Genomic DNA, 55,798 nt, shown 5'->3' with positions numbered 1-55,798 from the left:
TACTGGAACTGCTCGAGGGTGATGTCGAAACGCCTGTTGGCCGCGTCGGCGCTCAGTCCCACCCAGCCGGTGCCCATGGAGATGCCGTGCACGTCCCGGCGATAGGCCTTCTCCTGCTTGGCGAACTCACCCGCCATCCCGTCCCATCGTTCGGCGGCCGTGGTGAGTGCGCCGAGGTCCGTGGTCATGATCTCGTGGTAGGTCGGCATCCCGGTTCCTCATGGGTGTCTCGGCAGGGCTCGTCGTCCGCGGTCAGTAGCGGTCGAGCGGGGAGACCCGCCTGACCTCGGTGCCCACCGCGAGATCCGTGTCCTGCAGCACGGTGTTGGCGCTGCGCAGCGCGCTCTTCTCCGCGTCGAGCCGGTCCATCAGGTTCTTCACCTGCTCGCCCCAGGTCTCGTGGGCCTTCTTCAGCCCCGCCGAGGTGACCCAGCCGTCCCCGTCCTTCGCCCGGAAGGCCTTGACCGCGCTGCCGGTGTCCTCGTCCGCCCACCGTCCGGCTTTCGCCGTGTCGGGTTCGATGTGCTCCTCGATCGCCCTGGCGGCGGCCTTCTTCTCGGCGGGCGACGAGGCCAGGTCCTTCCTGCCGCCCGCCGGCGCTCCCCCGCCCCGCTCCGCGGGCAGCTGGTTCAGCCTCGTTCCGACCGTCCGCTCCGTTCCGGCGGTGCCCGTCACCACGAACCGTCCTCCCCGTTCCGGTCACTCCCCCGCACGACCACACCGGCGTCGGAGGCGTGATCGTCGTCGCACACGGTATCGCGGCATCGCGGAACGTCACACCGCGAGGTGATGCACCTGGTCCTGTTCGGCCACCGTGAGGAGTACCGCCTCGTCCTCGTGTTCGCGGGCGCGGGCGAGGGCGAGGGCGTCGAGGGAGAGCTTCCGTACGGCGTCGAGCCTTGCCGAGGGGCCTTGCGCCGGTCGCCAGGGCCCTGTGGGGTGGGTGCCGGGTGGTGTCCGCCGCGTTCGTCCGTCGTGCCGTACGGCCGGCGGTGGCCTTCGCGATACTGGCGTGGTGCCGCCGACACCGCCCCAGCCCGTCACGCCCGACCCGCCGGAGGCGATCGCGCGTCCGCTGCTCACCCAGTCGTGGCTGGACCTGACGTTCGTCCACTGGGCGGTGGACCCGGCCGACGTGGCCCCGCTGCTGCCGCCGGGCACCGTGCCGGACACCCTGGACGGTGTCACGTACGTCGGTCTCGTCGCGTTCCGGATGCACCGGGTGGGGTGGCTGCGACTGCCGGGTGTCCCCTATCTCGGCGACTTCCCGGAGACCAACGTCCGCCTGTACTCGGTGGACGCGCACGGGCGGCGCGGGGTCGTCTTCCGCTCCCTGGACGCCGCCCGGCTGATCCCGGTGGCGGTCGGCCGGCTGGGGTTCCGGATGCCGTACCTCTGGTCCCGGATGCGGGTGGAGCACCTCGACGGCGCCACGGTGACGTACACCGCCTCCCGGCGCTGGCCCGGCCCGCGGGGCGCCGGCGGACGCATCACCGTGCGCCGGGGCGAGCCGATCGAGGAGCCGACCGGGCTGGAGCACTTCCTCACCGCCCGCTGGGGCATGCACGGCGCCTTCTTCGGGCGGTCGATGTACCTGCCCAACGCGCATCCGCGCTGGCCCCTGCACCGGGCCGAGCTGCTGGAGTGCGAGGAGGACCTGGTCACCGCGGCCGGGCTGCCGAGGCCGGCCGGGGAGCCGGTGAGCGTGCTGTACTCACCGGGCGTCCCCGCCCGCTTCGGACGCCCGGCCCGCCCGGCCGGCATCCCCACACCGTGACGCGGGTGCGTCAGATGACGCCCTGCGCGAGCATCGCGTCCGCCACCCGCTCGAAGCCGGCGATGTTCGCGCCGGTCACGTAGTCGCCGGGGGCGCCGTAGCGCTCGGCGGTCTCGGCGCAGGTGGTGTGGATGTCGGTCATGATGCGGGCCAGCTCGTCCTCGACCTGGTCGGCCTTCCACGACGTGCGCGACGCGTTCTGGGTCATCTCCAGCGCGCTGACCGCGACGCCGCCCGCGTTGGCCGCCTTGCCGGGGCCGAAGGCGACGCCGGCCCGCTGGAACAGCTGCACGGCCTCCGGCGTGGTCGGCATGTTGGCGCCCTCGGAGACCGCCTTCACGCCGTTGCGGATGAGGGCGTCGGCGTCGACGGCGTTCAGTTCGTTCTGGGTCGCCGACGGCAGGGCGACGTCGGCCGGGACCTCCCAGACCCGCCCGCCGAGCACGAACCGCGCGGAGGCGCCCCGGCGCTCGGCGTAGTCGCTCACCCGGCCGCGCTCGACCTCCTTGATCTGGCGCAGCAGGTCGAGGTCGATGCCCTTCTCGTCGACGACGTAGCCGCTGGAATCGGAGCAGGTCACCGGGTTGGCGCCGAGGGCGGTCAGCTTCTGGATGGTGTAGATCGCGACGTTGCCGGAGCCGGAGACGACCGCGGTCTGCCCCTCCAGGTCCTCGCCGCGGGCGCGCAGCATGGCCTCCGCGAACAGCACGTTGCCGTATCCGGTCGCCTCCGGACGGATCAGCGAGCCGCCCCAGCCGGCGCTCTTGCCGGTGAGCACGCCGCCCTCCCAGCGGTTGGTGATCCGCCGGTACTGGCCGAAGAGGTAGCCGATCTCGCGGGCGCCGACGCCGATGTCACCGGCCGGGATGTCGGTGTACTCGCCGATGTGCCGGTACAGCTCGGTCATGAAGGACTGGCAGAAGCGCATGACCTCGGCGTCGCTGCGGCCCTGCGGGTCGAAGTCGCTGCCACCCTTGCCGCCGCCGATGCCGAGCCCGGTCAGGGCGTTCTTGAAGATCTGCTCGAAGCCCAGGAACTTGATGATTCCGAGGTTCACGGAGGGGTGGAAGCGCAGGCCGCCCTTGTAGGGGCCGAGGGCGCTGTTGTATTCGATCCGGAAGCCCCGGTTGACGTGGACCCGGCCCTGGTCGTCCTGCCACGGCACCCGGAACATGATCTGCCGCTCCGGCTCGACCAGCCGCGCGACGAGCCCCGGCTCGGCGTACTCGGGGCGCGCCGCGAGCACCGGGGCGAGGGTGTCCAGCACCTCGCGTGCGGCCTGGTGGAACTCGGGTTCCGCAGGATTACGGCGCTCGATCTCGGCGCGCAGCAGGTCGAGCGAGGTCTTGGGGTCGGGTCGTGAGGTCACGGGGTCCCTTTCTGGCGCGGCTGACACCGGTACAGATAGCCGGTGATGGGCGCTCGGCGCCGTTGCCGCGCGCAGGACAGCGGCCGCCCCGGTTGTATACGACAGGTCGGCCGACCCTCCCAGTGTTACTCCTGTGTTAACTCGATACCAAGAGCCGATCCGGATTGTTCGCCATGTGGACGGCATGTGCGGAGTCCGGGTGCCTGGCGCCGCTCACTCCGGCGTCCCGCCGACCCACGGCAGGTCGGCACCCTTCGAGCCGGCCTGCGCACGACCGGTAGCATCGGCCACCGCCCACGACCGAGCACAAGGGTTCCCATGAGCTTCGCAGTCTCCGCGGACGAATTCCTCAGCGCGTTCGGTCTCACAGGTGTCGTGTGCTTCCCTCGCCACGAGGAACCGGGCAGCCGCCTCGACGTACGGACGGCGGACTTCCTCAGCGGGGTCGGTCTTCCGGACGACGAGTACTTCAGGTCGAAGGCCGGGGTCGGCCAGGAGGAGTCGATCGGTCTGGCCGAGTGGTTCGGGCCCGAGGACGGGCCTCTGCCCGAGGAGTGCGGGTCCTGGCTGGTGCTCGCCCACTTCGCCGCCTCCCTCATCGCCCTCGACCCCGGGAGCGGGAGGGTGTACGCGTTCGGCGAGGGCGAACCCCTGGACTCGTACACGCAACTCCACCGCGATGTCGAGTCCCTCGCCTACGCCTTGCTCCTCTTCAAGAGGTTCGAGGAGCACGAGCGGGACGACGAGGCCGACGTCGACGAGCAGCTCGACCGGTTGCGCGCGCGGATCGAGGCTTTCGACCCCCTCCCCTTCGAGGACGACCAGTCGCAGTGGAACCTCGTCCTCGACGAGGTCGCCGAAGGCATCTGGTGAGACGGGCGGACCCTTCTCCACGCTGGACGTGTCCTGAGGCCACACAGCAACGTGCCCCGCTTCCGGGCAACCAGGTGCGGGCGCCCGTCGTTGATCGGAGTGTCAGTGCTCCGACGCGTACGTCACGAAGTTCGCCCATGCGTTCGGCGTGAGTGCGAGCCGAGGGCCTGCCACGTCCTTGGAGTCGCGGACGTGAATGGTGCGGGGCGCTATCGCGATCTCCACGCAGGAATTGCCATCGGGGCCATCGCTGTAACTGCTCTTGAACCAAACCAGTTCAGAAACGTCCCCAGTAGAAGCCTTGCGGATCATGTCTCTCCCAGCACTTGCTCGATGAAGGCCAGTGACTCCCGAGGAGTGAGAGCCTGCGCCCGGATCGTCCCATACCGCAGCTCCAGGATCCGCAGCTGCTTCGGATCGAAGGTCGGCCGACCGCCGAACGCGCCGTCGGAACGGCCTGCTGCCGTACCGTCGGCGAACTTCAGCACCTCGATCCTGCCGTCCAGCCCAGGATGAGCCCCCGCACTGGTAGGCATCACCTGCAACGTGACGTTACGCAACCGCCCCACCTCCAGCAGGTGTTCGAGCTGCTGCCGCCAGACCATTGTGCCCCCAACGCGCCGACGCAACGTCGCTTCTTCCAGGACGAAGATGAGAGCTGGAGCAGGGTGCCGTTCGAAGATCGACTTCCGAGCCATGCGAGCAGCGACCAGGCTCTCAGCCTCCTCCTCTGAATACGGCGGTTGCCATGCGTCGAACAGAGCCCGCGCATGCTCCGGCGTCTGCAACAACCCATGGATGCTGAGCCCGACGTACACCCCCAGCTCGACCGCCTTGGCCTCCAGTTCCGCCAGCGCTCGCACGCTCTTCGGATACCGGACCTTCTTCACGTCCTCCCAGGCCGCCGAGAGCAGCCCATCCGCCCCCAACACCTCGTCGGCCTTGTCCAGATACTCCCGCTGAGGAATCCGCTTCCCGCCCTCGACCTTGTAGACAAGGTCCTCCCCGTACCCGATCGCCGCCCCGAACTGGCCTGCCCGCATCCCCGCAGCCTCGCGCCGCAACTTCAACTGCCGCCCCACCGTGGTGATGACCGCGACGCCCCACTCGTCGTCCGGATCCACCTCCCACCCCGGCTCGTCCGCCTCACCCCTGGGCCGTACCGTCTCACCGTCCACCGCCGTCATGCCGCACCCCTCCGTCGTCCCGCGCCGTACCGCGGCGCCCTACCCGTACCAACCACCCCGACAGCCCGGACAGCACCGGACAGCCGGCGGACAGTCACCACACGCAGGGAGATCCGCCACCACTCACGCTAGATCGCGACAGGACCACCAAGGGGAGAAACACATAATTCATACTTTTGAGCACTACGTTCCACCGGACACTCATGACCGGCCCTCTCCCAGGTCGCTGAAATCCCAGAAGGGCAGCACCCTCAGGCTGCTTCAAAATTTAATTTAATCGCCCCCCCCGAAGCAAGGGAAATGGAACCATCGACGCCCTTTTTGCGAAAGCTCAAAATAAACTCAAGAAATAACGACTGAACAACGGGGCGGGCAGATGCCCCCCGATGCGGACCAAGGCATGATCTGATCATGATCAATAAGCCGGGCGGGTTGACCAGCCCCCGGCCGCACACGAGTCCTGCTTGGGGGAAAGAATGAAGCGCGCCGCATTCGCAGTCGTTGCCATGTGTGCCATTACCGCCGCGACTCCGGGAACCGCCTTCCGGGAGACGAGTTCCTGATGCGATCCGGTCGTGCGGCCATCACCACGGCGGCCGTCCTGTGCGGGTTGCTGACCTCCTGCACGGGCGAGGGCGGCTCGGACAAGCCCAACGTTCCGGACGCGACCCCGTCGACCGTCGCGCCTCCTCCCCAGGAACCGCTGACCGCCCCCGAGGTGGACGCCGGATACGAGGAAATCCTCTCCGAAGGCCCTCACCACGGCGTCCGGCAATTCGGCACGATCGAACTGCCGAAGGGAGAATCCTGGATCAAGGTGAACTGCATTTCACGTGCGAAGCCGGTTGATCTCGAGCTCTCTCTCGAAAAAATCGGAGGGTTCTCCGTCGGCTGCTCCGGTGTGGGCGTGGAGAGAACGGCGAACCAGACGAATCTGGATTCGGCGCGAAAAGTCCACTTCACCGTGGTGACGGAGGAGTCCGTTCGCTGGTGCGTCAGCATCCAGGTTCCCAAGCGCTGACCGTTCCCCTCCCCGAGAAGGGAGGGGAGTCCCGACGCGGGCCGCGCCGACAACGCCGACAGCCCCGGACACGTCACCGACAGTCACGGCACGCGCCTCCGCAATCACGTATGGTGACGGACGCGAGCCCTCACTCTGAGTGCCGTGCATCAGGAAACCGCCGGCCTCACGGCTCAACCGACCAGCCCTTTCCCCCACTTCAGCGTGCTGCTGTCCGCCACCCCGCGCAGCGCCCGCCTCGCCCGCCTCCTCACGGACGCCCAACTCCGCGGCTGGGGATACGACTCGGACGCCGCACGCCTTGTCGTGGCCGAACTGGCGGCCAACGCCGTCACCCACGGTCGCGTCCCGGGCCGTGACTTCCGTCTTGAGTTCCACGTGGTGGACCACACACTCCGTATCGAGGTCACCGACACGCGGGGCGAGCACCTGCCCGAGCTCCAACCGCCCTCCTCCGACATCGAGTCGGGCCGTGGCCTGCTTCTCGTGGAGGCGCTCGCGGACCGCTGGGGTGTGACCGAGGACCGCTTTCCGCGCAAGACCGTCTGGGCCGAACTGCGCCTCGTCCCACCGGAACCGTCGGCGTCCCGTGCCTCGATGCGGGAGACGGGGAGCTGACGCCGCCCCGTCCCTGGGCAAGACTCATTCTGCGATACGTGCACACTCCGACCACCACTGTCCACATACCGCTCATTCGAGCGCCCGTATGGCATTTCCTCGCCGACTGCTCACGGTTTTCAGCACGGCACCCACCTGTCGGCCGCCGTGCGGGCCCGAACCACCCCTTACGGCACCGGAACCCGACTCCTCGTGCTCCGGTGCCCGCAATCCGACGAAGCCGCCGGCCTCAGACCGGCACACCGCCCTGCTGAGCAGCGCGGATCCGACCGGTCGCGGGCTGTCGGACGCCATCGAGGTGGGCGTGCTCCTCCATGACCCGGCGGTGGTGGAATCCCTGTCGATCACTTCCGTCGACTCATCGGCCCCGGGGCCGGAGTGATGCGCCGCGCCCGGAAGGTGTCCCAGGACCACAGGGCGACGGGCGCCCGGCGCACCGCGCCGGTCAAGGCCCGGTTATCGTGACGATCACGACCGGAAGAGGTCAACTGCCGTGCGGGACAAGGGGAATCGACGTGGACCAGCAGGACTCCGGCATGGACGCTCCGATATGGATCGACACCGGGAAGCCGCATCCCGCGCGGATGTACGACTGGTTCCTCGGCGGCAAGGACAACTACCCGGTGGACGAGGAGCTGGGCCGGCAGCTCGTGGCGTTCGCGCCGCCCATTCCGGTCATGGCACGGATGAACCGGGCGTTCATGCACCGTGCCACCCGCTGGACGGCCGGCCAGGGCGTGCGCCAGTTCCTCGACATCGGGACCGGTATCCCGACGGAGCCGAACCTGCACCAGGTGGCCCAGGAAGTCGCCACCGACGCGCGGATCGTGTACTGCGACAACGACCCGATCGTCCTGGTCCACGCCGAGGCGCTGCTGCGCGGCACTCCCGAAGGGGCCGTCGACTACGTGCAGGCGGACGCCCGTGACACCGCCGCCATCGTCGAACACGCCCGCACGACGCTGGACTTCGAGCGGCCGGTCGCGCTCTCCCTGATCGCGCTGCTGCACTTCATCGGCGACGAGGACGGGGCGTACGAGCTGGTGGAGCGGCTCAAGGAAGCGCTGGCGCCGGGCAGTTACCTGGTCATGTCCCACCTCACGCCCGACTTCCACCCGGAGGAGGCGTCGAAGAAGGTGACCGACCTGTACCGGGCGGGCGGGCTCACCATGGACATGCGCAGCCGGGACCGGTTCGCCCGCTTCTTCGAGGGGCTGGAGATCGTCTCCCCCGGCATCGTGGCGGCCGAGGAGTGGCACCCGGAGCTCGGTGAGCCGGTTCCCGGGCAGGAGGGCGTCCACAGCGGGGCGTACGTGGCGGTGGCCCGCAAGGGGTGAGCCCTCGCGGAGCGGGACGGCAGGGCGGCCTCCGGCCGGGGGCCGCCCTGCCGGGCGTTCTCAGCCCTTCCCGTGCTTGTGGTGCTTCCCGGGCTTGTGGTGCTTCCCGTGCTTCTCGCAGTCGTCCTTCCGGGCCGCCTCCTTCAGCGTGTCCCGCAGGGCGTAGAAGGCGGGCTTGCGGTCGAAGTCGTCGGTCATGACGTTCGCGAAGCCCTCGCCCTCGAAGAACACCGGGACCCACGAGTACTTGTCGGTGAAGCCCCAGATGGTGAACGAGTTGCAGCCGTCGACGGCCAGGCACGCCTGAAGCGTCCGCTGGTAGTAGTCGGCCTGCTGCCGCTCCTGCGCCTCGGTGGGCGTGCCGCCCTCGGGGACGTCCATGCGGACGTCCAGCTCGGTGACGGCGGTCTCCAGGCCGAGCGCGTCGAACCGGCGCAGGTTGTCCTCCAGGTCGCCCGGGAAGCCGTACCGCGTGCTCAGGTGGCCCTGGACGGAGAAGCCGTGGACGGGCACGCCCTGTTCGAGCAGGTCCTGGATGAGGGCGTAGTAGGCGTCGCTCTTGGCGTTGACGCCCTCGACGTTGTAGTCGTTGAAGAACAGCTTCGCCTTGGGGTCGATCCGGTGGACCCACCGGAAGACGTCCGCGACGATGCCCGGACCCAGCTCGCGGATCCAGATGTTGTCCTGGGTGCGCAGGTTGCCCTGGTCGTCGAAGATCTCGTTGGCGACGTCCCACTGCTGGATCTTCCCGGCGTAGCGGCCGACGACCGTGGTGACGTGCTCGCGCAGGATGGCGCGCAGCTCCTCCTTCGAGAAGTCTCCCTCCTCCAGCCACGCCGGGTTCTGGCTGTGCCACAGCAGGGTGTGGCCGCGTACGACCTGGTGGTTCCGCTTGGCGAACGCGACGATCGCGTCGGCCTGCGCGAAGTCGTAGCGGTCCCGCTCGGGGTGGATGTAGTCCCACTTCATCTGGTTCTCGGGGGAGACCGAGCTGAACTGGCGCCCCAGGATCTTCCGGTACTCCTTGTCGTACGTGAAGGGGTCCGGGTAGTTCTGCTCCAGGTGGTGGCCGCCGCCCGCCACGGCTGTGCCCACGACGAAGCCCTCGGGAGCGGCCTCGCGCAGCCGGTCGGACGTGGCGTGGGAGTGCGGCGCGGCCTTCTCGCCGGCCGCCGGGTCGGCGACGGCCGAACCCGTCATGAGCGGCAGGGCCAGGGCGGCGGTGGCGAGGGCCACGGTGGCGAAACGAATGGATCTCATGCGGGGAGTCTCATTCCGATCGTCGTTCTCGAATGTTTCGAAAACCAATCCGAAACATTAGGGATGAGCGGACGCTAAGGTCTCGCCGAACGGCGCGTCAATACCCGTGCGCAGGTCCGCTCCCCGCCCCGCGACCGAGGGCGGGGAGCGGAGCCGCCCCGGGCGTCCGGGGTGAGGTGTCGATGAGTTCGCCGGTGCCCCACCGTGCGACCCCGGCGGACTGACGCACTGCCCGTCGCCGTCCGCTCCGCCGGGTCCTCCCCCTCCCCCGTCCGGGTGCGGGCACGTGTCCGCGGGGCCGGCGTATCGATCCCGTGAAGCCGCATCAGGCCGCCGAGCCCTCCGAGCCCTGCGATGTGGAAGTCGCGGAACACCGCCGGAAGTTCACCGCGTCGCCGGAAACCTTCCGGGACATGGCGGTACTGGTCACGCCGCCGAAGCGGTGGGCGGTGGATGGCTCACCGCCGCTTCGGTGGCGTCCGCTGGGTCCTCACCGTCTCCGACGAGTCGGCGTCGGCCCGGTACGCGCCGAGCCGGGACGAAGCCCACCGGGAGTGGACGTCCCCGACGGTGCTCGAGGCACGGCTGCCGGAGGTGACGGTGCCGGGGACCGGTACGCCCTGCGGAGCAACTCCGGACGCGGCCGACGGCGCCGCGCACGCGGTGCTGTTTCCGCCGGTGCCGGGCGTGGTGCCCGACACCTTCGCCGTGGACCGGACACGTCGAAGGGGCGCGCCTCGGTGACCGGGGACGGCGGCAACGGCAACGACCTGGCTGCGATCGGCCTCGACGAGATGGCCAAGGAACTGGCTCTCGCACCGGGCGAGCCGAGGGAACCCGGCATGGCCGACGCGGTCGGCGTCGGCCCGCGCCCTCTTGCCCCTGCCCCTCTCCACACCGCGAGCCTTCCTCGGGGAGGCGATCGGCTCGGTGAAGAGCACCTGGGCTTCTCGGTGGGGAGGGACGGCACCGCCCCACCGAGCCGGGTCAGCCGGCCGCGCCGTCGAAGATCTCGGCCGTCGACGCCGCCGTGACGGCCCGGGTGAGCCAGACGTGCAGTGTGTCGAGGTCCCAGCAGCCTGCGATGCGTTCCTGGTCCTCTTCACTGACCTCGACACCCCGGTGACCCAGCAGAACCAGGACAGCCTCCGCCCGGCCCTCCGCCCGGCCTCTCGTCCAGCCCTTCGTCTCCCCTTCGGCCCGGAGCTGCTGAGCCGTCTGTGACTGGAACCAGGAAAGGTCCATCAGCCCGCGAGCCCCGTCTCACCGGTCGGCGCGAAGATCTCCGCCGTCGACGTCGCGGTGAGGGCCCTCGTGAGCCACAGGTCCAGTGCGTCGGGGTCACCGCAGCCGATGATCCGTTCCCGGTCCTCTTCACTGACCTCGACACCCCGGTGACCCAGCAGAACCAGGACAGCCTCCGCCCGGCCCTCCGCCCGGCCCTCCGCCCGGCCCTCCGCCCGGCCTTTCGTCCAGCCCTTCGTCTCCCCCTCGGCCCGGAGCTGCTGGGCGGTCTGCGACTGGAAGAAAGAGAGGTCGACGGCCATGAGGTGCCTCCAGATGTCCGCGGCCGGCGTCTTGCCGAGGCCTTGTTCCATGAGTTCGATGAAGGTGCCTGCGGTGCTCTCGTCGTCGGCCGACAGGCCCTTGAGTGCCTTTGCCAGCGCGTTCAGTATGGCATCGGCGTCCGGGTCGCGGCGGTGCAGCGCCGCTGACAGGACCGTGAGCGGGATGTCGCGAGCGGCCTCGTCGGGGCTGGCGATCACCGGCACGTCGTCGGGCCCCAGGACGAGGGGGCGCAGGGTGAGCGAGGGCCACTGGCGGGGACCGATGTCGACCCGCTGGGCCGCCCACGCGGCCGTCCTCCGGTCCGCGCAGACGACGAGGAGCACCGGCGGGACGCCGTACTTGGCGTACACGTGGGCGAGGTAGTAAGCCCAGCTTGCGGGCTTGGGCGGGTCCGGCTCGCTCTGCGACTCGACCGCCAGGACGAAACTGCCGTCCTCCGTCTCCATCCGCAGCAGCGTGTCCACCCGGCGCTCCAGCGGCTGCGTCTCCGTGAGATCGGTGGAGAGTTCGGAGGCGGACACAGGTGGGGGGAAGGCGACGCCGAGGTTCCTGGCGACGCGCGCGAAGAGGCCCGGGTCCTGCTGGAAGATCCGGTGCAGGGCCTCATGGGATGAGCTGACCATGGGGCGAAGTTATGGGCGGAACGACATGTGCCGCTCGCACATGCCCCGTAGTTCGCGCGAACGAATGACACCTCCAGCCGCGGAGTTGACACCGAACGGTCATCCGCACAGGCGAAAGGGCCCGTACGACCGAAGTCGTACGGGCCCTCTCAGGTGCTCGCGGCAGGAGCTACCAGGTCAGATCAGCAAGCTCACTTGTTGATCTTGGTGACCTGGCCGGCGCCCACGGTCCGGCCACCCTCACGGATGGCGAACTTCAGGCCCTCCTCCATGGCGACGGGCTGGATGAGCTCCACCTTCATCTCGGTGTTGTCACCCGGCATGACCATCTCGGTGCCCTCGGGGAGGGTCACGACGCCGGTCACGTCCGTCGTACGGAAGTAGAACTGCGGGCGGTAGTTGTTGAAGAACGGGGTGTGACGGCCACCCTCGTCCTTCGACAGGATGTAGGCCTGGGCCTCGAACTCGGTGTGCGGGGTGACCGAACCGGGCTTGATGATGACCTGGCCGCGCTCGACGTCCTCGCGCTTGATGCCGCGGAGCAGCAGACCGACGTTCTCACCGGCCTGGCCCTCGTCGAGCAGCTTGCGGAACATCTCGATGCCGGTGACCGTGGTGGTGGTCTTCTCCGGCTTGATGCCCACGATGTCGACGGTCTCGTTGACCTTGAGGACACCACGCTCGATACGACCGGTGACGACGGTGCCACGACCGGTGATCGTGAAGACGTCCTCGATCGGCATCAGGAACGGCTTGTCGACGTCACGCTCGGGCTGCGGGATGTTCTCGTCGACGGCCTTCATCAGCTCGAGGACGGTGTTGCCCCACTCCTTGTCGCCCTCGAGGGCCTTCAGAGCGGAGACCTTGACGACCGGCAGGTCGTCGCCCGGGAACTCGTACTCGGAGAGCAGCTCACGGACCTCGAGCTCGACGAGCTCCAGGATCTCCTCGTCGTCCACCATGTCGGCCTTGTTCAGGGCGACGACGATGTACGGAACGCCGACCTGGCGGGCCAGGAGCACGTGCTCCTTGGTCTGCGGCATCGGGCCGTCGGTGGCGGCGACCACGAGGATGGCGCCGTCCATCTGCGCCGCACCCGTGATCATGTTCTTGATGTAGTCCGCGTGACCGGGGCAGTCGACGTGGGCGTAGTGACGCGTCTCGGTCTGGTACTCGACGTGCGCGATGGAGATGGTGATACCGCGCTGGCGCTCTTCGGGAGCCTTGTCGATCTGGTCGAAGGCCGAGGCCTCGTTCAGGTCCGGGTACGCGTCGTGCAGCACCTTGGTAATGGCGGCCGTGAGGGTCGTCTTACCGTGGTCGATGTGACCGATGGTGCCGATGTTGACGTGCGGCTTAGTCCGCTCGAACTTCGCCTTCGCCACTGGGGTCCTCCTGTGGAGTGGTTCTGTACGCCTTACTCATCGGCGCCAGGTGATCTTTGCTGGGAAACCCGGGCCCGGGACATTCCGCCGGGGTGACGGCGGAATGTCCCCTGCAGGCTCCGGGGTCAAGCCTAAAGCGTGGATACGGGGTCCGTTAAACGGAGTCCGTTACTCGCCCTTGGCCTTCGCGATGATCTCCTCGGCGACGTTCCGCGGAACCTCGGCGTAGGAGTCGAACTGCATGGAGTAGCTGGCACGGCCGGACGTCTTGCTGCGCAGGTCGCCGACGTAACCGAACATCTCCGAGAGGGGCACGAGACCCTTCACGACGCGGGCACCGGCCCGCTCCTCCATGGCCTGGATCTGGCCACGGCGGGAGTTGATGTCGCCGATGACCTCACCCATGTAGTCCTCGGGCGTGGTGACCTCGACGGCCATCATCGGCTCCAGGAGCACGGGCGAAGCCTTGCGCGCGGCCTCCTTGAAGGCCTGCGAACCGGCGATCTTGAACGCGAGCTCGGAGGAGTCGACCTCGTGGTAGCCACCGTCGATGAGCGTGACGCGGACGCCCGTCATCTCGTAGCCGGCCAGGATGCCGAACTGCATGGCCTCCTGGGCGCCGGCGTCCACCGAAGGGATGTACTCCTTCGGGATGCGGCCACCGGTCACCTTGTTCACGAACTCGTACGAGGCGTCGCCGCCCTCGATCGGCTCGATCGCGATCTGCACCTTGGCGAACTGACCGGTACCACCGGTCTGCTTCTTGTGGGTGTAGTCCACGCGCTCGACGGCCTTGCGGATCGTCTCACGGTAGGCGACCTGGGGCTTGCCGACGTTGGCCTCGACCTTGAACTCACGGCGCATGCGGTCGACCAGCACCTCGAGGTGCAGCTCGCCCATACCACCGATGATGGTCTGGCCCGTCTCCTCGTCCGAGTGGACCTGGAAGGACGGGTCCTCCTCGGCCAGGCGCTGGATCGCGACGCCCAGCTTCTCCTGGTCGCCCTTCGACTTGGGCTCGATGGCGACCTGGATGACCGGCGCCGGGAAGTCCATGGACTCCAGGATGACCGGGCTCTTGTCGTCGGACAGCGTCTCACCGGTGGTGGTCTGCTTCAGGCCCATGACGGCGACGATGTCGCCGGCGCCCACCGACTCGATCTCCTCACGCTTGTTGGCGTGCATGCGGTAGATCTTGCCGATGCGCTCCTTCTTGCCCTTGACGGAGTTCAGCACGGCGGTGCCGGACTCCAGGCGGCCCGAGTAGACCCGGACGAAGGTGAGCTTGCCGAGGTGCGGGTCGCTCATGATCTTGAACGCGAGCGCGGCCAGCGGCTCGTCCTCGGACGGCTTGCGCTTGACGACGACCTCGGCGTCCTTCGGGTCGTGGCCCTCGATGGCCTCGACGTCGAGGGGGGTCGGCAGGTAGCGCACGACCGCGTCGAGCAGGGGCTGGACGCCCTTGTTCTTGAACGCGGTGCCGCAGAACACCGGGGTGACCGTGGTGTCGCTGGACTTGCCGGACGCGATGGTGATGCGACGGATCGCGGCGTACAGCTGCTCCTCGGTGGGCTCCTGGCCCTCCAGGAACAGCTCCATGATCTCTTCGTCGTTCTCCGCGACGGCCTCGACCAGCTTGCCGCGCCACTCCTCGGCGGCCTCGGTGTGCGTGGCCGGGATGTCGACGACGTCGTACATCTCGCCCTTGGCGGCCTCGGCGGACCACACGAGCGCCTTCATGCGGACCAGGTCCACGACGCCCTGGAAGTCGGCCTCGGCACCGATCGGGAGCTGCATGACGAGCGGCTGGGCGCCCAGGCGGTCCGAGATCATGTCCACGCAGCGGTGGAACTCGGCGCCGGTACGGTCCAGCTTGTTGACGAAGCAGATGCGCGGGACGCCGTAACGGTCGGCCTGACGCCACACCGTCTCGGACTGGGGCTCGACACCGGCGACACCGTCGAACACGGTCACGGCACCGTCGAGCACACGCAGGGAACGCTCCACCTCGACGGTGAAGTCGACGTGCCCGGGGGTGTCGATGATGTTGATCGTGTAGTCGTTGTCCTCGAGCGGCCAGTGGCAGGTGGTGGCAGCGGACGTGATCGTGATGCCACGCTCCTGCTCCTGCTCCATCCAGTCCATGGTGGCGGCGCCGTCGTGGACCTCACCGATCTTGTACGACACACCGGTGTAGAACAGGATCCGCTCGGTGGTGGTCGTCTTGCCCGCGTCGATGTGGGCCATGATCCCGATGTTGCGGACCCTGGCCAGGTCAAGTGAAGTGGTAGCCATAAGGCTTCAGTCTTCTCTCGGTCTCGATGTGGGTAGCGACTACCAGCGGTAGTGCGCGAAGGCCTTGTTGGACTCGGCCATCTTGTGCGTGTCCTCGCGCTTCTTCACAGCGGCACCCAGGCCGTTGGAGGCGTCGAGAAGCTCGTTGAGCAGACGCTCGGTCATGGTCTTCTCGCGACGGGCGCGGGAGTAACCGACCAGCCAGCGCAGCGCGAGCGTGTTGGCACGACCGGGCTTGACCTCGATCGGAACCTGGTACGTCGCACCACCGACACGGCGGGACTTGACCTCGAGGGTCGGCTTGATGTTCTCCAGCGCGCGCTTCAGCGTGATGATCGGGTCGTTGCCCGTCTTCTCACGCAGACCCTCCATGGCGCCGTAGACGATGCGCTCGGCGGTGGAGCGCTTGCCGTTGAGCAGCACCTTGTTGATCAGGGAGGTCACCAGAGGAGAACCGTAGACCGGGTCGATGATGACCGGGCGCTTCGGGGCGGGGCCCTTACGAGGCATTCTTACTTCTCCTTCTTGGCGCCGTAACGGCTGCGAGCCTGCTTGCGGTTCTTGACACCCTGGGTGTCGAGGGAACCGCGGATGATCTTGTAGCGAACACCCGGCAGGTCCTTCACACGGCCGCCGCGCACGAGCACGATGGAGTGCTCCTGCAGGTTGTGTCCCTCACCCGGAATGTAGGCCGTGACCTCGATGCCGCTGGTCAGACGCACACGCGCGACCTTACGCAGGGCCGAGTTCGGCTTCTTCGGGGTGGTCGTGAACACACGCGTGCAGACGCCACGACGCTGAGGGGAACCCTCGAGTGCGGGCGTCTTGTTCTTCTCGACCTTGTCCTGCCGGCCCTTGCGGACCAGCTGCTGGATCGTAGGCACTACTTCTCCGGTTTCTGTGTGCCGAACGGTGAAGCTAACCTGGAACGTCACCGACCCACGCGGTCGGGTGTGTCGAATCCCGCGGACTTCCGCCGCACGGCGGAAAGAACGTGTGGATTGCGGTGGCCGTTCAGCAGCCCCCGGTGCGGTGTGATGGCACGCACGAAGGCCAGGGCACACCCCAGGCACAAGGTCTGAGCGTACCTACCGTACGGACTTCGGTCAAAACAAATGGAGCCGACCCGCGCCGCTGCACGGAACACGTCGTTCCCCGGTTGTCAACCGGACGCCAGCGCGAGCGCGAACGACAGGAACATCAGGACCACCCACGCCCCGTTCGCCAGCCAGCCGAGCGCCAGACCGGTCAGCGCCAGTCCGTCGCCCTCCTCCCCCGTGCGCCTGATCTCGGCCCGCGCCGCGTGCCCCAGGATCACCGCCGGGATACCGGTGAGCCCGAAGGTGACCAGGCAGAGCCCTCCGCAGACGGCGGAGGCGACCGCCTTGCCGTTCACCCGCACCCGGGGCGCCGGCCGGAACACCGCCGGCACGGCGGGCACCGCATGCGGTACGGGCCCCTGCGGCAGGTCGGCCACCAGCAGCGCCAGCTCCCCCACCGTGCGGGCGGCGTACGCCCGCGCGACCCTCCGGTCGAACTCGGACTTCTCCAGCCGTCCCTCCCCGTACCCGGCCCTGAGGACGTCCACGGCCCGCTCCCGGTCGGCGTGCGAGGCGAGCATCGGCGGGCCGGCCCGGCCGGCCCACGGCTGCCCGGCCCACGGCTGCGGCACGCCCTGCCCCTGCTGCCAGGGCTGCCCCTGCGGATACGGCGCGTACGACACCGGACACCACCTCCCCCGTCACACCGGGTCCCTCCATGATGCGCTCGGACGGCCGTTCCGGCACGGGTTCGGCGGCACACGGCCGGTACACGACGCCGAGGGGCGGCCACCCCGTACGGAGTGACCGCCCCTCAGTGCTTCAGACGTACGCCTTACTGGTTGTACGGACCGTAGTCGTAGTCCTCCAGCGGAACGGCCTGGCCGGAGCCCGTGCCGAACGGCGAGTAGTCGATGTCGTCGTAGCCGACGGCCGAGTACATCGCGGCCTTGGCCTCCTCGGTCGGCTCGACCCGGATGTTGCGGTAGCGGGACAGACCCGTACCGGCCGGGATGAGCTTACCGATGATGACGTTCTCCTTGAGGCCGATGAGGCTGTCGGACTTGGCGTTGATCGCCGCGTCCGTCAGCACCCGGGTCGTCTCCTGGAAGGAGGCGGCCGACAGCCAGGACTCCGTCGCCAGCGAGGCCTTGGTGATACCCATCAGCTGCGGACGACCGGAGGCCGGGTGACCGCCCTCCTGGACCACACGACGGTTCTCGGTCTCGAACTTCGAACGCTCGACCAGCTCGCCGGGCAGCAGCTCCGCGTCACCCGACTCGATGATCGTCACCCGGCGCAGCATCTGCCGGATGATGATCTCGATGTGCTTGTCGTGGATCGACACACCCTGCGAGTTGTAGACCTTCTGGACCTCGCCGACCAGGTGGACCTGGACGGCACGCTGACCCAGGATGCGCAGCACGTCGTGCGGGTTGGTGGCACCCACGGTGAGCTGCTGGCCCACCTCGACGTGGTCGCCCTCGCCGACCAGGACCTTGGCGCGCTTCGAGATCGGGAAGGCCGTCTCGTCGCTGCCGTCGTCCGGGGTGACGACGATCTTCTTGGTCTTCTCGGTCTCCTCGATCCGCACGCGGCCGGAGGCCTCGGAGATCGGGGCGACACCCTTCGGGGTACGGGCCTCGAAGAGCTCGACGACACGGGGCAGACCCTGGGTGATGTCGTCACCGGCCACACCACCGGTGTGGAAGGTACGCATCGTCAGCTGGGTACCGGGCTCACCGATGGACTGGGCGGCGATGATGCCGACCGCCTCACCGATGTCGACCAGCTTGCCGGTGGCCAGCGAACGGCCGTAGCACATCGCGCAGGTGCCGACGGCGGACTCGCAGGTCAGGACCGAGCGGGTCTTGACCTCCTCGACGCCGCGGGAGACGAGCTCCTCGATGAGGACGTCGCCCAGGTCGGTGCCGGCCGGGGCCAGCACCTGTCCGTCGACCACGATGTCCTCGGCGAGGCAGCGCGCGTACACGGAGGTCTCGACGTCGCCCTCCTTGCGGAGCACGCCCGTCTCGTCCCGGCTCGCGATCTTGAGGCGCAGACCGCGGTCGGTGCCGCAGTCCTCCTCGCGGATGATGACGTCCTGGGAGACGTCGACCAGACGACGGGTGAGGTAACCCGAGTCGGCGGTACGCAGGGCGGTGTCCGCCAGACCCTTACGGGCACCGTGCGTGGAGATGAAGTACTCCAGCACGGACAGGCCCTCGCGGAACGACGCCTTGATCGGACGCGGGATCGTCTCGTTCTTCGCGTTCGACACCAGACCACGCATACCGGCGATCTGACGCATCTGCATCATGTTGCCTCGTGCGCCCGAGTTCACCATCATGAAGATCGGGTTGGTCTTCGGGAAGTTGTCGTTCATCGCCTCGGCGACCTCGTTGGTCGCCATGGTCCAGATCTTGATGAGCTCCTGCGTGCGCTCGTCCTTGGTGATCAGACCGCGCTCGTACTGCTTCTGGACCTTCTCGTCCTGCGCCTCGTAGCCCTTGACGATCTCCTTCTTCGCCTCGGGGACGACGACGTCGGAGATGGCGACGGTGACGCCGGAACGGGTGGCCCAGAAGAAGCCGGCCGCCTTCAGGTTGTCGAGCGTCGCCGCCACGATGACCTTCGGGTAGCGCTCGGCGAGGTCGTTGACGATCTCGGAGAGCTGCTTCTTGCCGACCTCGTAGTCGACGAACGGGTAGTCCTCGGGCAGCAGCTCGTTGAAGAGCGCACGGCCCAGGGTGGTGTTCAGGCGGAACGGGTCACCCTGCTGCCACTCCGACTCGCCCTCCTCGGCCACCGGCGGGGTCCAGCCGCGCGGCGGGATGGTGCCGACCGGGAAGCGGACGTCGATCCTCGACTGGAGCGACAGCTCGCCCGCGTCGAAGGCCATGATCGCCTCCGCGACCGAGGCGAAGGAACGGCCCTCGCCCTTGAGGTCGCGCATCTCGCCGTCGGTGGTGAGGAAGAACAGACCGAGGACCATGTCCTGGGTCGGCATCGTCACCGGGCGGCCGTCGGCCGGCTTGAGGATGTTGTTCGAGGACAGCATCAGGATGCGGGCCTCGGCCTGCGCCTCCGCGGACAGCGGCAGGTGCACGGCCATCTGGTCACCGTCGAAGTCCGCGTTGAACGCGGTGCACACGAGCGGGTGGATCTGGATGGCCTTGCCCTCGACCAGCTGCGGCTCGAAGGCCTGGATGCCGAGGCGGTGCAGCGTGGGAGCGCGGTTCAGCAGGACCGGGTGCTCCGCGATGACCTCTTCGAGGACGTCGTACACGACCGTGCGGCCGCGCTCGACCATGCGCTTGGCCGACTTGATGTTCTGCGCGTGGTTCAGGTCGACCAGGCGCTTCATCACGAACGGCTTGAAGAGCTCCAGCGCCATGGCCTTCGGCAGACCGCACTGGTGCAGCTTGAGCTGCGGGCCGACGACGATCACGGAACGCGCCGAGTAGTCGACTCGCTTGCCGAGCAGGTTCTGACGGAAGCGGCCCTGCTTGCCCTTGAGCATGTCGGACAGCGACTTCAGCGGACGGTTGCCGGGGCCCGTCACCGGGCGGCCGCGGCGGCCGTTGTCGAAGAGCGCGTCGACGGCCTCCTGGAGCATGCGCTTCTCGTTGTTCACGATGATCTCGGGCGCGCCGAGGTCGAGAAGCCGCTTCAGGCGGTTGTTGCGGTTGATGACACGGCGGTACAGGTCGTTCAGGTCGGAGGTCGCGAAGCGGCCACCGTCGAGCTGCACCATCGGACGCAGGTCCGGCGGGATGACCGGCACGCAGTCGAGCACCATGCCCTTGGGGCTGTTGGACGTCTGCAGGAACGCGGAGACGACCTTCAGCCGCTTGAGCGCACGGGTCTTCTTCTGGCCCTTGCCGGTACGGATGATCTCGCGGAGGCGCTCGGCCTCCTCCTCGAGGTCGAAGGACTCCAGGCGCTTCTGCAGCGCCGCGGCACCCATCGAGCCGTCGAAGTACGTGCCGAAGCGGTCGCGCAGCTCGCGGTAGAGCAGCTCGTCGCCCTCGAGGTCCTGGACCTTGAGGTTCTTGAACCGGGTCCACACCTCGTCGAGGCGGTCGATCTCGCGCTGCGCGCGGTCGCGCAGCTGCTTCATCTCGCGCTCGGCGCCCTCGCGCACCTTGCGGCGCACGTCGGCCTTGGCGCCCTCGGCCTCCAGCTCGGCCAGGTCGGTCTCGAGCTTCTTGGCGCGGGCCTCGAGGTCGGCGTCGCGACGGTTCTCGATCTGCTGGCGCTCGACGGAGACGTGGGCCTCCAGCGAGGGCAGGTCGCGGGTGCGGCGCTCCTCGTCGACGTACGTGATCATGTACGCCGCGAAGTAGATGACCTTCTCCAGGTCCTTCGGGGCGAGGTCGAGCAGGTACCCGAGGCGCGACGGAACGCCCTTGAAGTACCAGATGTGCGTGACGGGCGCGGCCAGCTCGATGTGGCCCATCCGCTCGCGGCGCACCTTGGCGCGCGTGACCTCGACGCCACAGCGCTCACAGATGATGCCCTTGAAGCGGACGCGCTTGTACTTGCCGCAGTAGCACTCCCAGTCCCGGGTCGGACCGAAGATCTTCTCGCAGAAGAGTCCGTCCTTCTCGGGCTTGAGGGTGCGGTAGTTGATGGTCTCGGGCTTCTTGACCTCGCCGTGGCTCCACTGACGGATGTCGTCAGCGGTGGCCAGACCGATCCGGAGCTCGTCGAAGAAGTTGACGTCGAGCACTATGCGTCAATCCCTCTCAGGGTTGTAAGTCTTGGGGTCTGAAACGGGGGTCCTGGGGCGGGCGGCCTTCACGGGGAAGGCCGCCCCACTCCCGTCAGACCTCTTCGACGCTGCTCGGCTCGCGCCGGGACAGGTCGATGCCGAGCTCCTCCGCAGCGCGGAAGACGTCCTCGTCGGTGTCACGCATCTCGATGGACATACCGTCGCTGGACAGCACCTCCACGTTCAGGCACAGGGACTGCATCTCCTTGATGAGGACCTTGAAGGACTCGGGGATGCCGGGCTCGGGGATGTTCTCGCCCTTGACGATGGCCTCGTAGACCTTCACGCGGCCGGTCACGTCGTCGGACTTGATGGTCAGCAGCTCCTGGAGCGCGTAGGCGGCGCCGTACGCCTCGAGTGCCCACACCTCCATCTCGCCGAACCGCTGGCCACCGAACTGAGCCTTACCACCCAGCGGCTGCTGGGTGATCATGGAGTACGGACCGGTCGAACGCGCGTGCAGCTTGTCGTCGACCAGGTGGTGCAGCTTCAGGATGTACATGTAGCCGACCGAGATCGGCTCCGGGAACGGCTCGCCCGAGCGGCCGTCGTACAGCCGCGCCTTGCCGGAGGGGAGCACCATGCGCTCGCCGTCACGGTTCGGGATGGTGTGCTGGAGCAGACCCGCGAGCTCGTCCTCACGCGCGCCGTCGAAGACCGGGGTGGCGACGTTGGTGCCGGGCTCGACCTTGTCGGCGCCGATGGCCTGGAGCCGCTGCGCCCACTCCTCCGCGAGGCCGGAGACGTCCCAGCCGCGGCTGGCGAGCCAGCCGAGGTGGATCTCCAGGACCTGTCCCGGGTTCATTCGGGACGGGACACCCAGCGGGTTGAGGATGATGTCGACCGGGGTGCCGTCCTCGAGGAACGGCATGTCCTCGATCGGGTTGATCTTGGAGATGACGCCCTTGTTGCCGTGACGGCCGGCGAGCTTGTCACCGTCGGTGATCTTGCGCTTCTGCGCGACGTAGACGCGCACCAGCTGGTTGACGCCGGGGGGAAGCTCGTCGCCCTCCTCACGGTCGAAGACGCGCACGCCGATGACCTTGCCGGTCTCGCCGTGCGGCACCTTCAGCGAGGTGTCGCGGACCTCACGGGCCTTCTCACCGAAGATCGCGCGGAGCAGGCGCTCCTCGGGGGTCAGCTCGGTCTCACCCTTGGGCGTGACCTTGCCGACGAGGATGTCACCGGCGATGACCTCGGCACCGATGCGGATGATGCCGCGCTCGTCGAGGTCGGCGAGGACCTCCTCGGAGACGTTCGGGATGTCCCGGGTGATCTCCTCGGGGCCGAGCTTGGTGTCACGGGCGTCGACCTCGTGCTCCTCGATGTGGATCGAGGAGAGGACGTCGTCCTGCACGAGGCGCTGCGACAGGATGATCGCGTCCTCGTAGTTGTGACCCTCCCACGGCATGAACGCGACCAGCAGGTTCTTGCCGAGCGCCATCTCGCCGTTCTGCGTGGCCGGGCCGTCGGCGAGGACCTGGCCGGTGATGACCCGGTCGCCCTCGTTGACGATGACCTTCTGGTTGACCGAGGTGCCCTGGTTGGACCGGGAGAACTTGGCCAGGCGGTACGTGATGTACGTGCCGTCGTCGTTGGCGGTGGTGATGTAGTCCGCGGAGACCTCCTGGACCACACCGTCCTTCTCGGCCTTGACCACGTCGCCGGCGTCGACGGCGGAGCGGTACTCCATGCCGGTGCCGACGAGCGGGGACTCGCTCTTGATCAGCGGCACGGCCTGGCGCATCATGTTCGCGCCCATGAGGGCGCGGTTGGCGTCGTCGTGCTCGAGGAACGGGATCATGGCGGTCGCGACCGACACCATCTGGCGCGGCGAGACGTCCATGTAGTCGACGTCGTCACCGGGGACGTAGTCGACCTCGCCGCCGCGGCGGCGGACCAGGATCCGGTTCTCCACGAACCGCATGTCGTCGTTGAGCGGGGCGTTGGCCTGCGCGATGACGAAGCGGTCCTCCTCGTCGGCGGTCAGGTAGTCGACCTCGTCGGTGACCTGGCCCTCGACGACCTTGCGGTACGGCGTCTCGATGAAGCCGAACGGGTTGATCCGGCCGTAGGAGGCGAGCGAGCCGATCAGACCGATGTTCGGGCCTTCGGGCGTCTCGATCGGGCACATGCGGCCGTAGTGCGACGGGTGCACGTCGCGGACCTCGAAGCCGGCCCGCTCACGGGAGAGACCACCCGGGCCGAGGGCGTTCAGACGACGCTTGTGCGTCAGCCCCGACAGCGGGTTGTTCTGGTCCATGAACTGCGACAGCTGGCTGGTGCCGAAGAACTCCTTGATGGAGGCGACGACCGGCCGGATGTTGATCAGGGTCTGCGGCGTGATCGCCTCGACGTCCTGGGTGGTCATGCGCTCACGCACGACGCGCTCCATACGGGCGAGACCCGTACGGACCTGGTTCTGGATCAGCTCGCCGACGTTGCGGATGCGGCGGTTGCCGAAGTGGTCGATGTCGTCGGTCTCGACCATGATCGAGCGACCGGACTCGCCGACCGTCTCGGTCTCCCCGGCGTGCAGCTTCACCAGGTACTTGATGGTGGCGATGATGTCGTCGGTGGTGAGCACGCCGGCGTCCAGCGGCTCGTCCCCGCCGAGCTTCTTGTTCACCTTGTAGCGGCCGACCTTGGCGAGGTCGTAGCGCTTGGGGTTGAAGTACAGGTTCTCGAGCAGCGTCTGCGCGGCCTCACGCGTGGGGGGCTCGCCCGGACGCAGCTTGCGGTAGATGTCGAGCAGCGCGTCGTCCTGACCCTGGGTGTGGTCCTTCTCCAGGGTGGCGCGCATGGACTCGTACTCGCCGAACTCCTCGAGGATCTGCTCGGTGGTCCAGCCGAGCGCCTTCAGGAGGACGGTGACGGACTGCTTGCGCTTGCGGTCGATGCGGACACCGACCATGTCGCGCTTGTCGATCTCCATCTCCAGCCAGGCACCCCGGGACGGGATGATCTTGGCGGAGAAGATGTCCTTGTCGGACGTCTTGTCGATGGAGGAGTCGAAGTAGACACCCGGCGAACGGACCAGCTGCGACACCACGACACGCTCGGTGCCGTTGATGACGAAGGTGCCCTTGTTCGTCATGAGCGGGAAGTCGCCCATGAAGACGGTCTGGGACTTGATCTCGCCGGTCTCGTTGTTGGTGAACTCGGCGGTGACGAAGAGCGGGGCCGCGTACGTGAAGTCGCGCTCCTTGCACTCGTCGATGGAGTTCTTCGGCGGCTCGAAGCGGTGGTCGCGGAAGGTCAGCGACATCGACCCGGAGAAGTCCTCGATCGGGGAGATCTCCTCGAAGATCTCCTCCAGACCGGACTTGGTGGGGACGTCCTGCCCGTTCTCGAGAGCCTCCTCGACCCGACTCTGCCAGGCCGTGTTGCCGAGCAGCCAGTCGAAGCTCTCGGTCTGCAGCGCGAGCAGGTTCGGAACCTCGAGAGGCTCCTTGATCTTTGCAAAGGAGATGCGCAGCGGGGCGGTGCTGGCGCCGTTGTTCGTATTCGCGGTCGAGGCGTTGCGCGAGGCGGCCAAGAGGGGGTCCTTCCGAGGGCTCGGACTCACTACGCGCGTACCGGCCCCCCACTGGGCAGAGAGACAGACATCCCAGGTCAGAGATGATCTAGTCGTCGGTGCTCGAGCGAGGGCATGCCCCTGGTGACGGGCAGGGGACAGCTAACAGGCAGCGCAAAGGGTCAGTGTAGCCACTTGGCACACTGATGTCCAATGCCGGTTTGCACAACCGGTGGAGACCCTCGTTCTTCTCAACTCCTGCGACAAGGCGCTGCCCTCAACGCACGGTGATACTGCCCTCTTTGCCGTCGATCCATGCCTCGGATTCGTTTCCTTGCGACGACGCGTCCTGAGAATTACGCGCCGCGTGCGGTTCGTCAAGGCCCCCCTTGCCGGAACCGCCTGTCACCAGGCACATCCTCGCGGGCCCCGGAGGCACGACGAAGATCACCCTACTCCCCGCCGTCCCGGGTGCAAGACAGCCGCCACCGGACCCCTCATACGCCGAGGAGCGACCACCCGGATGGATGATCGCTCCTCGGCGCTTGAGCGTTACACGTCCCTGAGGACGCGTGGGGGACCCGTGGGGACCCCGGAGGTGTTACTTGACCTCGACGGAGGCGCCGGCGCCCTTGAGGGACTCGGCGGCCTTCTCGGCGGCGTCCTTGGCGACCTTCTCGAGGACGGGCTTCGGGGCGCCGTCCACGAGGTCCTTGGCCTCCTTCAGACCCAGGGAGGTCAGCTCGCGCACGACCTTGATGACCTGGATCTTCTTGTCGCCGGCACCGGTGAGGATGACGTCGAACTCGTCCTTCTCCTCAGCGGCCTCGGCCGGGGCGCCCGGGGCACCCGGGGCGGCGACGGCGGCGACCGCGGCGGCGGCGGTGACGTCGAACTTCTCCTCGAAGGCCTTCACGAACTCGGAGAGCTCGATGAGGGTCATCTCCTCGAACTGGGCGAGCAGGTCTTCCTGGCTGAGCTTCGCCATGATGGCGGTCCTTCCACTAAATCGGCAGGTGCCGGATGTACGGGGTGAGGCGGGCGTACGTCGGGCCCGCGTCGACCCTCACCTCACGCGGTGCGTGCGACGAGGATCGGGAAGCGAGCCGAATTACTCGGCACCGCCCTGCTCGTCCTGCTTGGCACGGAGCGCGTCCACGGTGCGGACGAGCTTCGAGGGGAGCGCCTGGAAGAGCTGAGCAGTCTGCGTCTGCTTGCCCTTGAAAGCGCCCGCCAGCTTGGCGAGCAGAACCTCGCGGGACTCGAGGTCCGCAAGCTTCTTGATCTCGTCGGCGGACAGCGCCTTGCCGTCAAGGACACCGCCCTTGATGACGAGATTCGGGTTGTCCTTGGCGAAGTCACGAAGACCCTTCGCCGACTCCACCGGGTCACCGGTGACGAAGGCGACTGCCGTCGGACCGTTGAACAGGTCGTCCAGCGTCGAGATCCCGGCCTCGTTGGCCGCAATCTTGGTCAGCGTGTTCTTCACCACGGCGTACTGGGCGTTCTCACCGAGCGAACGGCGCAGCTGCTTGAGCTGGGCCACGGTGAGACCGCGGTACTCGGTCAGCACGGCGGCGCTGGAGTTGCGGAACTGGTCCGTCAACTCGGCAACCGCGGCAGCCTTGTCGGGCCTCGCCATAGAGCCTCGGCCTCCTTCCGGGTGATTCGGACCGCGCGGACCCGAAGGAGGACTGGGGAAAACGAAACGCCCCGGGCGCAGGCGCACGGGGCGTAGCTCAACCGGTCGCTCGCGTCCTTGCGGCAGCGAACTCCGGGAACTCTTCCACTGACACCTGCGCGGGTCGTCCGCAGTTCAGCGGATCCTTCGGCCACCGTGAACTCTGATGAGCGCACGGCAACGACCAGCGGTCTTTGGCTTCCGTGGAAGAGTACGCGAACGGATCGGCGTCAAGCAAATCGGCCGATCGGGGGCATCGGGAGCGTCAGGGCCCTCAGGCTCCGAGGCCGGCCTCGGAGTCCGCCCCGAGGCCTTCCAGCTCCTTCAGCATCTCCATGAGGTCGAACGTGTCCTTCGCCGCCGGGGCCTCGACCTCGGCCTTGGCGCCGTAGTCGGAGTAGTTCGCCGTCACGTTCACCGCGCCCTGGGGCATCTTCATGCCGACGACCATCTTGACCGGGTAGTTGTCCTCGTTGACCCAGACCTCGGTGTCATACCCCTTCAGTCCCGTCTTCTCGGCGTTGGCGAGCAGCTCCTCGCGCTCCTCCTCGGAGAGCATGTCGAAGGACGCGTTGGCGTCGACCATCTCCTCGAAGCTCAGCGTGCCCTTGTACCGCTGCGTCTGGACGCCGTCGACCTTCTCCGGTCCGACGTGCTTCAGGCTCGGCGACTCCAGCAGCAGGGCGAGCTGCTTCGCCGGGTCCTGGTTCATGTTCTCCAGGCCGCTGGTCATCCGCTTCTGGATCTCGGCGTCGCCGGACGCCTCGGCTATGGCGGCGAAGTCCATCTTCATCCAGCGCTTGCCGTCCATCTCGGCGGCCTGCTTCGTCCCCATGTCCATGTACATGACGTTGTCGAGCATGATCATGCGGACCTGCTCGGGAGCGTCCGGGCCGGCCGCGGTCAGCGCGGAGCCCTCCATGGTGACGTCCATGACGGCCGGGTCCCAGCCCTGCACGCCGGAGATCTCCATGGTGCCGCCGCCCGTCGCACCCGGCATCGTCATGGTCATCCGGACCTTGGAGGACTTGGCCTCCGACGTGTTCTTGAAGGCGGCCTGGAGGACCTCGGTCATCTCGTTCTGCGTCTGGACCCCGGCCCCCGCCGAGTCACCGTCCTGACAGCCCGCGACGCCCACGACGACGGCCACGGCCGTCAGACAGACACCCGCGCGCTTCCATGTGGCCACGCCCATGCATCCCACCCCTGGTTGTTCCGCTGTGCTACGCCTGTGAAGTCAGGAAAAAGGTAACCCACGCCACTGACACTGTCGTACGAAACAAACAACCCGTCCCCGCGCCTCGGACGAAACGCGGGGACGGGTTCTCACGCTGTGTGCACGGACCGGTCACCCGGCCCACCCGGCTCAGACGGCGGCCGGGTCCTCCTCGACGAGGAGGTTGCGGGTGCGGTTCGGGTCGAGCGGAATGCCGGGGCCCATCGTGGTGGTGATGGCGGCCTTCTTGATGTAGCGACCCTTGGCGGCGGACGGCTTCAGACGGAGGATCTCCTCCAGCGCCGCACCGTAGTTCTCCACCAGCTTGGTGTCGTCGAACGACGTCTTGCCGATGATGAAGTGCAGGTTCGAGTGCTTGTCGACGCGGAACTCGATCTTGCCGCCCTTGATGTCGTTGACGGCCTTGGTGACGTCCGGGGTCACGGTGCCGGTCTTCGGGTTCGGCATCAGACCACGGGGACCGAGCACGCGGCCGAGGCGGCCGACCTTGCCCATGAGGTCCGGGGTGGCGACGACGGCGTCGAAGTCCAGACGGCCCTTCGACACCTCGTCGATCAGCTCGTCGGCGCCGACGATGTCGGCGCCCGCGGCACGCGCGGCCTCGGCACGGTCACCGGTCGCGAAGACCAGGACCCGGGCGGTCTTACCGGTGCCGTGCGGGAGGTTCACGGTGCCACGGACCATCTGGTCGGCCTTGCGCGGGTCGACACCCAGGCGGAAGGCGACCTCGACGGTGCCGTCGAACTTGGTCGTGGACGTCTCCTTGGCGAGACGGACGGCCTCGAGCGGGGCGTACAGCTTCTCCCGGTCGATCTTGGCGTCCGCAGCGCGGAGAGACTTGCTGCGCTTGCTCACTGAAAGCTCCTGTGGAATCTGAGGAGTCGTGGTCCGGGCCGAGCAGGCCCTGCCACTACTGCTTGGCTTACGGGGGTGGAGGTCAGCCCTCGACCGTGACGCCCATGGAACGGGCGGTGCCGGCGATGATCTTCTCGGCGGCGTCCAGGTCGTTGGCGTTGAGGTCGGGCATCTTGGTGGTGGCGATCTCACGGACCTGGTCACGCGTGATCTTCGCGACCTTGGTCTTGTGCGGCTCGCCGGAGCCCTTCTCCACGCCCGCGGCCTTGAGGATCATCTTGGCGGCCGGCGGGGTCTTGGTCACGAAGGTGAAGGAACGGTCCTCGTAGACCGTGATCTCCACCGGGATGACCCAGCCGCGCTGCGACTCGGTCGCGGCGTTGTAGGCCTTGCAGAACTCCATGATGTTCACGCCGTGCTGACCCAGCGCGGGGCCGACCGGCGGAGCCGGGTTCGCGGCACCGGCCTGGATCTGGAGCTTGATGAGCCCCGTGACCTTCTTCTTCTTGGGAGGCATGGCTCTCCGGGTCCTTTCGATTCGGGTCCTGCCCACGTCATGGGGACAACCCGGACGCAGGCATACCGCACAACGATAACGGGTATAGATGCGCGGCCAAAAACCGAGCAGGTCAGACGGGCGCTCGCACGCCCGCCTGACCTGTTCGGAAGCTGTGTGCCAGAAGGGCTAGTTCTTCTGGATCTGGTCGAAGGAGAGCTCGACCGGCGTCTCGCGGCCGAAGATCTCCACCAGGCCCTTGACCTTCTTGGAGTCGGGGTTGATCTCGTTGATGGTCGCCTGCAGCGTGGCGAACGGGCCGTCGGTGACGGTGACCGAGTCGCCGACCTCGAAGTCCAGCACCTGGACCTCGACCTTGCGCTGCGGGGCCGGCTTGCCCTCGGCCTCGGCGGCCTCGCGGGCGGCCTTCTCCTCGGCCTCCGGGGCGAGCATCTTGACGATCTCGTCCAACGTCAGCGGGTACGGGTCGTAGGCGTTGCCCACGAAGCCGGTGACACCGGGGGTGTTGCGGACGACGCCCCAGGACTCGTTCGTCAGGTCCATGCGGACCAGGACGTAGCCCGGGAGCTTGTTCTGCTTGATCGTCTTGCGGTCGCCGTTCTTGATCTGGACGACCTCTTCCTGCGGCACCTCGGCCTGGAAGATGTACTCCTCGACGTTCAGCGAGACGGCGCGCTGCTCCAGGTTGGTCTTCACCCGGTTCTCGTAGCCCGCGTAGGTGTGGATGACGTACCACTCGCCGGGCAGCGTCCGCAGTTCCTCGCGGAGCTTCTCGACCGGGTCGCGGTCGTCCTCGGGCTCTTCGGCCTCCTCGGCCGCTTCCACGGCCTCGGTGGTCTCGTCCGCCTCGTCGCTCTCGTCCGCGGTGGTGTCGGCAGCCTCGGCCTCGGCGAAGGCCTCGGTGTCCTCGACGTCCGCGCCCTCGACGGCGGCGAGCGCGTCCTCGGCGGACTCGGCGCCTTCGCCGTAAGGCTCGACGGCGTCGTTCACGTTCGGGTCAGACACGGTGGCTGCTTCTTCCTGGATACAAGGGGTGGAACATGCGAAAAGGAGCGCCGGATACCTCGGCGCTCTTCGCTCTCGGCTCAGCCGAAGACGTACTTGGCGGCGTTGCTGAGGCCATAGTCGATCAAGGTGACCAGACCGATCATCAGGACGACGAAGACGATCACGGCGGTCGTGTACGACGTCAACTGGTTCCGGGACGGCCAGACGACCTTGCGGAGCTCCGAGATGATCTGGCGGTAGAAGAGCGCGAGGCGCTTCAGCGGACCCTTCTTGGCCCGCTTTCCGCCCTTGCGGGTCTTCTTCTGGGAATCCGGCGCCTCATCCTGGGCATCAGGCATGTCGATGGAGCCCACGGCGTCCGTCACTCGTCCTCACCTGATTCCGGGTCGTGGCCGTGCCGCGCCCGGTTCGGAGCCCGCACGGCGGTGCATTGCTGTACGTACATGCGCACACATCCTGGCGAAGGTGTGTGTAGCAGGGCCGGAGGGACTTGAACCCCCAACCGCTGGTTTTGGAGACCAGTGCTCTACCAATTGAGCTACGACCCTTTGTGTGTTCCCCAACGTACCGCATCCGACCGGATGCTTGGTGTGCACCGACCGAGCGCGGGCCGCTGAAGGCCAACGAGGTGAGAGTGTACGTGTTCCTGGGCCGGGCGTCGAACAGAAAGCGCCCGGGAAGTGCCGCCCCGGCGGAAGATCGTCCCGGACGCGGTGTTCCGGCGGCGCCGGTCCGGACCGGCGTTCAGGGGTTCGCCCGGTGTTGTTCAGTACGTGAAACCCCCGTGCCGGGTGGGTTTCCGGTCTGGAACGATGGGCTTCATGAGCGCTGCAACCCCTCCCACCGAGCGCCGGGTCTCCGCCCGAGTCGGCGCGATCTCCGAGTCCGCCACCCTCGCCGTGGACGCCAAGGCCAAGGCCCTCAAGGCCGCCGGGCGACCGGTGATCGGCTTCGGCGCCGGTGAGCCCGACTTCCCGACGCCGGACTACATCGTCGAGGCCGCGATCGAGGCCTGCAAGAACCCGCAGTACCACCGGTACACGCCGGCCGGCGGCCTTCCGGAGCTGAAGTCGGCGATCGCCGCCAAGACGCTGCGCGACTCCGGCTACGAGGTCGACCCGTCGCAGATCCTGGTCACCAACGGCGGCAAGCAGGCCATCTACGAGGCCTTCGCCGCGATCCTCGACCCGGGCGACGAGGTCATCGTCCCGGCGCCGTACTGGACCACGTACCCGGAGTCGATCCGGCTGGCCGGCGGTGTCCCGGTCGAGGTGGTCGCCGACGAGACCACCGGCTACCGGGTGAGCGTGGAGCAGCTGGAGGCGGCCCGCACCGAGAAGACGAAGGTCGTCCTCTTCGTCTCCCCGTCGAACCCGACCGGCGCGGTCTACGGCGAGGCCGAGACCGAGGCGATCGGCAAGTGGGCCGTCGAGCACGGCCTGTGGGTGCTGACCGACGAGATCTACGAGCACCTGGTCTACGGCGACGCCGTGTCCGTGTCGCTGCCCGCGCTCCTGCCGGAGCTGCGCGACAAGTGCATCGTGGTCAACGGTGTGGCGAAGACGTACGCGATGACGGGCTGGCGGGTCGGCTGGATCATCGGCCCGAAGGACGTGGTGAAGGCCGCGACCAACCTGCAGTCGCACGCCACGTCGAACGTCTCCAACGTCGCCCAGGTGGCCGCACTCGCCGCCGTCTCCGGTGACCTGGACGCCGTCGCGACGATGCGCGAGGCCTTCGACCGGCGCCGGAAGACCATCGTCCGGATGCTCAACGAGATCGACGGCGTGGTCTGCCCGGAGCCCGAGGGCGCGTTCTACGCCTACCCCTCGGTGAAGGCGCTGATCGGCAAGGAGATCCGGGGCAAGCGGCCGCGGGACTCGGTCGAGCTGGCGGCGCTCATCCTGGAGGAGGCCGAGGTCGCGGTGGTGCCGGGTGAGGCGTTCGGCACGCCGGGCTACCTGCGGCTGTCGTACGCGCTGGGCGACGAGGACCTCGTCGAGGGCGTGAGCCGGATCCAGAAGCTGCTGGCGGAGGCGCGCGACTGACGTCGCCCCTCCGCCCCAGGGGCGCCCGGGTCTCCTCCCGGGCGCCCCTGTTCGTTTGTGCGAGCAAGACCACGAAAGGGGAAAGTGCTACCGGGACGGCGGAGACGTGCGGCAGGATCGGTGAATGCTGAGCTCTTCAGGGGGGTACCCCCCGAACCCCCCGCGTGTACGTGATCTCCCTGAACTGCCGAAAGCCCATCTGCACCTGCACTTCACCGGGTCCATGCGGCCCGGCACCCTGCTGGAGCTGGCCGACAAGTACGGCGTCCGCCTGCCCGAGGCGCTGACCGACGCGCTGGCCGGCGGGGAGCCGCCGAGACTGCGCGCCACGGACGAGCGCGGCTGGTTCCGCTTCCAGCGGCTGTACGACGCGGCGCGCTCGTGCATCAGAGCGCCCGAGGACATCCAGCGTCTGGTGCGGGAGGCGGCCGAGGAGGACCTGCGGGACGGCTCGGGCTGGCTGGAGATCCAGGTCGACCCGACGTCGTACGCGCCCCGGCTGGGCGGGCTGATCCCGGCGCTGGAGATCATCCTCGACGCGGTGGACTCGGCGTCCCGCGACACCGGGCTCGGCATGCGGGTACTGGTGGCCGCCAACCGGATGAAGCACCCCCTGGACGCCCGCACGCTGGCCCGGCTGGCCGTGCGCTACGCCGACCGGGGGATCGTCGGCTTCGGGCTCTCCAACGACGAGCGGCGCGGGATGGCCCGCGACTTCGACCGGGCGTTCGCGATCGCGCGCGAGGGCGGGCTGCTGTCGGCACCGCACGGGGGCGAGCTGACGGGCCCCGCGTCGGTGCGGGACTGCCTGGACGACCTGGAGGCGCACCGGATCGGGCACGGTGTGCGGGCGGCCGAGGACCCGCGGCTGCTGAAGCGCCTCGCGGACCGGGGCGTCACCTGCGAGGTGTGCCCGGCGTCGAACGTCGCCCTCGGCGTGTACGACAAGCCGGAGGACGTGCCGCTGCGCACGCTGTTCGAGGCGGGCGTGCCGATGGCGCTGGGCGCGGACGACCCGCTGCTGTTCGGCTCCCGGCTGGCGGCACAGTACGAGATCGCCCGCCGGCACCACGGCTTCACCGACGCGGAGCTCGCCGAGCTGGCCCGGCAGTCCGTACGGGGGTCGGCGGCGCCTCAGGACGTCAAGGAGAAGCTGCTGTCGGGCGTCGACGCCTGGCTGGCCGCCCCGGTCGCCTGAAGTGGGCCAGGGGCGGGTACGCCCGGAAGCCGATGTCCAGCTCCGTCCCCCGTCCCCGGGACAGGGGCAGCAGCGTGGTGAGCGAGGCGCCGAGCACGTCGTACCCCTTGCCCGCCCCCCTGCCGAGCGGGCCGTGGCCGGCCGCCCAGCCGAGTTGCAGGGACGCGGCGGCGAAGGTGTCCCGCGCGCCGGACAGGAACAGCGTCCGGGCGTGGACGGCGGGCTGGATGCGGTCGGCCCGGGGCAGGCGGTCCCAGCGCCGCTCCCAGCGCTCCTCCCAGGCCGAGCCGTGGCGCGCGGTGCGCCGCTCGTCGGTGCGGACGGTCCGCGGGACGCCCCGAGTGAGTCCGCGGCGCAGGGCGGGCCACACGGAGGGCCGCAGTCCGAGCGACTGGTGGGCGAGCACCAGGTCGACGGGCACGCCCGGGGTGTGGTCCCGGGGCACGCTCTGCCGGAGGGGGATGTGGACGACCGTGTGCGGGGAGTACGCCGCGAAGGAGAACAGCCCGGCGAGGCGGGCCAGTCCGTCGTGGTCCCCGAGCAGGTGGCCCCAGCCGCGCATCGGGTCGCTGAGCGTGGTGTGCCGCAGCGCGGGGCGCGGCTGGACGACCCGGAAGGCGTACCGGCCGGCGCGCGGCCGGAACTCGTCGACCCTCAGCCGCACGGAGGCTCCCTCATGACGTCAGGGATACGCACGACGGGCCGGGCGCGGCAACGGAATGACGCGGCCCCGGCGGGGTCCGTGCCGTTCAGAGGCCGGCGCCGACCATGACCGGCTCGTTCACCAGGGTGATCCCGAACGCGTCCCGGACGCCCGCCACGACCTCGCGGGCCAGCGCCAGCAGGTCCTCCGTGGTGGCGTCGCCGCGGTTGGTGAGCGCGAGGGTGTGCTTGGTGGAGATGCGGGCCGGACCGCTGCCGTACCCCTTGGTGAAACCGGCCTTGTCGATCAGCCAGGCTGCGGAGGTCTTGGTCCGTCCCTCGCCGGCGGGATAGGCGGGCGGCTCGACGCCTTCCCCCAACCGCTCCCGTACGCGCGTACGGAATGCGGCGAACGTCTCGTCGTCGAGGATCGGGTTGGTGAAGAAGGAGCCGGCCGACCAGGTGTCGTGGTCCTCGGGGTCCAGCACCATGCCCTTGCCGGCACGGAGCTTCAGCACCGTGTCGCGGGCGGTGGCCAGCGGGACCCGCTCGCCGGGCGCCACGCCGAGCACGCGGGCCGTCTCCGCGTACTTGACCGGCCCGGACAGTCCGCCGGCGTCCTCCAGCCGGAAGCGCACGCGCAGGACGACGTAGCGCTCGGGGTCGGCCTTGAAGCGGCTGTGGCGGTAGGAGAAGGCGCACTCCTCGTTGCCGAGGGTGACGGTCTCGCGGGTGCGGCGGTCGTAGGCGACGACCTCGGTGAGGGTGGAGGAGACCTCCTGGCCGTACGCGCCGACGTTCTGGATCGGGGTGGCGCCCGCCGAGCCGGGGATGCCGGCCAGGCACTCGACGCCGGCGAGACCCGCCTCCACGGTGCGGGCGACGGCGTCGGTCCACACCTCGCCCGCGGCCAGCTCCAGGCGCGTGCCGTCCAGGGCGAAGCCCTTGGTCGCGACGACGAGGGCGGTGCCGTCGAAGCCCTTGTCGCCGATGACCAGGTTGGAGCCGCCGCCGATGACCAGCAGCGGCGTACCGCTGTCGTCGGCCTCGCGGACGGTGGCGATCACCTCGTCGTCGGTCGTCGCGGTGACCAGCCGGGTCGCGGGGCCGCCCAGCCGGAAGGTGGTCAGCGGGGCGAGGGGGGCGTCGTGGAGTTCCTGCACGGGCCCAAGACTACGAGACGGCACCGACAAGCCCCCGCCCCGCCGTGTCCGGCCCGGCTCAGCCCAGCCGGACGACCGCCCGTGACATGCCCAGCACCTTCTGTCCGGCGCTGGTCGCGGTGAGGTCGACGCGGACCGTGTGGTCGTCGAGTTTGGCGGCGACCTTGCCGCTGACCTCGATGGTGGCGCCCAGGTCGTCATTGGGGACGACGACCGGACGGGTGAAGCGGACGCCGTACTCGACGACCGCTCCCGGGTCGCCCACCCAGTCGGTCACCACGCGGATCGCCTCGGCCATGGTGAACATGCCGTGCGCGATCACGTCGGGCAGACCGACCTCCTTGGCGAACTTCTCGTTCCAGTGGATGGGGTTGAAGTCGCCGGAGGCACCCGCGTACCGGACGAGGGTGGCCCGGGTCACGGTGAACGTCTGCGCGGGCAGCTCGGTGCCGGCCTCGACGTCGGCGTAGGAGATCTTCGCCGTCATGGTGTCGCTCACGCCTCCTCGGCCGCGCGGGCCACCAGCTTGGTCCAGGCGGTGACGACGTGCTCGCCGTCCTGGTCGTGCACCTCACCGCGGATGTCCAGTATGTCGTTGCCGGCCATCGACTTGACCGCTTCGATGGTCGAGGTGACCGTGAGCCGGTCACCGGCGCGCACGGGACGGACGTAGGCGAACTTCTGGTCGCCGTGCACCACCCGGCTGTAGTCGAGGCCGAGCTTCGGGTCGGCGATGACCTGCCCGGCGGCCTTGAAGGTGATCGCGAACACGAAGGTGGGCGGGGCGATCACATCGGGGTGGCCGAGCGCCTTGGCGGCCTCCGCGTCCGTGTACGCGGGGTTGGTGTCCCCCACCGCCTCGGCGAACTCGCGGATCTTTTCCCGGCCCACCTCGTAGGGCTCGGTGGGCGGGTAGCTCCGCCCCACGAAGGACTGGTCGAGCGCCATGCGCGCGGCACCTCCTGTGTCTGCCTGTGTCTGCCTGTGATCCGACCGGTCTGCCTGATCCGACTGGTCTCTGCCTGGTCTGCCCGGTCCGCCTTGCGGTCGGCCGGTCCTGACCGTGTCCGGTCGACGGGAAAACGACACGAGGCCGCCCCCCTGGGTGGGGGGACGGCCTCGTGTACGAGCCTGTTTTATCGCGTTTCGCGGTGCGCGGTGTGCGCGTTGCAACGCGGGCAGTGCTTCTTCATCTCAAGACGGTCCGGGTTGTTACGCCGGTTCTTCTTGGTGATGTAGTTCCGCTCCTTGCACTCCACGCAGGCCAGCGTGATCTTCGGGCGGACGTCGGTGGCAGCCACGTGAGTGCTCCTTGACGAACGGATTGACTGTATTTACGCAATGAAGAGTAGCCGATCGAAGGACCGACCCCGCAATCGGCTACTGTCTGTAGCGGTGACCGGACTTGAACCGGTGACACAGCGATTATGAGCCGCTTGCTCTACCGACTGAGCTACACCGCTGTGATGCGATCGGGCCCCGCCTCGCGGCGGGAACCTCACACACCAGAGCCCCAAAACGGAATCGAACCGTTGACCTTCTCCTTACCATGGAGACGCTCTGCCGACTGAGCTATTGGGGCGAGCGATGAAGACATTACACGGTCCGCCGCCGTTCGCCCAAATCCGTTTCGGCCCCTCTCCCCGAGCGGACCACGCCGGTACGACTATTGGGCTCCTCCCGGCGGGGAACGGGCCTCCGGCCTACGCTCGACTCACTCTGCGTGATCTTGCCTGCGTGACCCTGCCCTCCGCGCGCAGCCCGAGCCCCTGGAACGCGATGCCCGACAGCCGGCCGCAGCCGCCGCCCCGTCCGCCCTCGTCCCCGGGTCCGGTTCCGGCCGAGCCGGAACCGCTGTTGCTGTGCGGCGCGCGCCTCACCGACGGCCGGACCGTGGACGTACGGCTGGCCGGCGGGCGCATCGAGGCGGTCGGCACGGCCGGCAGCCTGGCGGCGGACGGCACGCGCGCGTGCGGCACGCAGGTCGATCTCACCGGCTGTCTGCTCCTGCCGGCCCCCGCGGAACCCCACGCCCACGCGGACACGGCTCTGTCCGCCGCCGACGGCGGCCCCGTCTCGTACGACCCCCAGGACGTCCAGCGCCGCGCGACAAAGGCCGCGCTGCTCCAGCTCGCGCACGGCGCGACGGCCCTACGGGCGCACGTGCGCGTGGGCGACGTGGCGGGGCTGGGCGCGCTGACCGGCGTGCTGCGGGCGGAGCGCTCGCTGCGCGGGCTGGCCGAACTGACGACGGTGGCGGTGCCGCGGCTGCTGACCGGGGTGGCCGGGGCGGACGGGCTCGCGGTGCTGCGGGACGCGGTGAAGATGGGCGCGTCCGTGGTGGGCGGCTGCCCCGATCTCGACCCCGATCCCACGGGGTACGTGGAGGCGGTCCTGGAGGTCGCCTCCGAACACGGCTGCCCCGTCGATCTGCACACGGACGCCGCCGATCCCGCCCGGCTGGCCCGGTTCGCGGCCATGGCGGGCGGGCTGCGGGCGGGGGTCGCCCTCGGCCCGTGCGGCGGTCTCGCCCGGCTGCCCGCCGAACCGGCCGCGCGGACCGCGGACCGGCTCGCGGCGGCCGGGGTGACGGTGGTGTGCCTGCCGCAGGGCGGCTGCGGCGCCGTGGACCGCCGGGGCACGGCGCCGGTACGGCTGCTGCGGTCGGCGGGGGTGCGGGTGGCCGCCGGGAGCGGCGCCCTGCGGGACGTGTCGAACCCGGTGGGCCGCGGCGACCCGCTGGAGGCGGCGTACCTGCTGGCCTCCCGCCACGGGCTGTCCGCCGAGGACGCCTACGCCGCGGTGAGCACGTCGGCGCGGGCGGCCCTGGGGCTGCCCGAGGTGCGCGTGGAGGCGGGCTTCCCTGCCGAACTGCTGGCGGTCCGCGGGGACGGACTCCCGGAGGCGCTGTCACTGGGGTACAGCCGCGTCGTGGTGCACGGGGGGCGGGTGGTGTCGCGGACGAGCGCGGTGCGGGAGTACCACGGTTCGGCGGCCTCGCCGGCGGAGGTGGAACCGGGGCTGCCCCGGCAGGGCCACGGCAGCGCGTAGAGCCGGACCGGTCCCCGGGGCGTTGCGCGGCGGACGGGATCGGCCCGGCGTACGGTCGGAGGCATGCGCATTGTCATCGCTGGTGGTCATGGTCAGATCGCGCTGCGGCTGGAGCGGCTGCTCGTCGCGCGCGGGGACGAGGCGGCGGGCATCATCCGCAGGCCCGAACAGGCCGACGAACTGCGGAGCCTGGGCGCCGAACCGGTCGTGCTCGACCTGGAGTCGGCGTCGGTGGAGGAGGTCGCGCAGCGGCTGGAGGGCGCGGACGCGGCGGTGTTCGCGGCGGGTGCCGGGCCGAACAGCGGCGCGGGCCGCAAGGAGACGGTGGACAGGGCGGCGGCGGTCCTCTTCGCCGACGCGGCCGTCCGCGCGGGCGTACGGCGTTTCGTGGTCGTGTCGTCCATGGGCGCGGACCCGGCCCACGAGGGCGACGAGGTCTTCGACGTGTACCTGCGCGCCAAGGGCGAGGCGGACGCGTACGTACGCGGTCTGGACGCCCTGGACTGGACGATCCTGCGCCCCGGCCGGCTCACCGACGACGCCGGCACCGGCCTGGTCCGCCTGGAGGCCCACACGGGCCGCGGCCCGGTCCCGCGCGACGACGTGGCCGCCGTGCTGGCGGAGCTGGTGGACACCCCCGCGACGGCCGGCCTGACCCTGGAGCTGATCAGCGGCCCCGCGCCGGTGTCGGTGGCCGTGAAGTCGGTGGCCGGCAACTAGAAGAGGGGCATCTGCCCCGGGAACTCCGGCACCACGTGACCGTCCAGCGAGGGCTGCTCCGCACCGAGCGGGGCGTGCCTGCGTGACCCGGGGCACGAGGTCAGTTCCCCGCTCCCCCGGGCACCGGGCGGATCGTGCCGCGCGTACCGCCCGGCGACGACGGCGATCTCACGACGGCACTCGGGACAGGGGCGGCGGCGGGACGACATGGGGCCAGTGTGCCCCGGAGCCTCCGCCCGCGGACAGGGAGCGCCCGCAGAAACGAAGAGACCCCCTCCGACCGCGTTTCCGCGATTGGAGGGGGTCTTCCCCAGTGTGGCGGCGCCAGGATTCGAACCTGGGAAGGCTGAGCCGGCAGATTTACAGTCTGCTCCCTTTGGCCGCTCGGGCACACCGCCGGGGTTGCTGCCGTCGAACCGCTTTTCGGCGGTTCTCCCTGGCAACGACGTAAACAATACCCGATGGACAGGGGTGCTTCGCCACCCGATTGATCGCCACCCGGAGGCCGGGGGGTGACTAGGCTGGTCCGGATGCGGCCGGGGACCGATGCCGGGCTCGGGGGCCGCTTCACGTACGCCGGTACGCATCCGGTGCGCAGCCCGGTACGCACCCCGATACAAGGAGCCACAGGACATGGCCGACTCCAGTTTCGACATCGTCTCGAAGGTCGAGCGGCAGGAGGTCGACAACGCCCTCAACCAGACCGCCAAGGAGATCTCGCAGCGCTACGACTTCAAGGGCGTGGGGGCCTCGATCTCGTGGTCCGGGGAGAAGATCCTCATGGAGGCGAACTCCGAGGACCGGGTGAAGGCAGTCCTCGACGTCTTCCAGTCCAAGCTGATCAAGCGGGGCATCTCCCTGAAGGCCCTGGACGCGGGTGAGCCCCAGCTCTCGGGCAAGGAGTACAAGATCTTCGCGTCCATCGAGGAGGGCATCTCCCAGGAGAACGCGAAGAAGGTCGCGAAGATCATCCGCGATGAGGGCCCGAAGGGCGTGAAGGCCCAGGTGCAGGGCGACGAGCTGCGGGTCAGCTCCAAGAGCCGCGACGACCTGCAGGCCGTCATCGCGCTGCTCAAGGGCAAGGACTTCGACTTCGCCCTGCAGTTCGTGAACTACCGGTAGGTCCGGCCGGCCGGCGGCGTGGCGTTCACGCGCCGCACGGGCACGAGGAAGGGCGGCACCCCGGCGGTAGCCGCCCTTCTCGCCTGCCGGCGGTGGTTCGGGGCGCGGTGTCCGGTCGGGCCCGTGAGCGGCCGAGCGGGATGCGGCAGGCGATCAGGAGGGCCGGCGAGCCGCCGACCGCGGTGGCCCGGGTGGTGCCGTCGCGGAACTCCCCGGGACCGGGTGGTCGCGTCGGTGCGCCGATGTCGGGCCGTCGACGAACGCGCCGGTGACGCCGGTCGGCGTCGTGGTGCCGGTGTTCCGGCGGTCCTGGGTTCCGGTGGCCACGGGAGCCGGGGTCTGCCGGCGGACGTGGTGGTGCACGGCGTGCGCGGACGGGACGACGGACGGCAGGGGGGCGTACGGCGGCCCGGTCAGGGCCTCGGCGCCGCTGCCGGCGCTTGTGCCGGTGCCGCGGGACCGTGGAGACCGGTCCACGGCGCCAGGTCCATGCCCTCGTTCTCCTCCTCGTACCAGCCCGTGCCCCGGACCCAGGAGTGGAGCCAGTCGGCGAGGCCGGGCGCGTCGAGGAACCAGGCGTGGTCGGGGTCGCCCGGATTGGGTTCGAAGAGGAGGACGGTGGCCCGGGGCGAACGGCGGTCCACACAGGCGTACATGCCGCAGCCCCAGTGGGATATGGGCAGCACTCCCTCGGGCCAGGGCCAGTCGGGGTCCTCGCGGCCGCTCTCGCGGCGGGCGAGGTACTGGGCCACGGCGGCGGGTTCACCGGAGGGCTCGCTGTCCAGGAGGGGCAGCAGTCCGTACTCGGGGCCGAATCCGCCGTCGGCTATGCGCAGATAGAGCTCGGCGAGCAGTGGGGGCAGGGCGAAGCCCAGTGTGGCCTCGGCGCGCGCCAGTGCGGTCGCGTCGACGGGGTCGGGGAGGGAGGGCCGGCCCCATGGGCGGGTGTCACGGGCCTTGTTCGCCACCTGTGTCAGCAACTGCTCGTGCTCGGTCATGTGTTCATGATGCGGTCCGCCACTGACATCCGCTCGGGCCTGTGGACGACCTTCGGCTTGTGGACAACGCCCCGGTCATGACGCGACCGGCGAGGGCGCCTCCCGCCTCACCCGCGCTGGGTGAACGACCGGTCCGTCCGCACGATCTCGCGGCCCAGCGGGAACAGCGAGACCGGGATCAGCTTGAAGTTGGCGATGCCGAGCGGGATTCCGATGATCGTCACGCACAGGGCGATGCCGGTGAGGACGTGGCCGAGCGCCAGCCACCAGCCCGCGAGGAGCAGCCACAGCACGTTGACGAGGAAGGACGGGGCTCCCGCGTCCCGGCGTTCGACCGTCGTGTACCCGAAGGGCCACAGGGCGTAGACGCCTATGCGGAAGGCGGCGACCCCGAAGGGGATGCCGATGACCGTGACGCAGAGCAGCACGCCCGCGAGCAGGTAGCCGAGGAACAGCCAGAAGCCGCTGAAGACGAGCCATATGAGATTCAGGATGGTCTTCACTGATGGTGACCTGCCATCTTCTCGAGCCGGGCGATGCGTTCCGCCATCGGCGGGTGGGTGGAGAACATCTTCGAGAGCCCCTGGCCCGGGCGGAACGGGTTGGCGATCATCATGTGGCTGGCCGTCTCGATGCGGGGCTCGGGGGGCAGGGGGAGCTGTTTGGTGCCGTGTTCCAGTTTGCGCAGGGCGCCGGCGAGGGCGAGGGGGTCTCCGGTGAGCTGGGCGCCGGAGGCGTCGGCCTCGTACTCCCGGGAGCGGCTGATGGCCAGCTGGATGAGGGACGCGGCGAGCGGCCCGAGGATCATGATCAGCAGCATGCCGAGGAGGCCGGGGCCGTCGTCGTCGTCCGAGCGGCCGATCGGGATCAGCCAGGCGAAGTTGACCAGGAACATGATCACGGAGGCGAGGGCGCCGGCGACCGAGGAGATCAGGATGTCGCGGTTGTAGACGTGGCTGAGCTCGTGGCCGATGACGCCGCGCAGCTCCCGCTCGTCGAGCAGGCGCAGGATGCCTTCGGTGCAGCACACGGCCGCGTTGCGCGGGTTGCGGCCGGTGGCGAAGGCGTTGGGGGCCTCGGTCGGGGAGATGTACAGGCGGGGCATGGGCTGACGGGCCTGGGTGGAGAGTTCACGGACCATGCGGTACAGCCCCGGGGCCTCGAACTCGCTCACCGGGCGGGCGCGCATCGCGCGCAGGGCCAGCTTGTCGCTGTTCCAGTACGCGTACGCGTTGGTGCCCAGCGCGATCAGGACGGCGACGACGAGCCCCGTGCGGCCGAAGAAGCCGCCGATGACGATGATGAGTGCGGACAGTCCCCCGAGGAGGACCGCTGTCCTGAGCCCGTTGTGCCGGCGGTGCACGGTGCGCCCTCCAAGTCGTGCGGCAGGGGGACCCTCACTTGCTGATCTTCCTTCTGACCTGCGCTGCCCACTGGGCTGGTGGTGTCACGTCCAGTGGACCCTCCCGTACCGGTCAACGCGAGGCGAAGGGCACTAGTTCCCTTGTGCGCGTGATGGCGCGTGTCACCCGTCCGGGTGACGGCCGTCCGGAGCGCCCCGCACGCGCGGGGGCGTGGGCGTGCGGTGGCCGTACGCGCGCGTGCGGGCGCGGCCCGGTGTGCTCAGAAGAGCCCGGTGCCGGTGAAGCGCAGGACCAGCTGGGGTGCGCCGGACAGGGCGACGCCGAGGACGCCGGTCAGGGCGAGGGCGGCGGTGAGGGGGGCGGGGAGCCGGTGCTTCACCGGTTCGCCCTCGGGGGCGCGGAACAGCAGGGCCGTCCACTGGAGGTAGTAGACCAGCGCGATGACGACGTTGACGGCCATGACGACGGCGAGCCAGCCCAGTCCGGCGTCGACGGCCGCGGAGAACACGGTGACCTTGGCGAAGAGGCCGATGACGCCCGGCGGGAGTCCGGCGAGGCAGAGCAGGAAGAAGGCCAGGAGGAGCGCGGTGAGGGGACTGGAGGCGTGGAGGCCGCGGTAGTCGGCGACGCGGTTGAGGCGGTGCGCGCGGCCGACGAGGGCGGCCACGGCGAACGCGCCCAGGTTCACGGCGCCGTACATGAGGGCGTAGGCGACGGTGGAGCCGATGGACTTCTCGGGGTCGCCGGAGTACGCGGCGGCGGCGACCGGCACCAGGAGGTAACCGGCCTGGCCGACGGACGACCAGGCGAGGAGGCGTACCGCGCTGTACGCGCGCGTGGCCCGCTGTCTGAGGGCGCCCACGTTGCCGACGGTCATGGTGAGGGCGGCCAGCGCGGCGAGGGCCGGGCCCCAGACGTCGGCGTACGAGGGGAGGGCGACGACGGTGACGAGGATCAGGCCGGAGAAGCCGACCGCTTTGCCGATGACCGACAGGTAGGCGGCGATCGGCAGGGGGGCGCCCACGTAGGTGTCGGGGACCCAGAAGTGGAAGGGGACGGCGGCGGTCTTGAAGGCGAAGCCGACGAGGGTGAGGACGACACCGGTCTGGGTGAGGGTGTGGAGCTGTCCGTCGACGTCCTGGACGCGTTCGGCGATCAGGGTGAGGTGGAGGGTGCCGGTGGCGGCGTAGACGAAGCTGACGCCCAGCAGGCTGACGGCGGTGGCGGTGACGGAGGACAGGAAGAACTTCAGGGCCGCCTCGGAGGACCTGCGGTCGCCGTGCCTGAGGCCGACCAGGGCGAAGGCGGGCAGGGAGGCGACCTCCAGGGCGACGACGAGGGTCGCGAGGTCACGGGAGGCGGGCAGGAGGGCGGCGCCGGCCGCGGAGGAGAGGAACAGGAACCAGTACTCGCCCTCGGGGAGCCGCTTGCCCTCGTCCTTGAGGGCGGTGACGGACAGGAGGGCGGCCAGGAGGGCGCCGCCGAGCACCAGGAACTGGATGACGAGGGCGAAGCGGTCCGCGGTGTAGCTGCACACGCTTTCCTCGCCGACCAGGCAGAAGGTGCCGCGGTCGGCGTCGAGGAGGGGCAGCAGCATGAGGGTGGCGGCGGCGAGTCCGGCCACCGAGAACCAGCCGAGGAGCGGCTTCCTGGCCTCGCTCACGAACAGGTCGGCGACGAGGACGACGAGTCCGACGACCGCCGCGATGGTGGGCGGCGCGATGGCCAGCCAGTCGACGGACTGGACGAGGGAGCTCATCGGGTGCCTCCTGCGAGGAGCTGCTGCACGGCCGGGTCGGTCAGGCCGAGGAGGGCCCTGGGCCAGAGCCCGGCGACGACGGTGAGGACGACGAGCGGGGTCCAGGCCGCGAGCTCGTAGGGGCGCACGTCGGTGAGTTCCGGGGCGTCCTGGGGTGCGGCGCCCATGCAGACCCTGCGGACCACGACCAGCAGGTACGCGGCCGTCAGCAGGGTGCCGAAGGCGCCGATGGCCGTGAAGGTGAGGAAGGCGGGGCGGCTGAGGCCGTCGGCGGGGTCGAAGGCGCCGAACAGGGCGAGCATCTCGCCCCAGAATCCGGCGAGGCCGGGCAGGCCGAGGGAGGCGACGGCGGCGAACGCGAGCAGGCCGCCGAGGCGGGGGGCCTTGCCGTAGAGGGCGGCGCCGGTCTCCTGCGCGAGGGTGTCGAGGTCGGTGCTGCCGGTGCGGTCCTTGAGGGCGCCGACCAGGAAGAACAGCAGGCCGGTGATGAGGCCGTGGGCGATGTTGGCGAACAGGGCGCCGTTGACGCCGGTCGGGGTCATGGTCGCGATGCCGAGGAGGACGAAGCCCATGTGGCCGACGGAGGAGTAGGCGATGAGGCGTTTGAGGTCGCCCTTCGCGCCCCGTTTGGCGAGGGCCAGGCAGGCGAGGGATCCGTAGACGACGCCGACGACGGCGAACGCGGCGAGGTAGGGCGCGAAGGTGCGGAAGCCGTCCGGTGCGGCGGGCAGCAGGATCCGCACGAACCCGTACGTGCCCATCTTCAGCAGGACACCGGCCAGCAGGACCGAGCCGACGGTCGGCGCGGCGGTGTGGGCGTCGGGCAGCCAGCTGTGCAGCGGCCACATCGGGGTCTTCACCGCGAGCCCGATCCCGATCGCGAGTACGGCGATGACCTGCACGGATGTGGTCAGGGGCCGGCCGTTGTCAGTGGCGAGTGCCACCATGTCGAAGGTGCCCGCCTCGATTCCGATCAGGAGCAGGCCGAGCAGCATGACCACGGAGCCGAGCAGCGTGTAGAGGATGAACCTCCAGGCGGCCTCGGCCCGGCCCTCGCCGCCCCAGCGGGCGATGAGGAAGTACATCGGGATGAGGACCGTCTCGAAGGCGAGGAAGAACAGGATCAGGTCGAGGACGGCGAAGGTCGCCAGGGTGCCGGACTCGAGGACGAGCAGCAGGGCGACGAAGGCCTTCGGGGACGGTCCCGTGGGCGGCTTGAAGTACGAGTAGAGGGCGCTGAGGAAGGTCAGCAGGGCGGTCAGGACCAGGAGGGGGAGGGAGATGCCGTCGGTGCCGAGGTGGATGCGCACGTCGAGTGCGGGGATCCAGCTGATGTCGGTCGTGGCCTGCATCCTCGACGGCTGGTCGTGGTCGAAGCCGAGCGCGAGGACGATCGCCGCGATGAGGATCGCGGCGGTGACGGTGACGCCGTGGCGGAGTACCGCCTGGTCGGGTGACTTCCCCTTCAGTCCGGGCGGGGCCGGCAGGAGGGCGGCGGCGGCACCGAGGAGCGGGCCGACGACGATCAACGCCAGAAGGAACTGCATCACGGACTCGTTGATATCGATCACGCCTGCTCACGCTCCCGTGGCGACGAGGACGGCGGCGACCGCGAGGACGACGGTGCCGGCGAGCAGCGCGCTCACATAGGTCTGCAGATTGCCCGTCTGGGCCCGTCGTACGGCGGTGCCGAGCCAGCGGGGCAGGGCGCCCGCGCCGCGTACGTAGGTCTCGACGACCTCGCGGTCGAGGAACCGTACGAGGCTCGCGCCGGCGCGGACCGGGCGGACGAAGAGGGCCGAGTACACGGCGTCCAGGTGGAAGCCGGCGGCCGCGTGGCGGTGCAGCGGGCCGAGCAGCAGCCGTCCGGGGTCCGACGGGTCGGGCGCGTACGCGATGTCCCCGTAGGCCGGTTCGTGGCTGGCGATGGCCTCCGCCTCGACTCGTCCGGCGTCGCCCCCGGGGTGGGCGGCGACGGCGCCGAGGGGGAGGCGGGCGGCGGCGTGCGCGGTGGTGTGCCGCCAGGTGGCGTAGGTGATGATGCCGCCGATCAGGGCCACACCCGTGCCGAGCACGGAGGTGGTGAGCGTCGGGGCCAGGTCGTGGCCGTCGAACCAGTCGGGCAGTACGCGGAAGGCGAACCCGCCGAGCGCGAGGGACGGTACGGCGAGCACCCACAGCACCGTGGTCATCGTCAGCGGCTGCCTGCCGTGGTCGGGTGCCTCGGTTCCGTGTCCGCGGAAGGCCAGCAGCCACAGCCGCATCGCGTACGCGGCCGTGAGCAGGGCGGTGACGAGGCCGGCGAGGAGGACGATCCAGCCCGCCGCGGCGGGGGCGTGCTCGGTGTGGCCGGTGACGACGTGTTCGGCGACTCCGAGGACGGCCTCCTTGGAGAAGAAGCCGCTGAAGGGCGGGATCGCGGCGAGTGCGAGGAGCGCCACGGTCATCGTCCAGTAGGCGTCGGGGACCCGGTCGCGCAGGTGGCCCATGCGGGACATGGCGGCCAGCGAGTTGGTGCCGGCGGCGTGGATGACCACGCCGGCCGCGAGGAACAGCAGCGCCTTGAAGGCGCCGTGGGACAGGAGGTGGAAGACGGCGGCGCCGCGGTCGGCGACGGCGAGGGCGCCGGTCATGTAGCCGAGCTGGCCGATCGTCGAGTAGGCGAGGACGCGTTTGATGTCGTCCTGGGCGAGCGCGGCGAGCGCCGAGCCGGCCATGGTCACGGCGGCCATGACGGCAAGGACGGTCATCGCGGCCTGGGATGCCTCGAAGAGCGGAAGGAGACGGGCGATGAAGTAGACGCCGGCGGCGACCATGGTCGCGGCGTGGATCAGCGCGGAGACGGGGGTCGGGCCCGCCATCGCGTCGGGGAGCCAGGTGTGCAGCGGGAACTGCGCCGACTTGCCGGCCACGCCCGCCAGGAGCAGCAGGGCGATCAGCGTGGGGTGTTCGATGCCGCCGTTCGCGACGGCGCCGAGGACGCGGGTGATGCGGAAGGACCCGGCCTCGGTGGCGACGGCGAACAGGCCGATGAGGAAGGGGACGTCGCCGAGCTTGGTGACCAGGAAGGCCTTGAGGGAGGCGGCGCGTGCCTCGGGGGTCTCCCAGTAGTGACCGACGAGGAAGTAGGAGCAGATGCCCATGACTTCCCAGCCGACCAGCAGGACCATCAGGTCGCCGGAGTAGACGACCAGGAGCATCGCGGAGGTGAACAGGGAGACGAGGGCGGCGTAGGAGGGGTAGCGCGGGTCGTCGCGCAGGTAGCCCGTCGAGTAGATCTGCACGCAGGCGGCGACGACGGTGACCAGGACGGCGGTCAGTGCGGCGAAGCCGTCGATGTGCAGGGCGAGTTCGATCGGGACCGAGCCGGTGGGGGTGAGTTCGGTCGCGGCGTCGACGGCCCGGCCCCCGCCCTGGCGCCAGGCGACCGTGGCGGCCAGGGCGAGGGAGGCGAACGTCGGCAGGACGGCGAGCGGGCGGACGAATCCGGGGGCCGTGCGGCCCAGGAGCAGCCCGGCGAGCGCGCCGAGGAACGGAAGGAGGGGGACGAGGACGGCGAGGGTGGTCGTGGTCACGCGGTGGCCTCGGCCTTCTCGCCGGCCGCCTGGGGTGCGAGGGCTTCGCGGCCGGTGGTGTCGCTGTCGGGGCCGTCGGGTTCGTGGCCCTCGGCGGTGTCGCGGAGCTTGTCGATGTCCGAGGTGCCGCGGTTGCGGTACACGGCGAGGACGATCGCCAGGCCGATGCCGATCTCGGCGGCGGCGACGGCGATGGTGAAGAGGGTGAGGGCCTGGCCGGAGTGCAGGGTGTCCTCGGCGGTCCGGCTGAGCCAGACGTCGAAGGCGACCAGGTTGAGGTTGACGGCGTTGAGCATCAGCTCGACCGACATCAGGACGAGGATCGCGTTGCGGCGGGCGAGGACGCCGTACAGGCCGGTGCAGAAGAGGAGGGCGGACAGGACTGCGGGATAGACGAGGTGCATCAGCGGGTCCCTTCCGTACCGCGCCGGGTGTGCGTCGCGCCGGACGCGCTCGGGCCGGTGGCCGTCGCCCGCCCGGCCGCGGCGTCGGCCTTCGCCTTGCGGGACAGGACGATCGCGCCGACGAGGGCTGCGAGGAGGAGGACGGAGAGGGCCTCGAAGGGGAGGACCCAGTGCTGGAAGAGGCTCGCGCCGGTGACGTCGGTGGAGCCGGCGGGGGCGCCGTCCAGGTCGATCCAGGTGGTCCGGAAGGCGTCGACGACGACCCAGACCAGGGCCGCCGCGGCGGTGACGGCCACGGCGAGGGCGACCCGGCGGTTGCCGGAGTCGGCGTTCGGTGAGCGGCCGATGGGGGCCCTGGTGAGCATCAGCCCGAACAGGAGGAGGACGACGACGGAGCCGACGTAGATGAGGACCTGTACCCAGGCGATGAACTCGGCGGTGAGCAGGAGGTATTCGACGGCGAGGCCACCGAGGGCGACCACCAGCCACAGGGCGGCGTGCACCAGCTGCCGGGTGGTGACGGTGACGACGGCGGCCCCGAAGGTGACCAGACCGACCAGGAGGAAGGCGATCTCCACACCGGTCGGGGAGAGGAAGCCGCGGGACTCGGCCGCCAGGTTCACGGTGCCGGTCGCGAGGCCACCGAGAGTCGCTGCGGGGGTCATTCCCGGCCCTCCTGCCGTGGCTGGTCCGCCTGCTGCTTCGACTCGCCCGCCGGTCGTGTGGGTGACTCGGCGGCACGGGCCTGCTCGTCGGCGTGCGGTTCGGTGCCGGCCGATGGTGCCGGGGGCGGGGCGGCCGTCTCCGCGGCCCGGGCGGCGGCGAGCTTGTCGGCGGTCTTGCGGGCGGCGGCGAGTTCCTTCGGTTCCTCGGCTCCGGGGTCGAGGGCGGGCGGGGCCGGGACGGTCCACATCCACTCGCGGAGCTTGTCGCGCTCGTGGGTGAGGTCGCGGATGTCGGTCTCGGCGTACTCGAACTCCGGCGACCAGAACAGGGCGTCGAAAGGACAGACCTCGATGCAGATACCGCAGTACATGCACAGGGAGAAGTCGATGGCGAAGCGGTCGAGGACGTTGCGGCTGCGCTCGCGGCCGCCGGGCGTCGCCGCCGGGACCGTCTCCTTGTGGGAGTCGATGTAGATGCACCAGTCCGGGCACTCGCGGGCGCACAGCATGCAGACCGTGCAGTTCTCCTCGAACAGGCCGATCACACCGCGGGTGCGGGGCGGAAGGTCGGGCTGGGTGTCCGGGTACGGGGCGGTGACGGACTTCCTCGTCATCGTCCGCAGGGTGACGGCCAGGCCCTTGGCCAGACCAGAGCCGGGGAAGGGAGCCATGGTTACCGGATCACCACCTTGACGATGCCGGTGAGGGCGATCTGGGCGAGGGAGAGGGGGACGAGGAGGGTCCAGGAGAGCTTCTGCAGCTGGTCCTCGCGCAGCCGGGGGTAGGTGACGCGGAGCCAGATGACGACGAAGGCGAGGACCGCGGTCTTCAGCAGGGTCCAGACCCAGCCGAGTCCGTCGGCGCCCCAGGGGCCGTGCCAGCCGCCCAGGAACAGGACGGTGGTCAGACCGCACAGGACGACGATCCCGGCGTACTCGGCGAGGAGGAACAGGGCGAAGCGCAGGCCGGTGTACTCGGTGTACGCGCCGAAGATGATCTCCGAGTCGGCGACCGGCATGTCGAAGGGCGGGCGCTGAAGTTCGGCGAGGCCGGCGACGAAGAAGACGAGCGCGCCGGTGATCTGCCAGGGCACCCACCACCACTCGAAGGCGTCGAGGATGCCGACGAGGGAGACGGTGCCGGCCGCCATCGCCACCGAGGCGGCGGTGAGCAGCATCGGGAGTTCGTACGCGAGGAGCTGGGCGGCGGTGCGCAGGCCGCCGAGGAGGGAGAACTTGTTGGCGGAGGCCCAGCCGGCCATGAGCGAACCGAGGACGCCGACGCCCATGACGGCGAGGACGAAGAACACGCCGGCGTCGATCACCTGGCCGACCGCGCCCTCGCCCGGGCCGATCGGGACGGCGAGCAGGACGAGGAGGTACGGCAGGAGGGCGACGGCGGGGGCGAGCTGGAAGATACGCCGGTCCGCGCCGGCCGGGACCACGTCCTCCTTCTGCGCGAACTTCACGCCGTCGGCGATGAGCTGGGCCCAGCCGTGGAAACCGCCGGCGTACATCGGGCCGAGGCGGCCCTGCATGTGGGCCATCACCTTGTGCTCGGTCTGACCCACGATCAGGGGGAAGGTGAGGAAGACGACGAACACGACCAGGAGTCGCAGGGCGACGTCGGGCACGTCGTTCACCGCAGGCCTCCTGAGGGGTCTTCGGGGGTGGGGGTCTCGGGGTCGCCTTCGGTCTCCGCGCGGGGCTTGAGGTCGCCTTCGGTCTCCGCACGGGGCTCGGAGGCCGTGTCGGCATCGGCGTCGGGTCCGGTGCCGGCTTCGGGCTCCGAGTCGGTGTCCGGAGCCGCGTTCCCCCGGGCCTCGCGGGCCGGACCGGCGTCGGGTTCCGTCTCCGGCCCGGGTTCCGTCTCCGGCCCGGGTTGGGCGAAGGCAGGCTGGGCGTGGTGCCAGGGGGCGTCCGGGCTGCGGGGAGCGGCAGGAGGCCTTCGGTCCCGGCGGTCCTCGGTGGGCGCGGGGGCGGCGGACGCGTCGCCCGTTGTCGCGGGCTCGTCGGACGGTTCCGGGGCCTTCGAGGCGGCGCGCTGACTCGCGGATCCCTCGGACGCGGTGCGCGCCCGGCGGGGGCCGTCGGCCGCGGGAGGGCCGGAACGCTGCGACGCCGACCCTTCGCTCGCGCTCCGCGCACGTCGTGCGGGGGCGGCGGTCGGAACGGTCGGCTCGGGCTGCGCCTCCGCGGCCTGGCTCACGGAACCCTCCGCCGCCGTGCGGGTGCGGCGGGGCTGGGCGGAGGACTCGGCGGCCGACTGGCTCGCCGAACCCTCCGCGGCCGTACGGGTGCGACGCGGCCGGGTCGTGGGCTGGGCGGGGGCCTCCGGGGCGGCCGACTGACTGGCGGAACCCTCCCCCGCCGTACGGGTACGGCGGGGGCGGTCTCCTGCCGCTCGTGCCGCGCCCGCCGCCGTCCTGCCCGTGCCTCTGGCCGGGCGGGCCGGGGCCGGGGGGAGCTGGCCCTTGAGGGGGCCCCATTCGTTCGGGTCGGGGACGCCGGGGGGAAGCATCTGGCGGCGCTTGGGGCCGCCGTGCTCGGACTCCCCGGGTTCCTTGGCGCCGGGCCATGCCTTGGCGACCCGGGCCGCGAGGACGAAGTCCTTGCGCAGCGGGTGGCCCTCGAAACCGTCCGGCAGGAGCAGGTGGTCCAGGCCCGGGTGGCCCGTGAAGTCGACGCCGAACATCTCGTGCGTCTCGCGTTCGTGCCACGCGGCACCCGCGTAGACGTCCACGGCGGAGGGCAGCGCGGGGGCCTCGTGCGGCACCGTGGTGCGCAGCAGCAGGCGCCGCACCGGGGCCAGGGCGGCGACGTGCGCCGTGACGCGGAACCCGGTGCCGGGTTCGTCGACCGCGCTCAGCCAGTCGAAGAAGGTGCAGCCGACCCGGTCGCGCGCGGCCTCCAGCGCGGTGATCCAGGAGGCGGGCGGTACGTCGACGGTCAGGACGCCGTACGACTCCTCCGCCGTGGCCTCCGGGCCGAACAGTTCCTCGGCGCCGGCGGGGAGCCAGCCGACCGCGGTCATCGGCCCTCCCCCTCACCGGACGGCGCCGGCGGCCGGACCAGCCCGCTCCGCAGCGCCGCCGCCGAGGGCCGCCCCGCGCCGGAGGCGGACCCGTACCGCTCCCCCAGCGACTCCCGTGCGATCTTCTCCTGGAGTTTCAGGATCCCCTGGAGCAGCGCCTCGGGCCGGGGCGGGCAGCCGGGGACGTAGACGTCGACCGGAATGATCTGGTCCACGCCCTTGGTGACGGAGTAGGAGTCCCAGTACGGGCCGCCGCAGTTGCTGCACGCGCCGAAGGAGATGACGTACTTGGGCTCGGGCATCTGCTCGTACAGGCGCTTCACCGCGGGCGCCATCTTGTCCGTGACCGTGCCGGAGACGACCATCAGGTCGGCCTGGCGCGGTCCCGGCGCGAAGGGGATGACGCCGAGGCGGATGAAGTCGTGGCGGGCCATCGACGCGGCGATGAACTCGATCGCGCAGCAGGCGAGGCCGAAGTTGAAGACCCACAACGAGTAGCGGCGGCCCCAGTTGAGGACCACCTTCATCGGCTCGGGCGCCAGCCGGGCGAGCGCGCCGAGCCGCTTCGGTTCCGGGAGCAGGACGGGCTCGGGGGCGGCAGGGTTCACGTCCATGTCAGGACGCCCTTCTTGTATGCGTACAGCAGTCCCACGGCGAGGAAGCCGAGGAAGATGAACATCTCCACGAGGGTGGTCGCGCCGTAGCCGTCGGCGGCGAAGACGGTCGCCCAGGGGAAGAGGAAGATCGAGTCGACGGCGAAGATCACGTAGAGGAAGGCGTAGACGTAGTAGCGGACCTGGGTGTGGGCCCAGCCCTCGCCGACGGGGTCGACCCCGCACTCGTACGTCAGGAGCTTCTCGGGTGTGGGGACCACCGGCCTCAGCAGGCGTCCCGCCCCGAAGGCGACGGCGACGAACAGCAGGCCGACGACGGCGAGCAGTCCGACGACCGAGTAGGACTGGAAGTAGTCCGCCGCGACGACGGTCGATTCCCGCACGTCCGCCCCTCACTCCCTTGATCGGCGCCTTGGCCCATGCCTGGCCCGTGCCTGTGCCGTGCCCGTGATCCGTGCCGGTGAACGTCACGGTCCGACGATCTGTACGCACGGGAGTCTAGGCCCTCATAAATGCACCGTAAGCAGCCTGTCACCGCTCGGCATGCGGGGGTGGGGTTTTCCTCAGTACGTCCTGGCGGTCCACCTCATGGCGCGAGCCCCCGGCTCCGGGCACGCTTGTGCCCATGACCGAACCATTCCCGAATCCGGGCACGCCCATGACGGCGGTCCCGGAACCGGCCGGGCGCGACGACCGCCCGCCACCGGCCCGTTTCGCGTACGACGCGCACACCTGGAAGGAGATCGCCCATCTCCTGGCGAACCTGCCGGTGTCGCTGGTCGGTTTCGTCTACACGGTGACCATGCTGTTCACCAGTGTCGGGCTGACCGTCACGGTGGTCGGGTTCCCGCTGCTCGCGCTCGGGCTGATGGGGTCCCGGCTGCTGGGCAGGATGGAGCGGGCGCGGGCCAGGAAGCTGCTCGGGGTGCGGGTGGAGGAGCCGAGCCGGCTGCCGAGGCGCGGGCCCGGCGGGTTCTGGCCGCATCTGTGGATGGCGGTCAAGGACCCGGTGGGCTGGCGGACCGTTCTGTACGAGCTGATACGGCTGCCGTGGGGCGTCCTCACTTTCACCGTCACGCTGGCCGGTCTGTTCGTGCTGTGGCCGGTGCTGCCGTTCGTCGTGCGGGGCCTGGCCAACGCCGACCGGGCGATAGTGCGCGGCCTGCTGTCGCCCTCCGACGAGTTGGAGCGGCGCATAGCCGAGCTGGAGTCGGACCGCGGGGTCGTGGTGGACACGGCGGCGGCGGACCTGCGGCGCATCGAGCGCGATCTGCACGACGGGGCGCAGGCCCGGCTGGTCAATCTGGCGATGGGGCTGGGTCTGGCCAAGGAGAAGCTGCTGGAGGACCCCGACGCCGCGGCGTCGATGGTCGAGGAGGCGCACGGTGAGGTGAAGCTGGCGCTGCAGGAGCTGCGGGATCTCGCCCGCGGCATCCACCCGGCGGTCCTGACCGACCGGGGGCTGGACGCGGCACTGTCCTCGGTCGCCTCCCGGTGCACGGTGCCGGTGAAGGTGACGGTCGATCTGGACGAGCGGCCGGCCGCGGCCATCGAGGGCATCGCCTACTTCACCGTCTCGGAGCTGCTGCAGAACGTCAGCAAGCACAGCCGGGCCCGGTCGGCCGCGGTGGAGGTGTGGCGGTCGGAGGGCCGGCTGCTCATACAGGTGTGGGACGACGGGCGCGGGGGCGCGAGCCTGGACGGCGGGACGGGCATGCGGGGTCTGGCCGACCGGCTGGGCGCGGTGGACGGCCTGTTCGTCGTGGAGTCGCCGGAGGGCGGCCCGACGACGGTGACGGCCGAGCTGCCGTGGCGGGACCGTTCCGGTGCCCTGGCCGAGGAGCCGGGCGGGGGCAAGCGGGCGTCCAAGGCGGCGTCCGTCCGCGGCCGGAGGTAGGGAAAACCCCCCGTTCAAGACTGCGACGGACTCCATGGTCCGCCGACCTGCGGCGGAGCAGTCTGGAGGTACGACAGCACAGCCGCCGGACGAGGAGAAGGACGGGACCGATGGCCACGGAGTACGGACAGGGCTACGGGCTCCCCGCGGAGCCCGGACATTCCGGATACGCCGGGGAGCGGCGGCACCGGCTGCCGGCCGCGCTGCGGGCGCCGGTCGAGGGGCGCACCTGGCGCGAGCTGGGGTACGTGCTGCTGAGCCTGCCGATCAGCATTGTGCTGTTCACCTACGCGGTGACGATGGTGTCGCTGGGGGCGGGCCTGCTGGTGACGTTCCTCGGCGTCCCGGTGCTGGCGGCGGCGCTCGTCGGCTGCCGCGGGTTCGGGGCGGTGGAGCGGGCTCGGGCCCGGGGGCTGCTGGGTCTGGAGGTGGCCGAGCCGGAGCCGCTGCGGATGAAGCGGCGGGGGTTCACCGCGTGGATCGGGGCCGTGCTCAAGAGCGGCACCTCCTGGCGGGCCCTGCTGTACGCGGTGCTGCAGCTGCCGTGGGCGGTGTTCTCCTTCTCCGTCAGCGTGGTCGTCTGGTCGGTGGGCTGGTCGCTGTTGACGTATCCGCTGTGGTTCTGGGTCCTGCCGGCGTACGGCGATCAGCCCGGCATGCAGCTGTACGGCGACGAGCACCACCGGATCTACCTGGACAACCCGTTCGAGATCGGGGTGACCGCGGGAGTGGGTCTGCTGTTCACCCTCGCCACGCCGTGGATCGTGCGGGCGCTGACGATGGTGGACCGGGTGATGGTGCACGGGCTGCTCGGACCGTCGCGGCTGGCCACGCGGGTGGTGGAGCTGGAGTCGGACCGCGGGGTCGTGGTGGACACGGCGGCGGCGGACCTGCGGCGCATCGAGCGCGATCTGCACGACGGGGCGCAGGCCCGGCTGGTGGCCCTGGCCATGGACCTGGGGCTGGCGAAGGAGAAGTTGCGGGAGGATCCGCAGGTCGCTGCGCGGATGGTGGACGAGGCGCACGGCGAGGTGAAGACGGCTCTGCAGGAGCTGCGGGATCTCGCCCGCGGCATCCACCCGGCGGTCCTGACCGACCGGGGGCTGGACGCGGCACTGTCCTCGGTCGCCTCCCGGTGCACGGTGCCGGTGCGGGTGGAGGTGGATCTGGCGGAGCGGCCCGCGCCGGCCATCGAGGGCATCGCCTACTTCACCGTCTCGGAGCTGCTGCAGAACATCAGCAAGCACGCGCGGGCGACCTGGGCGGCCGTGGAGGTGTGGCGGACGGAGAACCGGCTGATGCTCCAGGTCGTGGACAACGGCGTGGGCGGTGCCGATGCGTCCGAGGGTTCCGGACTGGCCGGGCTGTCGGAGCGGCTGGACGCGGTGGACGGGATCCTGGTGGTGGACTCCCCGGCCGGCGGCCCGACGCGGGTGACCGCCGAGCTGCCGTGGCGGGTGCAGCGGACACGATGAGGGCGGGCCCGCGTCACTGACGGAACCGGTGGGTGGGGGGGGGGGCGCGGGCCCCCCCCCCCCCCCCCCCCCCCCCCCCCCCCCCCCCCCCAGCCCCCCCCCCCCCCCCCCCCCCCCCGCCGCT

54 protein-coding genes and 4 tRNA genes (1 of these 58 only partly in view) are annotated in these 55,798 nt (G+C 69.9%); 13 read left to right on the top strand and 45 right to left on the bottom strand.

Annotated elements, in window-relative coordinates; translation table 11 throughout:
• Positions 1–209, bottom strand: the 5' portion of a protein-coding gene (locus tag ACH5AO_RS07920; protein ID WP_398922971.1) for a hypothetical protein. Its footprint begins 1,858 nt before the window's first position; 209 of the gene's 2,067 nt are visible here — the first part of the coding sequence; the start codon lies at positions 207–209; the stop codon falls past the left edge of the window.
• A 43-nt stretch (positions 210–252) separates the two neighbouring features.
• Complete coding sequence (locus ACH5AO_RS07915) at positions 253–678, bottom strand: hypothetical protein (RefSeq protein WP_398922969.1); 426 nt, start codon at positions 676–678, stop codon at positions 253–255.
• A 337-nt stretch (positions 679–1,015) separates the two neighbouring features.
• On the opposite strand from ACH5AO_RS07915, the gene ACH5AO_RS07910 reads away from it, so the two are divergent.
• Complete coding sequence (locus ACH5AO_RS07910; protein WP_398922968.1) at positions 1,016–1,777, top strand: YqjF family protein; 762 nt, start codon at positions 1,016–1,018, stop codon at positions 1,775–1,777.
• Between the two features lie 10 nt (positions 1,778–1,787).
• Here ACH5AO_RS07910 and gdhA read toward each other — a convergent pair whose 3' ends face one another.
• Complete coding sequence (gene gdhA, locus ACH5AO_RS07905) at positions 1,788–3,146, bottom strand: NADP-specific glutamate dehydrogenase (RefSeq protein WP_398922966.1); 1,359 nt, start codon at positions 3,144–3,146, stop codon at positions 1,788–1,790.
• A 318-nt stretch (positions 3,147–3,464) separates the two neighbouring features.
• On the opposite strand from gdhA, the gene ACH5AO_RS07900 reads away from it, so the two are divergent.
• On the top strand, positions 3,465–4,019 hold the full coding sequence (locus tag ACH5AO_RS07900) for an SUKH-4 family immunity protein (RefSeq protein ID WP_398922964.1): 555 nt from the start codon (positions 3,465–3,467) through the stop codon (positions 4,017–4,019).
• Between the two features lie 102 nt (positions 4,020–4,121).
• On the opposite strand, the gene ACH5AO_RS07895 is transcribed toward ACH5AO_RS07900, so the two are convergent.
• Together ACH5AO_RS07895 and ACH5AO_RS07890 are read right to left on the bottom strand one after the other, a co-directional pair.
• Positions 4,122–4,331 (bottom strand): DUF397 domain-containing protein, encoded by a 210-nt coding sequence (locus ACH5AO_RS07895; RefSeq protein WP_398922962.1) that lies wholly within the window; start codon positions 4,329–4,331, stop codon positions 4,122–4,124.
• Positions 4,328–5,206 (bottom strand): helix-turn-helix domain-containing protein, encoded by an 879-nt coding sequence (locus ACH5AO_RS07890; protein WP_398922960.1) that lies wholly within the window; start codon positions 5,204–5,206, stop codon positions 4,328–4,330. The genes ACH5AO_RS07895 and ACH5AO_RS07890 overlap by 4 nt, the downstream gene beginning before the upstream one ends.
• Before the next feature lie 562 nt (positions 5,207–5,768).
• On the opposite strand from ACH5AO_RS07890, the gene ACH5AO_RS07885 reads away from it, so the two are divergent.
• The 3 genes from ACH5AO_RS07885 to ACH5AO_RS07875 all read left to right on the top strand — a co-directional run bounded on the left by ACH5AO_RS07885 (position 5,769) and on the right by ACH5AO_RS07875 (position 8,182).
• The gene (locus tag ACH5AO_RS07885; protein WP_398922959.1) at positions 5,769–6,227 is read left to right on the top strand and encodes a hypothetical protein; all 459 of its coding nucleotides are present in this window, start codon (positions 5,769–5,771) and stop codon (positions 6,225–6,227) included.
• A gap of 144 nt (positions 6,228–6,371) precedes the next feature.
• Positions 6,372–6,845 carry an ATP-binding protein gene (locus ACH5AO_RS07880; RefSeq protein WP_398922957.1) on the top strand — a complete coding sequence of 158 codons (474 nt, stop codon included), beginning with the start codon at positions 6,372–6,374 and terminating at the stop codon, positions 6,843–6,845.
• Between the two features lie 536 nt (positions 6,846–7,381).
• A complete protein-coding gene (locus ACH5AO_RS07875) occupies positions 7,382–8,182 on the top strand; it encodes an SAM-dependent methyltransferase (RefSeq protein ID WP_398922955.1) in 801 nt (266 codons plus the stop codon).
• Between the two features lie 60 nt (positions 8,183–8,242).
• Here ACH5AO_RS07875 and ACH5AO_RS07870 read toward each other — a convergent pair whose 3' ends face one another.
• On the bottom strand, positions 8,243–9,442 hold the full coding sequence (locus tag ACH5AO_RS07870) for an endo-1,4-beta-xylanase (protein WP_398922953.1): 1,200 nt from the start codon (positions 9,440–9,442) through the stop codon (positions 8,243–8,245).
• A 453-nt stretch (positions 9,443–9,895) separates the two neighbouring features.
• Between ACH5AO_RS07870 and ACH5AO_RS07865 the strand changes: the two genes are divergently transcribed.
• The gene (locus tag ACH5AO_RS07865) at positions 9,896–10,186 is read left to right on the top strand and encodes an SseB family protein (RefSeq protein WP_398922951.1); all 291 of its coding nucleotides are present in this window, start codon (positions 9,896–9,898) and stop codon (positions 10,184–10,186) included.
• A 243-nt stretch (positions 10,187–10,429) separates the two neighbouring features.
• Here the strand turns inward: ACH5AO_RS07865 and ACH5AO_RS07860 are convergent, their stop codons facing one another.
• The 17 genes from ACH5AO_RS07860 to ACH5AO_RS07780 form a co-directional block, all read right to left on the bottom strand.
• The gene (locus ACH5AO_RS07860; protein WP_398922949.1) at positions 10,430–10,687 is read right to left on the bottom strand and encodes a hypothetical protein; all 258 of its coding nucleotides are present in this window, start codon (positions 10,685–10,687) and stop codon (positions 10,430–10,432) included.
• Positions 10,687–11,634 (bottom strand): hypothetical protein, encoded by a 948-nt coding sequence (locus ACH5AO_RS07855; RefSeq protein ID WP_398922947.1) that lies wholly within the window; start codon positions 11,632–11,634, stop codon positions 10,687–10,689. The genes ACH5AO_RS07860 and ACH5AO_RS07855 overlap by 1 nt, the downstream gene beginning before the upstream one ends.
• A 191-nt stretch (positions 11,635–11,825) precedes the next feature.
• Positions 11,826–13,019 (bottom strand): elongation factor Tu, encoded by a 1,194-nt coding sequence (gene tuf / locus ACH5AO_RS07850; protein WP_217128206.1) that lies wholly within the window; start codon positions 13,017–13,019, stop codon positions 11,826–11,828.
• Between the two features lie 168 nt (positions 13,020–13,187).
• Positions 13,188–15,314, bottom strand: a complete 2,127-nt coding sequence (fusA, locus tag ACH5AO_RS07845) for an elongation factor G (protein ID WP_361736863.1) — start codon at positions 15,312–15,314, stop codon at positions 13,188–13,190.
• A gap of 39 nt (positions 15,315–15,353) precedes the next feature.
• Positions 15,354–15,824: a 30S ribosomal protein S7 gene (gene rpsG, locus ACH5AO_RS07840; RefSeq protein ID WP_003992340.1), complete on the bottom strand. Its 471-nt coding sequence runs from the start codon at positions 15,822–15,824 to the stop codon at positions 15,354–15,356.
• A 2-nt stretch (positions 15,825–15,826) separates the two neighbouring features.
• Entirely contained in the window at positions 15,827–16,198 is a 372-nt protein-coding gene (gene rpsL, locus ACH5AO_RS07835) for a 30S ribosomal protein S12 (RefSeq protein WP_003948652.1), read from the bottom strand.
• A 278-nt stretch (positions 16,199–16,476) separates the two neighbouring features.
• Complete coding sequence (locus ACH5AO_RS07830; RefSeq protein ID WP_398922945.1) at positions 16,477–17,037, bottom strand: DUF1707 and DUF4190 domain-containing protein; 561 nt, start codon at positions 17,035–17,037, stop codon at positions 16,477–16,479.
• Between the two features lie 152 nt (positions 17,038–17,189).
• Positions 17,190–21,089 carry a DNA-directed RNA polymerase subunit beta' gene (locus ACH5AO_RS07825; RefSeq protein ID WP_398922943.1) on the bottom strand — a complete coding sequence of 1,300 codons (3,900 nt, stop codon included), beginning with the start codon at positions 21,087–21,089 and terminating at the stop codon, positions 17,190–17,192.
• A gap of 94 nt (positions 21,090–21,183) precedes the next feature.
• Positions 21,184–24,669, bottom strand: coding sequence for a DNA-directed RNA polymerase subunit beta (gene rpoB, locus ACH5AO_RS07820; protein WP_398922941.1), 3,486 nt, complete (start codon positions 24,667–24,669; stop codon positions 21,184–21,186).
• Positions 24,670–25,249: 580 nt separating this feature from the next.
• Complete coding sequence (rplL, locus tag ACH5AO_RS07815) at positions 25,250–25,636, bottom strand: 50S ribosomal protein L7/L12 (protein WP_398922939.1); 387 nt, start codon at positions 25,634–25,636, stop codon at positions 25,250–25,252.
• Positions 25,637–25,759: 123 nt separating this feature from the next.
• A complete protein-coding gene (rplJ, locus tag ACH5AO_RS07810; protein WP_085570272.1) occupies positions 25,760–26,290 on the bottom strand; it encodes a 50S ribosomal protein L10 in 531 nt (176 codons plus the stop codon).
• A 313-nt stretch (positions 26,291–26,603) separates the two neighbouring features.
• Complete coding sequence (locus ACH5AO_RS07805) at positions 26,604–27,524, bottom strand: hypothetical protein (protein WP_398922938.1); 921 nt, start codon at positions 27,522–27,524, stop codon at positions 26,604–26,606.
• Between the two features lie 171 nt (positions 27,525–27,695).
• Positions 27,696–28,421 (bottom strand): 50S ribosomal protein L1, encoded by a 726-nt coding sequence (gene rplA, locus ACH5AO_RS07800; RefSeq protein ID WP_189558446.1) that lies wholly within the window; start codon positions 28,419–28,421, stop codon positions 27,696–27,698.
• A gap of 82 nt (positions 28,422–28,503) precedes the next feature.
• The gene (gene rplK, locus ACH5AO_RS07795; protein ID WP_004927359.1) at positions 28,504–28,938 is read right to left on the bottom strand and encodes a 50S ribosomal protein L11; all 435 of its coding nucleotides are present in this window, start codon (positions 28,936–28,938) and stop codon (positions 28,504–28,506) included.
• 168 nt (positions 28,939–29,106) lie between these two features.
• Positions 29,107–29,943: a transcription termination/antitermination protein NusG gene (gene nusG, locus ACH5AO_RS07790; protein ID WP_398922935.1), complete on the bottom strand. Its 837-nt coding sequence runs from the start codon at positions 29,941–29,943 to the stop codon at positions 29,107–29,109.
• 80 nt (positions 29,944–30,023) lie between these two features.
• Positions 30,024–30,311, bottom strand: coding sequence for a preprotein translocase subunit SecE (gene secE / locus ACH5AO_RS07785; protein WP_361736840.1), 288 nt, complete (start codon positions 30,309–30,311; stop codon positions 30,024–30,026).
• A gap of 110 nt (positions 30,312–30,421) precedes the next feature.
• Positions 30,422–30,494, bottom strand: a tRNA-Trp gene (locus ACH5AO_RS07780).
• A gap of 273 nt (positions 30,495–30,767) precedes the next feature.
• On the opposite strand from ACH5AO_RS07780, the gene ACH5AO_RS07775 reads away from it, so the two are divergent.
• Positions 30,768–31,994 (top strand): pyridoxal phosphate-dependent aminotransferase, encoded by a 1,227-nt coding sequence (locus ACH5AO_RS07775; protein ID WP_398922933.1) that lies wholly within the window; start codon positions 30,768–30,770, stop codon positions 31,992–31,994.
• A 124-nt stretch (positions 31,995–32,118) separates the two neighbouring features.
• Positions 32,119–33,192 carry an adenosine deaminase gene (locus ACH5AO_RS07770; protein WP_398922931.1) on the top strand — a complete coding sequence of 358 codons (1,074 nt, stop codon included), beginning with the start codon at positions 32,119–32,121 and terminating at the stop codon, positions 33,190–33,192.
• Here ACH5AO_RS07770 and ACH5AO_RS07765 read toward each other — a convergent pair.
• From ACH5AO_RS07765 to ACH5AO_RS07735, 7 genes are all read right to left on the bottom strand, one after another.
• Positions 33,137–33,856: a hypothetical protein gene (locus tag ACH5AO_RS07765; protein WP_398922929.1), complete on the bottom strand. Its 720-nt coding sequence runs from the start codon at positions 33,854–33,856 to the stop codon at positions 33,137–33,139. The two genes, ACH5AO_RS07770 and ACH5AO_RS07765, sit on opposite strands and share 56 nt — an antisense overlap.
• Before the next feature lie 85 nt (positions 33,857–33,941).
• Positions 33,942–34,997 carry a UDP-N-acetylmuramate dehydrogenase gene (locus ACH5AO_RS07760; RefSeq protein ID WP_398922927.1) on the bottom strand — a complete coding sequence of 352 codons (1,056 nt, stop codon included), beginning with the start codon at positions 34,995–34,997 and terminating at the stop codon, positions 33,942–33,944.
• A gap of 58 nt (positions 34,998–35,055) precedes the next feature.
• A complete protein-coding gene (locus tag ACH5AO_RS07755) occupies positions 35,056–35,484 on the bottom strand; it encodes a MaoC family dehydratase (RefSeq protein ID WP_398923625.1) in 429 nt (142 codons plus the stop codon).
• A gap of 8 nt (positions 35,485–35,492) precedes the next feature.
• Entirely contained in the window at positions 35,493–35,945 is a 453-nt protein-coding gene (locus ACH5AO_RS07750; RefSeq protein WP_398922925.1) for a MaoC family dehydratase N-terminal domain-containing protein, read from the bottom strand.
• A gap of 188 nt (positions 35,946–36,133) precedes the next feature.
• The gene (gene rpmG / locus ACH5AO_RS07745) at positions 36,134–36,298 is read right to left on the bottom strand and encodes a 50S ribosomal protein L33 (RefSeq protein ID WP_003948671.1); all 165 of its coding nucleotides are present in this window, start codon (positions 36,296–36,298) and stop codon (positions 36,134–36,136) included.
• An 89-nt stretch (positions 36,299–36,387) separates the two neighbouring features.
• Positions 36,388–36,460: transfer RNA gene (locus tag ACH5AO_RS07740), tRNA-Met, on the bottom strand.
• Positions 36,461–36,506: 46 nt separating this feature from the next.
• Positions 36,507–36,579: transfer RNA gene (locus tag ACH5AO_RS07735), tRNA-Thr, on the bottom strand.
• Between the two features lie 197 nt (positions 36,580–36,776).
• Between ACH5AO_RS07735 and ACH5AO_RS07730 the strand changes: the two genes are divergently transcribed.
• A complete protein-coding gene (locus ACH5AO_RS07730) occupies positions 36,777–38,048 on the top strand; it encodes an amidohydrolase family protein (protein ID WP_398923623.1) in 1,272 nt (423 codons plus the stop codon).
• Positions 38,049–38,111: 63 nt separating this feature from the next.
• On the top strand, positions 38,112–38,768 hold the full coding sequence (locus ACH5AO_RS07725; RefSeq protein ID WP_398922923.1) for an NAD(P)H-binding protein: 657 nt from the start codon (positions 38,112–38,114) through the stop codon (positions 38,766–38,768).
• On the opposite strand, the gene ACH5AO_RS07720 is transcribed toward ACH5AO_RS07725, so the two are convergent.
• Positions 38,765–38,977, bottom strand: coding sequence for a hypothetical protein (locus ACH5AO_RS07720; RefSeq protein ID WP_398922922.1), 213 nt, complete (start codon positions 38,975–38,977; stop codon positions 38,765–38,767). The two genes, ACH5AO_RS07725 and ACH5AO_RS07720, sit on opposite strands and share 4 nt — an antisense overlap.
• A 107-nt stretch (positions 38,978–39,084) precedes the next feature.
• Positions 39,085–39,166, bottom strand: a tRNA-Tyr gene (locus tag ACH5AO_RS07715).
• 235 nt (positions 39,167–39,401) lie between these two features.
• On the opposite strand from ACH5AO_RS07715, the gene ACH5AO_RS07710 reads away from it, so the two are divergent.
• Positions 39,402–39,890 (top strand): YajQ family cyclic di-GMP-binding protein, encoded by a 489-nt coding sequence (locus tag ACH5AO_RS07710; RefSeq protein WP_108708220.1) that lies wholly within the window; start codon positions 39,402–39,404, stop codon positions 39,888–39,890.
• A 413-nt stretch (positions 39,891–40,303) separates the two neighbouring features.
• Here the strand turns inward: ACH5AO_RS07710 and ACH5AO_RS07705 are convergent, their stop codons facing one another.
• The 13 genes from ACH5AO_RS07705 to ACH5AO_RS07645 all read right to left on the bottom strand — a co-directional run bounded on the left by ACH5AO_RS07705 (position 40,304) and on the right by ACH5AO_RS07645 (position 52,685).
• Positions 40,304–40,888 (bottom strand): SMI1/KNR4 family protein, encoded by a 585-nt coding sequence (locus ACH5AO_RS07705; protein WP_398922919.1) that lies wholly within the window; start codon positions 40,886–40,888, stop codon positions 40,304–40,306.
• Between the two features lie 107 nt (positions 40,889–40,995).
• Positions 40,996–41,391 (bottom strand): YccF domain-containing protein, encoded by a 396-nt coding sequence (locus ACH5AO_RS07700; protein ID WP_398922916.1) that lies wholly within the window; start codon positions 41,389–41,391, stop codon positions 40,996–40,998.
• A complete protein-coding gene (gene htpX, locus ACH5AO_RS07695) occupies positions 41,388–42,251 on the bottom strand; it encodes a zinc metalloprotease HtpX (RefSeq protein ID WP_398922913.1) in 864 nt (287 codons plus the stop codon). Before htpX ends, ACH5AO_RS07700 begins: the two co-directional genes overlap by 4 nt.
• A 260-nt stretch (positions 42,252–42,511) precedes the next feature.
• Positions 42,512–44,011, bottom strand: a complete 1,500-nt coding sequence (locus tag ACH5AO_RS07690; protein WP_398922911.1) for an NADH-quinone oxidoreductase subunit N — start codon at positions 44,009–44,011, stop codon at positions 42,512–42,514.
• Entirely contained in the window at positions 44,008–45,582 is a 1,575-nt protein-coding gene (locus ACH5AO_RS07685; RefSeq protein WP_398922910.1) for a NuoM family protein, read from the bottom strand. Before ACH5AO_RS07685 ends, ACH5AO_RS07690 begins: the two co-directional genes overlap by 4 nt.
• A gap of 6 nt (positions 45,583–45,588) precedes the next feature.
• Positions 45,589–47,586, bottom strand: a complete 1,998-nt coding sequence (locus ACH5AO_RS07680) for an NADH-quinone oxidoreductase subunit L (RefSeq protein WP_398922908.1) — start codon at positions 47,584–47,586, stop codon at positions 45,589–45,591.
• A complete protein-coding gene (nuoK, locus tag ACH5AO_RS07675; protein ID WP_398922906.1) occupies positions 47,583–47,990 on the bottom strand; it encodes an NADH-quinone oxidoreductase subunit NuoK in 408 nt (135 codons plus the stop codon). The genes ACH5AO_RS07680 and nuoK overlap by 4 nt, the downstream gene beginning before the upstream one ends.
• Positions 47,990–48,655, bottom strand: a complete 666-nt coding sequence (locus tag ACH5AO_RS07670) for an NADH-quinone oxidoreductase subunit J (protein WP_398922904.1) — start codon at positions 48,653–48,655, stop codon at positions 47,990–47,992. The genes nuoK and ACH5AO_RS07670 overlap by 1 nt, the downstream gene beginning before the upstream one ends.
• Positions 48,652–49,326 (bottom strand): NuoI/complex I 23 kDa subunit family protein, encoded by a 675-nt coding sequence (locus ACH5AO_RS07665; RefSeq protein WP_398922902.1) that lies wholly within the window; start codon positions 49,324–49,326, stop codon positions 48,652–48,654. Before ACH5AO_RS07665 ends, ACH5AO_RS07670 begins: the two co-directional genes overlap by 4 nt.
• A 2-nt stretch (positions 49,327–49,328) precedes the next feature.
• Positions 49,329–50,297 carry an NADH-quinone oxidoreductase subunit H gene (locus ACH5AO_RS07660; RefSeq protein ID WP_398922900.1) on the bottom strand — a complete coding sequence of 323 codons (969 nt, stop codon included), beginning with the start codon at positions 50,295–50,297 and terminating at the stop codon, positions 49,329–49,331.
• Positions 50,294–51,688 carry an NADH-quinone oxidoreductase subunit C gene (locus tag ACH5AO_RS07655; RefSeq protein ID WP_398922897.1) on the bottom strand — a complete coding sequence of 465 codons (1,395 nt, stop codon included), beginning with the start codon at positions 51,686–51,688 and terminating at the stop codon, positions 50,294–50,296. The genes ACH5AO_RS07660 and ACH5AO_RS07655 overlap by 4 nt, the downstream gene beginning before the upstream one ends.
• On the bottom strand, positions 51,685–52,302 hold the full coding sequence (locus ACH5AO_RS07650; protein WP_030860846.1) for an NADH-quinone oxidoreductase subunit B: 618 nt from the start codon (positions 52,300–52,302) through the stop codon (positions 51,685–51,687). The genes ACH5AO_RS07655 and ACH5AO_RS07650 overlap by 4 nt, the downstream gene beginning before the upstream one ends.
• The gene (locus ACH5AO_RS07645) at positions 52,293–52,685 is read right to left on the bottom strand and encodes an NADH-quinone oxidoreductase subunit A (protein WP_217133509.1); all 393 of its coding nucleotides are present in this window, start codon (positions 52,683–52,685) and stop codon (positions 52,293–52,295) included. Before ACH5AO_RS07645 ends, ACH5AO_RS07650 begins: the two co-directional genes overlap by 10 nt.
• 242 nt (positions 52,686–52,927) lie before the next feature.
• Here ACH5AO_RS07645 and ACH5AO_RS07640 point away from each other — a divergent pair, with 242 nt between their 5' ends.
• Positions 52,928–54,199: a sensor histidine kinase gene (locus ACH5AO_RS07640; protein WP_398922895.1), complete on the top strand. Its 1,272-nt coding sequence runs from the start codon at positions 52,928–52,930 to the stop codon at positions 54,197–54,199.
• Positions 54,200–54,309: 110 nt separating this feature from the next.
• A complete protein-coding gene (locus ACH5AO_RS07635) occupies positions 54,310–55,674 on the top strand; it encodes a sensor histidine kinase (RefSeq protein ID WP_398922893.1) in 1,365 nt (454 codons plus the stop codon).
• Positions 55,675–55,798 lie beyond the last annotated feature (124 nt).

The sequence above is a fragment of the Streptomyces sp. NPDC018964 genome (assembly GCF_044390325.1).
GTDB lineage: Bacteria > Actinomycetota > Actinomycetes > Streptomycetales > Streptomycetaceae > Streptomyces.
Note: the sequence above shows the minus strand (reverse complement) of the source record. Positions and strands in the feature narration are given on the sequence as shown.

What these genes read in the sequence shown, in the direction of transcription:
- ACH5AO_RS07890 (WP_398922960.1), bottom strand. Translation starts at nt 5,206, where the DNA reads ATGACGGCGGTGGACGGTGAGACGGTACGGCCCAGGGGTGAGGCGGAC.
- ACH5AO_RS07650 (WP_030860846.1), bottom strand. Translation starts at nt 52,302, where the DNA reads ATGGACGTGAACCCTGCCGCCCCCGAGCCCGTCCTGCTCCCGGAACCG.
- ACH5AO_RS07730 (WP_398923623.1), top strand. Translation starts at nt 36,777, where the DNA reads ATGCCCGACAGCCGGCCGCAGCCGCCGCCCCGTCCGCCCTCGTCCCCG.
- ACH5AO_RS07750 (WP_398922925.1), bottom strand. Translation starts at nt 35,945, where the DNA reads ATGGCGCTCGACCAGTCCTTCGTGGGGCGGAGCTACCCGCCCACCGAG.
- ACH5AO_RS07635 (WP_398922893.1), top strand. Translation starts at nt 54,310, where the DNA reads ATGGCCACGGAGTACGGACAGGGCTACGGGCTCCCCGCGGAGCCCGGA.
- ACH5AO_RS07755 (WP_398923625.1), bottom strand. Translation starts at nt 35,484, where the DNA reads ATGACGGCGAAGATCTCCTACGCCGACGTCGAGGCCGGCACCGAGCTG.
- rpsG (WP_003992340.1), bottom strand. Translation starts at nt 15,824, where the DNA reads ATGCCTCGTAAGGGCCCCGCCCCGAAGCGCCCGGTCATCATCGACCCG.
- fusA (WP_361736863.1), bottom strand. Translation starts at nt 15,314, where the DNA reads ATGGCTACCACTTCACTTGACCTGGCCAGGGTCCGCAACATCGGGATC.
- ACH5AO_RS07720 (WP_398922922.1), bottom strand. Translation starts at nt 38,977, where the DNA reads ATGTCGTCCCGCCGCCGCCCCTGTCCCGAGTGCCGTCGTGAGATCGCC.
- ACH5AO_RS07865 (WP_398922951.1), top strand. Translation starts at nt 9,896, where the DNA reads ATGGCTCACCGCCGCTTCGGTGGCGTCCGCTGGGTCCTCACCGTCTCC.
- ACH5AO_RS07900 (WP_398922964.1), top strand. Translation starts at nt 3,465, where the DNA reads ATGAGCTTCGCAGTCTCCGCGGACGAATTCCTCAGCGCGTTCGGTCTC.
- nuoK (WP_398922906.1), bottom strand. Translation starts at nt 47,990, where the DNA reads ATGCACCTCGTCTATCCCGCAGTCCTGTCCGCCCTCCTCTTCTGCACC.
- ACH5AO_RS07670 (WP_398922904.1), bottom strand. Translation starts at nt 48,655, where the DNA reads ATGACCCCCGCAGCGACTCTCGGTGGCCTCGCGACCGGCACCGTGAAC.
- ACH5AO_RS07710 (WP_108708220.1), top strand. Translation starts at nt 39,402, where the DNA reads ATGGCCGACTCCAGTTTCGACATCGTCTCGAAGGTCGAGCGGCAGGAG.
- ACH5AO_RS07870 (WP_398922953.1), bottom strand. Translation starts at nt 9,442, where the DNA reads ATGAGATCCATTCGTTTCGCCACCGTGGCCCTCGCCACCGCCGCCCTG.
- ACH5AO_RS07885 (WP_398922959.1), top strand. Translation starts at nt 5,769, where the DNA reads ATGCGATCCGGTCGTGCGGCCATCACCACGGCGGCCGTCCTGTGCGGG.
- ACH5AO_RS07690 (WP_398922911.1), bottom strand. Translation starts at nt 44,011, where the DNA reads ATGAGCTCCCTCGTCCAGTCCGTCGACTGGCTGGCCATCGCGCCGCCC.
- rplJ (WP_085570272.1), bottom strand. Translation starts at nt 26,290, where the DNA reads ATGGCGAGGCCCGACAAGGCTGCCGCGGTTGCCGAGTTGACGGACCAG.
- ACH5AO_RS07770 (WP_398922931.1), top strand. Translation starts at nt 32,119, where the DNA reads ATGCTGAGCTCTTCAGGGGGGTACCCCCCGAACCCCCCGCGTGTACGT.
- rplL (WP_398922939.1), bottom strand. Translation starts at nt 25,636, where the DNA reads ATGGCGAAGCTCAGCCAGGAAGACCTGCTCGCCCAGTTCGAGGAGATG.
- ACH5AO_RS07860 (WP_398922949.1), bottom strand. Translation starts at nt 10,687, where the DNA reads ATGGACCTTTCCTGGTTCCAGTCACAGACGGCTCAGCAGCTCCGGGCC.
- ACH5AO_RS07725 (WP_398922923.1), top strand. Translation starts at nt 38,112, where the DNA reads ATGCGCATTGTCATCGCTGGTGGTCATGGTCAGATCGCGCTGCGGCTG.
- ACH5AO_RS07855 (WP_398922947.1), bottom strand. Translation starts at nt 11,634, where the DNA reads ATGGTCAGCTCATCCCATGAGGCCCTGCACCGGATCTTCCAGCAGGAC.
- rplK (WP_004927359.1), bottom strand. Translation starts at nt 28,938, where the DNA reads ATGCCTCCCAAGAAGAAGAAGGTCACGGGGCTCATCAAGCTCCAGATC.
- ACH5AO_RS07665 (WP_398922902.1), bottom strand. Translation starts at nt 49,326, where the DNA reads ATGGCTCCCTTCCCCGGCTCTGGTCTGGCCAAGGGCCTGGCCGTCACC.
- ACH5AO_RS07775 (WP_398922933.1), top strand. Translation starts at nt 30,768, where the DNA reads ATGAGCGCTGCAACCCCTCCCACCGAGCGCCGGGTCTCCGCCCGAGTC.
- ACH5AO_RS07805 (WP_398922938.1), bottom strand. Translation starts at nt 27,524, where the DNA reads ATGGGCGTGGCCACATGGAAGCGCGCGGGTGTCTGTCTGACGGCCGTG.
- ACH5AO_RS07875 (WP_398922955.1), top strand. Translation starts at nt 7,382, where the DNA reads ATGGACGCTCCGATATGGATCGACACCGGGAAGCCGCATCCCGCGCGG.
- ACH5AO_RS07640 (WP_398922895.1), top strand. Translation starts at nt 52,928, where the DNA reads ATGACCGAACCATTCCCGAATCCGGGCACGCCCATGACGGCGGTCCCG.
- ACH5AO_RS07705 (WP_398922919.1), bottom strand. Translation starts at nt 40,888, where the DNA reads ATGACCGAGCACGAGCAGTTGCTGACACAGGTGGCGAACAAGGCCCGT.
- ACH5AO_RS07895 (WP_398922962.1), bottom strand. Translation starts at nt 4,331, where the DNA reads ATGATCCGCAAGGCTTCTACTGGGGACGTTTCTGAACTGGTTTGGTTC.
- ACH5AO_RS07655 (WP_398922897.1), bottom strand. Translation starts at nt 51,688, where the DNA reads ATGACCGCGGTCGGCTGGCTCCCCGCCGGCGCCGAGGAACTGTTCGGC.